The organism is Micromonospora sp. NPDC047465 (assembly GCF_040643125.1).
Taxonomy (GTDB): Bacteria; Actinomycetota; Actinomycetes; order Mycobacteriales; family Micromonosporaceae; genus Micromonospora.
The window spans coordinates 56,591-113,417 of record NZ_JBEYTP010000004.1; the positions used below are offsets into that span (position 1 = coordinate 56,591).

The window sequence follows — 56,827 nt, forward strand, 5'->3', positions numbered from 1 at the left end:
CGAGCCGGTGCGGCGGCCCGCCCCGACCGCCCCCGCTGGCCCGGCATCCGCCGGCTCGACCGTCACGGCGCCGACCGGCCCGACCGTCACGGCACCGGCCGGCCCGACCGTCACGGCGCCGACCGGCCCGACCGCCACGGCGGCCGGTGCGGTCGGCCCCGCCGACCCCGTTGCCACCGGACCCGGCGGGGTCGACGCACCCGGTTCGGTGGAGACCGCAGCCGCACCGGTGGAGACCGCCCCCGGCCTGTCCGACACCCCGTCCCGGCCGGCCGCCGCCGCGCCCGGGCCGCCCGACACCGCGCCCGGGCCGTCCGACACGCCGCCCGACACCGCGCCCGGGCCGGCGGCGGCCCGCGTCGAGCCCGTGCCGGTCGACTTCCAGCCGGCCAACGAGGTCGAGGAGAACCTGCTCGACGCCGCCGGGAGCGGCAGCACCGACACGTTCCTGTCCACGCTGCTGCTGGCCCGGGTGCTGCTGCCGGTGGCCGCCGACTCCGCGCCGGGCAGCCGGCCCGGCGAGCCCGGCTTCGTCTGGCGTACGGAGGAGCTCGACGGCGACACGTTCGTGGTGGTGCACACCTCGCCGGAGCGGCTCGCGGAGCACGCCGACGCGGCCGCCGAGACCATCGAGGTCAAGTTCGTCCAGCTGATCCGGCGGTGGCCGGACGCCTCCTGGTCGTTCGCGGTCAACCCGGGCAGCCCGGTCGGGGCGAAGCTGCCCGGCGAGCAGATCCTCGCGCTGGCCAACTGGGCGGCGGAGGTGGGGCTCGGCGACGACGCCGGGACCGAGGGCGAGGCGGCGGCCCCCGTCGAGGAGCCGGTCAGCCGCCCCCGCTACGCGGCACCCGACCCGGCCCGGCCGATCGTGATGCAGAAGGCGGTCGCCCCCAGCCAGCTCGCCTACTACCTGGAGCGGGGCTACGACCGGGTCTCCGGTTTCGTGCACCGGGCCAACGAGCTGGCCCACCTGAACACCCCGGCGCAGCTGCACGACGCGCTCGGCCTCGGTCACCCCGACTCGCCGTTCGCGCGGGACGCCGAGGAGATCTACGTGCTGCGCTGGCCGGCGCACCGACCCAGCCTCTACCGGATCCCGTACGGCGGGCAGAGCGAGGCCGCCATGCGGGCCATGGAGGGCTGGGTCATCGAGCGCCCGCCGTTCCGGGGCAACGGCTTCGCCCCGGGCGAGGGCAGCGACGTGGTGGCGGAGTTCAAGGTGGACAGCGCCCGGCTGCCGCACGGCGCGCAGCTCTGGCGGATCGGCGCGGACGGCACGGAGCGGGTGGTCGCCATCCTCGACACCGACGCGCTGCTGTGGCGACAGGTCGGTGCGCAGTGATCCGGGACGGCTACGTGGCCCGCTGGCGCGGCCGGGAGTACCAGGCGAGCCCGGACGGCGACGACGTCCGGCTCTACCAGCCCGAGTCGGGCGAGGGCTTCGAGGAGGTACGCCCCGGCCGGTACGTGCGGGTGGTCCCGGCCACCGAGGTCGACGACCTGGCGTACGTGCGGACGACCTGCACCTGGCAGGGGCAGCCGTTCATCGTTCTCGGCGAGCACGACGGCTGGCTGCGGGTGGAGTACACCGGCGGGCGCTGGCCCGTCGCCCGGGCGATGGGGCTGGAGGTCTTCGACTTCGGCGTCTACCAGGGCTGGGCGCCCGCCGCCGAGGTCGCCGACCTGCGCGAGCAGCGGGTCTGAGGCCCGCGCGGGCAGCGGGTCGGAGTCAGGACTTCGCCCAGCGCAGGATCTCGCCGAGCACCACCTCGCGGGCCTCCACGTGCGGGAAGTGCCCCACGCCGTCCAGGAGCCGCCACTCGTAGGGCGCCACCACGTATCGGCCTGAGCCCTGGGCGGTGCGCGGCAGGGACGCCTGGTCGAGCGCGCCGTGGAGCTGGAGCGTCGGGGTGGTCAGCGGCTTCTGCATCAGCCGGACGAAGCGGTAGCCGTGCAGGCGGAGCACCGAGCGGAAAGCCCAGCGGTAGCCCTCCAGCGCGCAGAACGCCGCCTGCGGGATCCGCATCGCCTCCCGGCACCGCCGGGCGTACGCCTCGAAGTCCGGCCCGTGGACCCAGCGCGGCCCGCCCCAGCGGCGCAGCATCTCCTCCACCGCCGCCGCGTTGTGCCGGGTGAGCACGTGTTCGTAGCGGGGCAGCTGGAACTTCAGGGTGGGCGTGGAGGCGGCGAACTGCCCGCGCGGGTCGGCGAAGATGGCGGCCCGGAGCCGGAGCGGGTGCGGGGCGCCGAGCACCACCAGCCGGCGGACGAGCGACGGGTGGAACGACGCCACGGTCCACCCGATCATGCCGCCGATGCCGGTGCCCACCACGGTCGCGGAGCGCTCGCCGAGGGCCCGGATCAGCCCGGCGATGTCGGCGGCCAGCGTGTAGCCGTCGTACCCCCGGGGCGGCTTGTCGCTGGCGCCGTAGCCGCGCAGGTCGACCGCGACGGCGCGGAACCCGGCGTCGGCGATCGCCGGCAGCATCTCGTGCCAGGCCCACCAGTGCTCGGGGAAGCCGTGCAGGAAGAGCACCATCGGGCCGGTGCCCGCCTCGACGACGTGGAACCGGCTGCCGTTCGCGCCGACGAACCGGTGCGTCCACGGCCCCTCGCTGAGGACGCAGGACTCGTCGACGGGCCCGCCACGCTGCTCGGTCATGGCAGACAGCCTAGGACCCCGGTGCCGGCCGGCTCCGCCGCCGACCCTGGCCGGGTGGCCGGGATCGCTGACGATCGCGTGGGTGGTGGACAGCACGTCCGGTCGGACGCGCCACGCGCCACGCGGGTTCCCCGCCGGTCGCCCCTCGCTGCCGGGTGCGGAACGGGCGATGCCCGGGCAGGTGGCCTGCCCGGGCATCGCGTGGTGCGGGTGGTGCGTGATCAGGCGATCAGGAGATACGGATCTTGGTGTAGAGGCCGTCCTTCTCCAGGACCTTGATCTTGGTGCCGGTGGCCGGGAGCTTGACGCCGTGGTTCGGCAGCTCCGGGTACCAGTACTGCTTGGTGTCGTCGAACAGCGGCTGCGCGGCCTGGCCACGGATGTACTGCGGCTGGCTGTTGAGGTGCAGCGTGAACGAGTCGGCCTTCTTCAGGCTGAACGGCGCGTCGTAGACCTGGACGCGGGCCCGCCAGGGCTGCCCGGTCAGGTTGTAGATCGGCCGCGGGTGCGCGTCGATGATCAGGTTGCGACCCTCACCCGGGTGCGCGAACGTGTCGTTGTCCGCCCAGCGGGTGTTCCAGTAGGAGATCAGCAGACCCTCCTGGTACGCGTAGTGGTCCACGTAGTCCGGGCGGGTGTTCGCGTAGCCGAAGAAGTACGGGCCGGTCTTCAGGTACTTGTCGTACGAGATGTACTGCCGGGTGCCCGCGATGTAGTAGTTGTCGAACTCCCGGGTGTAGGTCTCCTCGGCGACCTCGAAGCCACCGGCGAGCGTCCAGCCGGCGGCGCCGGACTCGGCACCGTCGGAGAGGACGGTCTGACCGTCGGCGGTCACGGTGACGGCGTCACCGTAGAAGCCACCCTCGGAGACACCGCCGTCGGTCTGGTAGCGCAGCCGGAACTGCGCGACCTTGCCCGCCGCCGCGTCCATGGGGATGTTGATGTCGACCCACTCGCCGTTGCTGCTGCCGTCCAGGGCCGGACGTCCGGGCGAGATCTCCGGGAGGGGCTGGCCGTTGACCGTGCCCGGCAGCGCCGTCCAGGTCTGGCCGCCGTCGAGCGACGCCTCGAAGAACAGGTAGTCGTACCCGGCCTCGATGTCGTAGCGGCCCTTCATCGACAGCGACGCCGACGACTTCCCGGTGAAGTCCAGGGTCCGGGTCATCGTGCTGTTGAGGTCGTCCTCGTTGCCCGAGAAGAACTGCTTGGTGCCCTCGAAAGGCTTGCCGTTGTCGAAGGTGTACTCCCGCTTGGGGAGCACCACCACGACGCCCTGGGCCTCGTCGGTGTTGTATTCCTGCGGGCCGAGCTTCAGGGTGCGCTGCTGCCCCGCGACGACCACCTCGTAGTCGAGCCAGCCGAGCTGGAGCTTGTTCCACGCGCCCAGGTCGCCGCCGCGGTCGCCGATGCCGGGGTCGGTCTTGGCGCCCAGCCGGCTCTGGGCCATCAGGGTCCAGTGCTCGTTGTTGTTGTCCCCACCACTGACGACGTTGTAGTCGTCCGGCAGACCGAGGTCGTGGCCGTACTCGTGGTAGAAGACGCTCCGGCCGCCGTTCTCGGGCTGGATCGTGTAGTCACCGATCCAGATGCCGGTGTTGCCGATCTGGGTGCCGCCGGCCGGGAAGTTGACCGGGCCGGTCGAACCCTGGTCGGACGCGAAGGCGTACCAGCGGTGGCTCCAGATGGCGTCCTCGCCCTGGTACGGGTCGCCGTCGGCCTCGTCGCCGCCGGAGTGGACGATCTGGAAGTGGTCGATGTAGCCGTCCGACTCGTTGAAGTTGCCGTCCGAGTCGTGGTCGTACCGGTCCCACTGGTCCATCGCCTTGACGTCCGCGGCGATCTGGGCGTCGGTGCGGCCGGCGGCCTTCTGGTCGGCGACCCACTGGTTGGCGGCGTCCCGGACCAGCGCCCACGTGTTGGTGCAGACGTTGTCCTCGCACGGGTAGCCGCCGGAGCGGCCGTAGCGGGCCTCGTTGTACCTGACCTTCACCCAGTCGGTGACCGTGCCGTCGACGCTGTAGCGGCCCGAGGACTGCGCCTCGTAGTACTGCTTCAGCGACTCGTCACCCGGGTTGGTGCCGAAGTAGAGCTTGCGGTAGTGGTCGGCGTTGTAGTCCGCCTGCCACACGGTGGAGTTGTCCACCGCCCGGTTGGGGGCGGGGATCTCGTTGTGCAGCGGCCCGTCGAACCGGGTCGGACCCGCCGTGGTCGGGTCGGTGTCCTGGTCCGGGTAGCTCGGGTGCCGCTCGTTGCCGAACTCGGCGAGGATGACGAAGATCCGGTCGGTCTGCTCGCGGGCGAGCTCGACGTACTGGTCCTCCATCTGGCTGGCGGCGCCGGCCCGGGTCGAGCGGGCGGTGGCCCCCTCGGCCTGGGTCTTGCCGACCTTGACGACCGTGCTGCCGTTGATCTTCTGCGCCTTGGCCCGGCCGGAGAGGACGTCGCTCAGGCCCTCCTGGCGCAGGGCGCGACGCTTGTCCTCGAGCGGGTTCGGCAGGTCGTGGTCGACATGGGCTGGCTCGGTGACCGACGGAGCGGCCGTCGGCAACTTCGGCTGCGGCGCGGCGCTGGCGGATGTGCCGACCGCCAGTCCCGTCGCCGTCAGCGAAAGCCCGAGCAGACCCACTGCGACTTTGCGCACGTGGTACCTCCGGTGTGAGGGAACCGGCCCAACGGGGGTACGGGCCGGTGGAGATCGATCCCACTAGTGGGACCAATGGTGAACATAGACACTCGTGTGACCCCTGGGAAGATGCGCGCGTCTATTTGTTGCAAAGTTTTGTTGGGAATGCTTTTCACCGTCACACCCCCACCGTTCATCAACCGTCATGAGCAGGGCATAGGGTCCCCGATGGGGCGGAAGAGATCGTTCTCGATCGGACCGGGTCACGTACGCGAAAAGTGGGGCCGGTGGCGTCACCGCCACCGGCCCCACGGGTAACCCGATTGTCAGTTGCTGACCTTCACGACCATGTCGTCGGTCGGGTTGGTGCCCTGCTGCAGGATCTCGATCCGGGTGCCGGAACCGGCCAGCTTCACCGAGTTCCACGGGTTGCCGGACGTCCAGTACTTGTTCGCCCCGCTGTCGAAGAACACCGGGTTCGGGTCGAGCGCCGGGAGCGTGACCGGGACACCGTTGAGGTGGAAGGTCTGCGCCGGCTTGGCGTACAGGCTGAACGTGGCGTCGAAGCCGTTGCGGCGGTTGGTGATGGTGCCCTGACCACCGACGTTGATCTTGTTCGGCCGGACGTCCACCGGGAGGTTCAGGCCGTAGCCCGGGTGCTCCGAGGTGTTGTTGTCGCCGTACGCGTAGTTCACGTACCAGACCAGCATGCCGGGCTGGACCGAGAACCGCTCCACCCAGTTCGGGCGGGTGTTGTTGAACCCGTAGTTGTACCCGCCGGTCCGCAGGGTGTCGTCGTAGCCGAAGTAGGACCGGTTCTCCGCGATGTAGAAGCGGGGGTACGTGTCGGTCACCGAGCCGCCCATCCGGGTGAAGCCCCTGGCGGTCCACTCGGCGGCCAGCGTCTCGGCGTCGTCGGTCCAGGCGACGGCGCCGCCCTTGACCAGCGACACGTTGTCCAGGAACGCGCCGGCGAGGTGCACGCCGCCGTCGGTCTGGTAGCGGTAGCGGAACTGCACGGTCTGCCCAGCGTACGCGGACAGGTCGTACGCCAGGTCCACCCAGGCGCCGCTGGTCGAGCCGTCGACCCCGGTCTCACCGGCGTCGATCGACGAGTTGCCCAGCGGGGTCCAGGTGGAGCCACCGTTGGTCGACACCTCGGCGTAGAGGTAGTCGTAGTCCTCTTCGATGTCGTACCAGGCCTTCGCGGTGATCGACGCGGACGTCGCACCGGTCAGGTCGAGCTGGCGGGTCAGCGTGGTGTTCAGGTCGTCCGCGCTGCCGCCCCACCACTCGTACGACCCGCCGAACGGCGTGTTGTAGCTGGTGGTCTGGGTCTGTGCCGGCAGGTTGACGACGACGGCCTGGGCCTTCGGCCCGTCGCTGTCGCCGGCCGGGCCGAGCGTGACCCGGGTGGTGCCGCTGTTCTCCTCGACCACCGAGTAGTTCAGCCAGCCCAGGAACAGCTTCGACCACGGGTCCATGTAGCCCGGGGTCGACCCGATGTCGTCCGTGCCGTGGCTCAGCCACGAGCCGGAGGACATCAGGCTCCAGAAGCCCACGCCGTTGTCGCCGCCGGCGGTGTCGTAGAGGTCCGGCAGACCGAGGTCGTGGCCGTACTCGTGGGCGAACACGCCCAGACCGCCGTTCTCCGGCTCCGTGGTGTAGTCCCGGATCCACATGCCGGTGTCGCCGATCTGGACACCACCGGCCTTGTTCTCGCCCGGACCGGCGCTGCCGGCCAGGTTCGGGAACGCCGCCCAGCGGTGCGACCAGATGGCGTCCTCGCCCTGGGCGCCGCCGCCGGCCTCCTCGCCCTCGCCCGCGTGCACCGCCTGGAAGTGGTCGATGTAGCCGTCGGGCTCGTTGAAGTCGCCGTCGCCGTCGAAGTCGTACCGGTCCCAGATGTCGAACTGGGCCAGGTACTGCTTGATCTGCTCCGGGGTCTTGCCGGCCGCGACCTGGGACTCGTACCAGGCCGTCGCGGTGTCCTTGACGAAGTTCCAGTACCCGTCGGCCTCGGAGATGGCGTTGCTGCCGTACCGGGCCTCGTTGTACGGAACCTTGACCCAGTCGCTGACGTCGCCGTTGACGGTGTAGCGCCCGCCGGACTGCTTCAGGTAGAAGTCCCGCATCGACTCACCCGGACCGAACATCATGTCCTGGTAGTGCGCACGGTTGAAGTCCGGCCGCCACAGCGTGCTGTTGTCGTCGGTCGAGCCGCCGTCCCAGTTGCGGTCCGGCTCGGCGATCTGGTTGCGCACCGGGCCGGCAGCTCCACCGGTCCGGGGGTCGGTCTGGTCGCCGAACTCGACCAGCATCGTGAAGATCGGGTCGGTCTTCGGGGCCTGCTGGTACTCCACGAACAGGTCGTCCTTGACCTGGATGACCTTCGAGCCGTTGCGCGTGGAAAGCTTGGCCTTGCCGGAGAGCAGGTCGGCGATGGCCTTCTTCCGGAGCTCCCGCTGCTGATCCGCCTTCGGATCGGGGAGGTTGTCCCTGCGGTGCTTCGCCTTGTCGGAACCGGGGGCCGGGTCCGCGGCCGGTGCGCCGGAGGCCGGCGCCGACACGACTCCCGCCGCCAGCAGCGCGGCCGTGGCAGAGGCCAGACCGGCTGTGACTCGTCTCCTCAAAGGTCCTCCTCCTTTGTGGATCTGTTACATGACGAGCGCGGCCGAGGCCGCGGCTGTCATGTGATGCGCCACTCACCCTGGCAGAGGGGACGCGCGCTTGTCACGGGTCAAATACCTGGCGGGCGCGCGTCCGCCGACCTGCATATGCGCATAAATGCCGACCAAAGGGCGCGCTGAACCGACATCGGTTCACGTTACGTTTTGGCCACGATCACCTTGAGTAACCGTAGTTATGAAGTCCCCGTCAGGGGAGCGCCCGGGGGCCGGAAATCGTCACAGCGGCTCTCAGCGATCTTGCCGGCCAGGTCCGGGTGGGGTGGCCGGTCGGCGCGGATCTCGGACCACACGACGAGCGGGGCCCGCCCGGAGCAGTGTGCTCCGGACGGGCCCCGCCGTGTGTCCCTCGGCCGACCCTCGGGTCAGTTCGTCGCCGGGGTGACGTACACCGTGGCGTACGAGTTGTCCTTCGCGGTGTGCTTGATGGTGATGGTGACGCCGTAGGACACGCCCTGGTCACCGGGGTTGCCGGTGCCCAGCACGATGGCGCCGCCGCCCAGCGTGACCCCGTAGTAGGCCGGCGCCGGCGTACCGTCCGGGTTGGTGACCCGGGTCGTGTACGGCGCGTTGCCCCTCGACGGGATGACGACCGAGGCGTCGCTGTCCCGGGCGTACGCCGAGCCGTCGCGGATCTCGATGCCCGGGTACCAGCCCTTGGCGTCCGTGAAGGCCGGCACCGCCGGCTGCGCGGGGAAGTTCGTGCAGTACTCGCTGTACGGCTCGTCCTCCGCCTCCAGGCACTCCCGGAAGGGGTACGTGGGGTTGAGCGAGAAGGCCGCGTTGGCGGACTGCGGCCGGCTGGGCAGGTTGTCCAGCACCGACGGGTCCTTGACGGCCGCCTCGCCCGTGCGGCGGAACGGGTCGAAGTGCGAGTCGACGATCAGCAGACCACCCTTGGCGCCGTAGCTCGGCAGCGAGGTCAGCTGTCCGGTGACGTGGTTGACGTCGCCGAGCGCGGTGTCCCGGTACCAGACCAGCATGCCCGGGGCGTTGTAGGAGACCTTGTCGACCTTCCACGCCTCGTGCGAGTACACCGTGTCGTAGGTGTACTTCAGGCCGTTGTCGAAGCCGTCGAAGTTGCGCCACTCCGCCAGGTAGTAGTGCGCCTGGGTCGAGGTGCCGCTGTCGATGCGCCAGCCCGCGCCGGTGGTGTCGACGAAGGTGCCGCCGGTCGCGGTCCAGCCGTTGGTGCCGCTCTCGACGTCGTCGCTCCAGGTGGTGGCGCCGCCGCCGGTCACCGAGAAGTCGTCGGCGAACCAGCCGCGCTCCACGAACGCCTCGTCGGTGGCGTAGCGGAGTCGGACCTGCACGGTCTGCCCGGCGAACGCCGACAGGTCGACGTAGTCGTGCCGCCAGCCGTTGGTGCTGCCGGTGAGGCCGTACTTCTTGTTGCCGAAGTCCACCATCCGGCCGTTCGGGTCGGCGTAGCCGTCGTTGGTGGTGACGAGCTTGCCGGTCGAGTCGTAGACCTTCTGCTCGGCCCAGGTGGCGCCGCCGTCGGTCGAGACCTCGAGAAAGCCGTAGTCCCAGTCGGCCTCGATGACGAAGTTGTTCCACATCCAGAACTTCGCGTCGGCCGCCGCCGGCACGGCCACCTGGCGGGCGATCTTGACGTCCGCCCAGTCCTGGTCGGCGCCGGTGTACCACATCTTCTCGCCGCTGTGCGGCGTGGCCAGGGTGATCACCTTGTTCGGCAGGTCGATCTTGATGCCGTCCTTGGTGCCGACCGGGGTCCGCGAGGTCTGACCCAGCTGCACCGAGCGCGGGTCGGTGCCGGGCGCGAGGGTCAGCGGGTCGGCCCAGCCGAGCACCCACTTGTCCCACAGGCCCATGTGCGTCGGCAGCGCCTGGAAGATCTCACCCGAGTGCGAGCCCGAGGCCATCAGGTCCCAGAAGTCGACGTCCGAGTCGGCGTTGCCCGAGGTGTCGTAGAGGTCCGGCAGGCCCAGGTCGTGGCCGAACTCGTGGGCGAAGACGCCGACGCCGGCGTCCTCCGGCTGCACGATGTAGTTCGACACCTGGAGGTTGGTGCCGGGGATGGTGTAGCCGCCGGCGATCGACGACGAGTGCGCCCAGACGGCGTAGATGCCCTCGGCACCGCCGCCGCGGGACTTGCCCTGGCCGGCGTGCACCAGCACCAGGTGGTCGATCACGCCGTCCGGCTCGAAGACGTTGCCGTCACCGTCGCGGTCGCCCTGGTCCTCGATGTCGTAGTCGGCCCACGGGAAGTTCGGGTCCATCTGCGCGAGGGTGGCGATCGCGTCGGTGGCCAGCCGGCCCGCGCCCTGCGGGTTGTCCGGGTGCCCGTTCATCGCCTGCTCGCGGCCGGCGACCCAGTTGCCGTTCTCGTCCTGGAAGCAGCGGGAGGCCGCGTACCAGCCCTCGGAGTGCGGCACCTTGATCCACGGGCTGGCCTGCCCGTCGACCGTGTACGCGCCCTTGGACATCTCCAGGTACATGTTGTGCATGGTCCGGCCGGCCAGGCTGATGCCCGGCTTGCCGTCCGGCCCGGTCAGGTCCGGGCGGACCCGCTCGGTGATGCCCTCCTTGGTGTAGAGCATCTTGTCGTAGTGCGCGGGCGAGAAGTCCGGCACCCACATCGAGTTGTTGTCCTCGCGCGGCAGGGACGCCGGGTTGGGGATGTTGTTGTGCAGGGGTCCGTTCTGGACGGTGCCGGGGACACAGCTCCGGTCCTCGAAGACCGTCTTGGGGACCATGACGTCGGTGAAGTCGTCGTTGGCCTGGTCGTTGAACTCCACCAGCAGGGTGAGCAGCTTCGCCGTCTGGGTGCCCTCGGCCTGCTTGATCTGCCGCGGGCTCTTGCCCGTCTTGATCGCCTCGGCCTCGGTCCTGGCGAGTTCCCGCGCCGTGACCGGGTTGCCGCGGGCGAACTTGCGGTCGTAGGCCCGCGCCTTTTCGACCGCCGGGGCGTAGACACCACCCTTGCCCTTGACCTCGCGGCCGGTGCTGTCCGGCTGGACGGCCGGCTCGGAGTAGTTGATGTAGTACTCGTCCGCCCCGATGACGGCTCGGGCGGGGCCGGACTCTGCCGCCGCCGAGCTGCCAGTCACGGTCAGTGACGTGGCCGCCAGGGCGATGGCGGGCAGCGCGACGAGTAGGCGTCGACGCGACCCAGGTTGCGGATTTCTGTTCATGCCGCTCCATTTCTCGGGCATGGGGAGGGAGGGAGCCGGACGGCCTCTGATCGATGTGACGTCCATCGAACCGACTCGGCCTGCGTGAACCTAAATCAGAAACCAGGCGAAGGACAGGGGTCCGCGCCTGCCTGTGTCCGTTCAGCTTCTCCCGGTTCCCCCGACCGACTGATGTGACAGGGCGCATCCGGTCCGTCGGGTACCCGTAAGAAATGACGATGGGTGACGGTCCGCGCGGGACCGCCACCCATCGGGTCGTACGCCTGCCGTCAGTCCTCGTCGGACTTTCCGCCGCCCATGCCGGACGAGATCAGGTCCATCACGGACGAATCCTGGAGCGTGGTGACGTCGCCGAGCGACCGGTTCTCGGCCACGTCCCGCAGCAGGCGGCGCATGATCTTGCCGGAGCGGGTCTTCGGCAACTCCGGCACCAGCATGATCTGCCGCGGCTTGGCGATCGGGCCGAGGGTCTTCGCCACGTGGTTGCGCAGGTCGGCGATGAGCTTCTCGCCCGCCTCGCCGGAGGTGTCCGCGGCGCCGCGCGGGATGGCGAACGCGACGATGGCCTGCCCGGTGGTCGGGTCGGTCGCGCCGACCACCGCCGCCTCGGCCACCGACGGGTGCGAGACCAGCGCCGACTCGACCTCGGTGGTGGAGATGTTGTGCCCGGACACCAGCATCACGTCGTCGACCCGGCCGAGCAGCCAGATGTGCCCGTCGTCGTCCCGCTTCGCGCCGTCCCCGGCGAAGTACATGCCCTCGAACCGCGACCAGTACGTCTCGATGAACCGGTTGTCGTCGCCCCAGATGGTGCGCAGCATCGACGGCCACGGCTCGCGCAGCACCAGGTAGCCACCGCCGCCGTTCGGCACCGACTGGCCCTGGTCGTCCACCACGTCGGCGCTGATCCCCGGCAGCGGCGTCATCGCGGAGCCGGGCTTGGCCTCCGTCACGCCCGGCAGCGGCGAGATCATGACGGACCCGGTCTCGGTCTGCCACCAGGTGTCCACGATGGGCAGCTCACCGTGGCCGACGTGCTGCCTGTACCACATCCACGCCTCGGGGTTGATCGGCTCGCCCACGCTGCCGAGCAGCCGCAGCGAGGAGAGGTCGTAGCCGGCGGGGATGTCCTCGCCCCACTTCATCATCGTGCGGATCAGCGTCGGGGCGGTGTAGAGGATGCTGACCTTGTACTTGTCGACGATCTCCCAGAACCGGCCCTTGTGCGGGGTGTCCGGGGTGCCCTCGTACATCACCTGCGTGGCGCCGTTGGAGAGCGGGCCGTAGACGATGTAGGAGTGCCCGGTGACCCAGCCGATGTCGGCGGTGCACCAGTAGACGTCCGTCTCCGGCTTGAGGTCGAAGACCGCGTGCGTCGTGTACGCCGTCTGGGTGAGGTAGCCGCCGGTGGTGTGCAGGATGCCCTTCGGGCGGGCCGTGGTGCCGCTGGTGTAGAGGATGAACAGCGGGTGCTCGGCGTCGAACGGCTGCGCGGCGTGCTCGGCCGGGGCGGTCTCCACCGTCTCGTGCCACCAGTGGTCCTTGGCCGACCAGGCGACCTCCTCGCCGGTGCGCCGCACGACCAGCACGTGCTCGATCGACGGGCAGTTGGCCACCGCCTCGTCCACCGTCGGCTTCAGCGCGGACGGCTTGCCCCGGCGGAAGCCGCCGTCGGCGGTGATCACCACCTTGGCGCTGGCGTCCTGGATCCGGTTGGTCAGCGCGTCGGCGGAGAAGCCGCCGAAGACCACGCTGTGCGTCGCGCCGATGCGGGCACAGGCCAGCATCGCGACCGCCGCCTCCGGGATCATCGGCAGGTAGATCGCCACCCGGTCGCCCGCGGTGACGCCCAGGTCGGTCAGCGCGTTCGCCGCCTGGCAGGTCAGCTTGTGCAGGTCCGCGTACGTGATGGTGCGGGTGTCGCCCGGCTCGCCCTCCCAGTGGATGGCGACCCTGTCGCCCAGGCCGGCCTCGACGTGCCGGTCCAGGCAGTTGTACGCCACGTTGAGCTGCCCGCCGACGAACCACTTCGCGAACGGCGGCTTCGACCAGTCGAGCACCTGGTCCCACTGCCGCGCCCACGTCAGCCGCCCGGCCTGCCGCTCCCAGAACGCCAGCCGGTCGGCGTCGGCCTCCGCGTACGCGTCTGCGGTGACGTTGGCGTTCGCGGCGAGTTCGGCCGGCGGCGGGAACTGGCGTGTCTCGTTCAACAGATTGGCCAATGCCTCGCTCATGCCGTGCTCCCTCGTCGTTCGGGGTGACCTGCGTCTCCCGCACGAGGTTAGTCGGGACACCCCGTCGTCCGACTGCCGGTCCGGCCAACTCGCGCCGAGCGGCCCCCGCCGCGCGCCGGACGGCCACCCAGATGCCAAAAGGGGCACCGCGTCGGCACCTTCCGTCGCAGAAGGGCCCCTTGCCACCACAATCGAGGGGTGGCGGCGGTCGCTCCCCGGCGGCTCGTCGGCGGGTCGCGTCGCGCAGTCGATAGCGTGACGGGGTGACCGCTGACCCGCTCGCCCCGCTGCTCGCGCTCGCCGACATCACTCCCGCCGTCGAGCGGGCCCGCGAGCGCTTCGACCAGGCGCTCGGGCACCGCGCGCTGCGCCGGCACGGCGGCCAGGTCGCGGCCGAGGTCAGCCTCCGGTCCGCGGTCGCCAGCGCCGCCCTCGAGGGGTACGCCCACGAGCGCGAGGCCGTCCGCGCCGGAACCGTGACCGAGCCGGTGGTCCAGGGCGCGCTGCGGGTCGCCGGGGCGCTGCCCGGGCTGAGCGAGCTCTGGCCGAAGGCGCCCCGGCAGGTGCTGGCCAAGCTGCACGTGCTCGCCGCCCGGGACGTGGTGACCGAGGCCGAGCTGGGCCGGCCCGTGGCCGACCCGGTGGTCGCCGCGCGGCTGGACGGGCTGGCCGGGCTCGTCGCCGGCGGCACGAAGGTCTCCCCGCTGGTGCTGGCCGCCGTCGTGCACGGCGAGCTGCTGAACCTGCGCCCCTTCGCCGGGCCGTCCGGGGTGGTGGCCCGCGGCGCCGCCCGGCTGGTGCTGCTGTCCAGCGGGCTCGACCCGCGCGGCCTGCTCGCCGTCGACGTCGGCCACCGCGAGCGCGAGCCCGAGTACGTCGGCTCGGCCGGTGCGTTCGCCACCGGCACCCCGGACGGTCTGCGTTCCTGGCTGCGGCACTACATGTCGGCCGTGGAGGTCGGCGCCGACCAGCTCACCACGATCGGCGACGAGATCCTCGCCGCCACCTGACCCGCCCGCCGAGCCTGGATCCCTCGGCACCCCGGGTCGCTTCGGTCCGGGTCGCTTCGGCCCGGCTCGCTTCGGTCCGGCTCGCTTCGGCCCGGATCCGGTCAGGCGGGAGCGGGGGTGGCGCGGGTACGGCGGTGACGGCCGTACCAGGCGATGCCGATGGCCACGCCGACGCCCACGCCCAGCGCCGCCGCGGCGACCGGGACGGCCGGGCGCTCCCGCAGCCGCCGGCCCAGCGGGATCGGGTGCCGGAACTCCAGCACCGGCCAGGAGTTCTCGACCGCGAGCCTGCGCAGCTGCCGGTCCGGGTTGACCACCGAGGGGTGGCCGACGCACTCCAGCAGCGGCCGGTCGCTGTACGAGTCGGAGTAGGCGTACGAGTCGGCCAGGTCGTACCCGCGGCGGGCGGCCAGCTCGCTGACCGCCTCGACCTTGCTCGGGCCGGCCGCGTAGAACTCGACCTCGCCGCTGTAGCGGCCGTCCACCACGCCCATCCGGGTGGCGATCACGTCGGTGACCCCCAGCAGCGCGCCGATCGGCCGGACCATCTCCTCGCCGGAGGCGGAGACCAGCACGACGTCCCGGCCGGCAGCCTGGTGCTCCTCGATCAGGGCGGCGGCCTCGGCGTACACGTAGGGATTGATCAGCTCGTGCAGCGTCTCCGCGACGATCTGGCGGACCTGCTCCACCTGCCAGCCCTTGCAGAGCGTGGCGAGATAGTCCCGGGTCTTGGCCATGGTCTGCTCGTCGGTGCCGCCCAGCCGGAACATCAGCTGCGCGTACGCCGACTTGACCACGTCACGCCGGGTGATCAGGCCGTCCCGGTAGAACGGCCGACCGAACGCCAGGGCGCTCGACTTGGCGATGACGGTCTTGTCCAGATCGAAGAAAGCGGCACTTCGGCCCACGGCGCGCAAGTCTAGCCGGATGGTCTATGGTCGGCGGGTGCCCGGGGTCCGATGACCCCTCGGACTTGCGGGCAGACCCTTTCGCCCTCGCTCATCGTGACGTCCGTCACACTCTGCGAAGTTTAATTTGCAGGGAGTGGAGGTGACACCACTCGACGTATACAGGTCCGCTCAGGCAGACTGGTCGGCACGACGAGCGTTCACATCTCGCACAACAGACAGGCCCTCGGCGGTTGCACCCCCCGTGACCGCTGAGCGGGTTCGGCTCGACCCCCCCGGAGCCGAACCTCCCGACGACCCCCGTCTCCCCCCGACGGGGGTCGTCCCTTTCCGGGAAGCGCTCCCGGCCTGGTGGAGGCACTTCTCCGAGGCCGGCCGGGCGGGGTGCCGGGCGGAAAGTCAGCGAATCGTCAGCGAACGTCAGCCGCACCCGGTCGGCGTAGTCGTCGGGCGTGTGCGTGTAACGATTCAGCGTCGTTGACGCCTTCTCGTGCCCCACGACCCGCCGCACGATGTTGACCGGCACCCCATCCGTCACGAGCCAGGTGATGTACGAGTGCCGCAGGTCGTGGAACCGTAGCCCGCCGAACGCCGAGGCCGCCGCGTGCGCTACCGCCGCCGCCTCGTCGGCGAACTCCGCCCGCTGCTCCCGGCCGTCCCGGTCCGGCCACGACGCCACCCACCGGCCCGGCGCCACCTCGGCCACCCGGCCGAGCAGCCCGGCCCGCACCAGCGACGGCAGCCACACCCGCCGCCGGAAGTTCGACCGCCGCTGCGGCCCGCCGTCTCGGCGGCGAAGATCAACGCCCGACCGTCCGGCACCGCTGCCCCACGCCGGCGACGCAGCTCGTCGACGAGGAACGGCGGCATCGGAACCGTCCGCACGCCGGCCCGAGTCTTCGGGTACGCCCGCAGCACGATCCCGCCGTGGGTCTCCACCGCCACCTGGGCGACGTGCAGCAATCCCCGATCAAGGTCGACCGCTTCCCACGGCAGGCCCGCGCACTCACCCCAGCGCAGTCCCGCCCCGGCGGCGGCGCAGACGATGCCTCGGTGTTCGGCCGGCACGGCGGGCAGCAGCCGGCCGAAGAACGCCTCCCGGCTGATCGTGCCAGCGCGAGCTTCCCGCGCCCGGTTATGCGGCACCCGCACCCCCTCGCACGGGTTCACCGCGATCAGGCGCGCCCGGATCGCCGTTTGCATGATCATCGACAGCATCCCGAGGTGCTTCGCCGTCGTCGACGGCGCCAGAGTCCGGCCGAGGTTGGTCACCCACTCCTGTACCGCCAGATAGTCGATCCGAGCCAACGGCCAGTCCGCCCACTGCGGCAGCAGGTGAGCCCGCAGCATGGAGTCCGTCCGCTCGGCTGTCCGAGCCTCCACCGACCGCCCGGCGAGCCACCGCGTCACGAACTCCCCGAACCGCATCCGCCCCGCGTGCGGGTCGACGTAAGCGCCCCGGTTGAGCGCGCCTTCCACCTCGGCGAGGAACGCGTTCGCCTCCTTCTTGGTGCGGAACGTCTTCGCCTTCTGCCGGTCGGCCGAGTCCCGCCAGTTCGCCCGGTACGTCCCGGCCGGCGTCTTGCTCACGAAGCCCACGGTCACCAGCCCCCGCGCGGCGCGTCGGTACCCGTTGCCGAAAGCTCGCCGCAGGCACCGTCCAGCCAGGCGTGGAAACGGCTACGCGGCACCACCCAGCGCCGCCCCAGCCGCTCGGCGGGGATCTGCCCAGCCCGGACCAGGGCGTAGGCCGAGCTGACCGACAGAGACAGCAGCGCGGCCACTTCCTTGACCGTGTAAACGGCTCGGACCGGCCGGGGCGGGTAGTCGCCGGGGGCGACTTCGCCAGCACGAGGCCCGGCCTGCCGAGGCGCGAACGGCACGACGATGGACAAAATTTCCTCCCCAGAGGTTCAGGCCGCGAGCGCGGCAGGTTGATCGGTTGCCGAAACGGCGGCGGCTGTTCGTAGCCGGGCGGTGTCGAGGTCCGCGCGCCAGCGGATGCGGGCGGAGATCGATCGCAGGAGTCGGTGTTCCAGGGGTGGCACGTCCGGGTCCTCGGGCCGGGCGAGTTCGCACCGGTACCGCTTCGAGCCGTCCGTCTCGTCGGCCGCCGGGTCGTGCTCCTCCGTGTCGGCCATGCCGCCCGCGAGGATCGCCCGCACCCAGGACCGGTTGTCCGCCCGGTGATCGGCGAGGGTCTTGCCGGACCACTGCCGGGAGACGAGTACGCGGCGGCCGGTGAAACCGAGGGTGGAGCGCTGGTGGACCTTCCCGGTGCACCGGCCGGGGGTCAAGCCCGCCTTGACGCCGTCCGGCTGGACGCCGTAGAGCAGCCAGTTCGCGCAGGTCGGCGAGCAGGGCAGCGCGGACAGTTCCGCGTGGAGGCGGTCGAAGTGGGCCTTCTGCGCGTCGGAGCGTGGCTTGGCCTGGTCGGTCAGGTCCTTGGTGACGTACTTGGTCACGTACCGGATGGACCGATCGGCGTCCTTGGTGCCCTGCTCGATGCCGCGGGCGTCGATGCGGCCGAGCCGAGCGACGTAGGCGGGTCGGCTGTCGGGCTCTTCCAGGGCGTCGAGGGCTTCGCCCCAGGTGGGCAGCGGCTCGCGCGTCTTCGGGTCGACGTACGCCTGTCGGTCGACGTCCCAGACCGGCGGCTTGTCGACCGGGTAGACCTGCTCGTCGAAGGGTGGCCACCACACCTGGTGGTAGGTGGCGGCGGCGATCTGCTTGAGCAGCCGGCGGGGCAGGGTGCCGCGGATGGCGAAGTGCGCGTGTGGAGCAAGGCGCCGCGCAAGCGCGGCGCACGGGCGGGCTGCGGCACGCTGCTGGCGGCCTCCGGCCGGCATCGCGCGCCGCAGCCCGCCGCACCAGACGACGGCTGTCCAAGTACCCGAGGCGGGTAGCTGCGCGGTGCCGCTACCGTGATGCCGTGACGACCTACGAGGCGGGCGCAACGGCCGTGGACATCCTGCTCGCCAGCGCCGCTGTCGCCCTGGTCTCTTGCGCTGCCTGGGTGGTCATCCACAGCCAGCGCGCGTCAACGGTTCGGCTGTTCGGGCGGACCCTGCATCACCCCCGGCTGTGGGCCGCAGGGGCAGCATGTATGAGCTTCTACGTTCTCCTGGGGCTAGGAAACCTCACGGAGGTCACGCCCAGCACTTGGCGCACTCCAGGCCGATGGATCAGTGCTGTGCTGTTACTGGCCGCGTTGGCCCTAATGGCCACCCACGGGGTCCTTGACTATCGCGCCAGGCGTCGGAAGGGTCGTGAGCAGCGAGTTAGGCCGTGACGAGCGCCAGCGGGGCCGGCCGCCGTCGACGTTAGGGCGCTCGGCTGCCGCGCCGCTCCGCGGCTTGCCACCGGGTACACGAACGTCCAGGCGCGCGGAGAGCCAGCGGCACGGCAAGCCGCCCCCGACCGAAGGCCGGGGGCGGTAAGCCGCACGCCGCCGGGCAACCGCGTGCCGGTAGCCGGTGTCCCAGACGGTCAGCAGCGGTCATGGTCGGGCACCACGGCACTGCCGCTGGGTAGGCGTTCCGGACAGATCACGACAGCGGCAAACGATCTTCCAAACTGATGGTGCGGAGATCGCGGGCGAGAGAGCATCCTCTGATGCTGACTTGCGTGGTGAATGACTGTGATCGCCCGGCGACCCGTGGACAGGCGTGGACGGGCGACCCGCTGGAGGGGATAGAGCAGTACCGGAAGGGAATCAGGCTCGAACTGTCTGTGATGGACCTCGCCCTCCGGTTGGTGCTGTGTGATGAGCATGCCCGGGAGTTGACAGTCGCTGCGTGGGAGGCGGCGCTATCCAAGCTCGACGGGTGGGGCTGGCAGCCGCTTCGTGGGCCGACCGGCTGACCGCCCGCAGCACGCCATCCGAAAGTCAGCGGATCGTCAGCGAACGCCGTACCGCGTGATCCGACTCGATCATGCTCGACGGCACGACCGATGCGTCTGACCACGCGGTACGGCACTTGATCACACTCGCTGCTACGTCAGGTCACTTTCCCCCCGACGGGGGTCGTCCCTTTCCGGCGGGAGCGCTCCGTTGCAGGTCACAGGTCGTCTCCGTCCTTGTCGAGGCCGCTCTCGGAGGGCGGATTCTCAGCCGGAGGCAGCAGGGAGGCAGCGGAGCTGTCGAAGGCCGCCAGGACGCGGGCAGCGCTCGTACGTGCGTCAAGGCCCGCTTGACGTGGCGGGCCGGGCGGCGGCCCGCTTCCCGGAGGGCGGGTCGGCGGCAGACGGGGATGGCGCAGGCCAGAATGTTGCGAGGTTGAATTTGATTGGCTGGTTCGAAGTAATGAATTGGAATCGCGGACTTTATCCTTGCCCTGGCCGCGGCTCTCTGGACCCTACGGAAGATGCAAGGAGATGTGAACAATGAAAATGTCTATGGAGGATCGGCATGTAATTCTTCGAGAGCTTAAGGAATCTGCAATTCCCATAAAGGATCAACTGGTGATGCTGCAGGTTCTTGAAGAGTGTAAAGAAGAATTAAAAAGAGAGTTTAATGCGATGTTTTCCTTCAGCTACCCTAGGGAGACGCAACTGATTGTATTGGAGGCGGAGAGTTACTACTTCGGTCTAGGATTTGCCGCTTATCCATACGAACGAGCTGCCGAGCCGGTAGTTCCTAAGAGACTGATTGCTTCAGGGAGTGTCAGTTTTAATAATCACCTAGACGATGAGGATCTCGATGAGGATGGGGATTATTGCTTATTCAGCGAGAAACTATTCGTGAAGTGGCTGGGCCGGATATTAAATGAATTTAGAGGATACGAAGACTTCCCTTATCGAATAGCTATTTCTTATCGTGGTGGCACATATTGTCGTGATGTAGCGACCGGAAGACTAATTAAAGAGTGACCTGAGTGAGCAAAGCGCTCGTAGTCAGAGATCAAGTCGGTACTGCCTGTGGGTGAACGAGCCGAAGCCGAAGCCGGCGGCTGAGTGACTAACTGGGTGACGACCGGGGTGTGCGGGGCTGGACGTCCATGGACGACGACGGACGCGAGCGGCAGCGTACGGCCAAAGGTTGGCCCAGGTGGAGAGACCCTGATCGTTGCCTGGGGGTCAAGGAGTCGTGGCGCTGGCTTGCCTTCGGGCGCGCGGTCGTTCGGATGGCAGCCGCTGACAGTCCTTAGGATCCGACCATGCCCGTGCCGATAGATGAGCTGATCGCTTACAGCGAGGGACACCTGGACGACAGGGACGTTAGCCGCTTCCTGCGGGCGTACGAGCGCGATTGCGGCAAGCTGAGCTGGGTTGGCGAGAGGGCGGAAGCGTTCGATGAGGTCGACCGGGAGGGCGCGCGCCAGATCGGGCTTACACACGCGTTTCTAGCGCCGGGACCATGGGCGACGCCTGCGGTGGAACGGCGGTTCTTTGCCGAGGTCCGGTGGCTGGTGGCGTGGCTGGAGGAGATCTCAGGCGAGCTTGGACTGGTGTTTGCGCTTCGCTACAACGACCGTGATCTCGGTTGGATACGTAGGGGCGTCACCGACGACGCGATCAGCGAAGGGCTGATCGCCGTTTGGGAGCGCGACTTGGAGCGCCTGGATCGCGACTCGCCGAGGCGCTGAGTAAGGCCATCGGCTCGTGCGGTCAGGGCTGGTCCCGACGATCGCGGGCAGTCGCCCCACCCCGCGAGGTGGTGTCGACAGCAACGGTGACAGCAACGAAGGGGGACGAGTACAGCCGCCGACCGCCCTGCGCGGACAGTGGCCCGAGGTCGCGGATGCGGACGGACCCTGCCAGACGGAGCGCCCAGAACTTGTAAGCGAGACGTCGAGCAGCAGCGAGGCAGCAAGAAGGCAGCGCGAGCCTCGATGCGCGTCGGCTTCGGACGTCAACCGACGACGCCCGGCACCTGCTCGCCGACGTAGGCCGCCACCAGTTGGCAGCAGCCGACAACTTGAGACCGCATCCCCCCGACGGGGGTCGTCCCTTTCCGCCGCGAGCAGCGTGAAGGCATCCAGGATCAGAGCCGCGCAGTCGTCCGGGGTGTGCGTGTAACGATTGAGCGTCGTGGACTCCTGCTCGTGGCCCATGACCCGCTGCGCCAGGGCGCCGTCGGTGACCAGCCAGGTGGCGTAGGCGTGCTCAGGCGTGGGCGAGGACGGCCGGGGGGCGGGTGCGGCGCTGGTAGGAGCGGGTGCAGAGGGCAAGTGAGAGGCCAAGGCCGGCGAAGGCGAGTCCGCCCACGTAGCCGACCCAAGGGGACCAGCCTTCGGCGTCGCCGACTGTGAAGCCGGCAGCCGCGGCGATCATGGTGGCGAGGCCGTAGGGGGTGAGGGCCACGGCGCCCGGCCAGCCCAGGACGAGCAGCGTCCAGCGTGGCAGCCGCTCGCCCCAGGGCCGGGTCAGCGCGGTCAGCAGCAGCACCCCGCCGAGGGCGCCCAGCACGGTGAAGTCGATTCCATGCTGCTCCAGCCACACCAGCGCCTCGGGTGCACCGTTGGCGCGCATCGAGGCGGCGAGGTCGCCTGCCGGTCGGCCAGCGATCCCGCCGAACGCCCAGTAGGTCTTCATCAGGATGTAGGGGGTCAGCGCAGCAGTTCCGAACCAAACGGCCTTCGGGGACTTCATCGAACTCATGCGTTGATTCCAGCGCAGCTCCGGGTCCGAGACCTCCCGCGAGGGAACCAACCGGCTCCCCTGCAAGGGGGATCAACGACGGCCGTGCGAACTTCCGTAGGCCGGTGCAGTGGCGTTTGTTGACCGCGCGAACCCCGAACCGCCAACCGCAGCCGGCTGTCGCTCGAACTTCGGTGGCGCCGCGGCGGGGGCGCCTCCGCCCCCTCGCCGCTGTCGGCGCCCGCTCAGCCCCAGATCTGCGGCGCGGGCTGTCGGGTAGTGACGTTCAACCGGTTGAAGAAGTTGGTGGTGGCGATCCAGAGCACCAGCGCGGACAGTTCCTTCTCGTCGAAGTGCCGGGTGGCCTCGTCCCAGACCTCGTCGGGCACCGCGTCGGCCCGGTCGGCGAGCCGGGTCGCGGCCTCGGCGAGCGCGAGCGCGGCCCGCTCCGCTGTGGTGAAGTACGGCGTCTCCCGCCATGCGGCCAGCGCGAAGAGCCTCTCCTCGGTCTCTCCGGCCTTCCGTGCGCTGCGCGCGCCGGAGTCGACGCACGCGCTGCATCCGTTGATCTGGCTGGCCCGCAGGTGGACCAACTCCAGCGTGCTGGTGGGGACACCGGCGGAGTGCGCCGCCTTGTAGAGCAGGTTGATTGCCTTCGCCGCGTCGGGGAGCAGCATCGCGGGGTTCTGGATGCGGGCCTGCATGGTCATCTGGTCCTGTCCTTCCTGTTACGCTCGCTGGCGTTTCTCGCCGCAGCGTTCTCGTCCGTCACCCTGATGTCGGCAGCGGGACGGCCGGCGTGACAGATGTGACTGCGGTCACGTGGAGGCTGGACGTCGGCCAGGATTGCGATGCCATGAGCGACACCGATCTGCTGGCTCTGCGCTTCGAGGAGCAGCGTCCCCGCCTGCGGTCCGTGGCCCAGCGGATGCTCGGCTCCGGGGCCGAGGCCGACGACGCGGTCCAGGACACGTGGCTGCGGCTCAGCCGCGCCGACGTCGACGGCATCGACAACCTGCCAGGGTGGCTCACCACCACCCTCGGGCGGGTCTGCCTCGATCGGCTGGGGTCGAGCACGGCCCGCCACGAGCAGCCCGCCGACGTCGCCGAGGACGATCCGGCCACGGCCGGGTCCGTCGAGGTCGATCCCGAGCGGGAGGCGCTGCTCACCGAGTCGGTCGGACGGGCGCTGGACGTGGTGCTGCGGACCCTCGGTCCCACCGAACGGCTGGTCTTCGTGCTGCATGACATGTTCGCGGTGTCCTTCGACGAACTCGCCCCCGTCGTCGACCGCAGCCCGGCCGCCGTACGGCAGATCGCCAGCCGGGCCCGCCGTCGTGTGCAGAGCGGGCCCCCGACGCCGGAGACGGACCGGATTCGGCAGCGTGGGGTCGTCGAGGCGTTCCTGGCCGCGTCCCGGGAGGGGCGCTTCGACGACCTGCTCAGCCTCCTCGACCCGCACGTCGTCCTGCGCTCCGACGCCACGGCCGTCAAGATGGGCGGAACGGGCGAGGCACGCGGCTCGTCCGCCGTGGCCGCCTTCTTCTCCGGGCGGGCGCAGGCCGCCGTGCCGGCGTTCGTCGACGGCGCGCCGGGCGCGGTGGTGGTCGTCAGCGGCCGTACCCGCATCGTGATCAGCTTCGTGGTCACCGATCGGATCGCCAGCGTCGAGGTGATCGCCGACCCGGACCAGATCGCCGCCCTCGACCTGGTCATCGACTGACCGGCGCGGACGGTCTCCGGCGAAGGACCAGGGGTTCGTCGGCGGCGCGGCTTCCGATGTCGCGCCGCCGTGCACGGGCTCTCCGCTGCCGCCAACACGCGGCACTCCCGCCACCGTGCGACCCGGGTGGCGCCGAGGGCGAGCAGCCGGGCGGTCTCCGCCACCACGTCGTCGGTCTCGGGGTCGAGGTGGAAGCGGGGCGCGTCGTCGACCGCCTGCACGGCGGTGACCAGCCCTGGCAGGGCGTCGTGCAGCGGCGCGGTCGGTTCGGGCGGTCGGCGTCGGCCCGCCACCGCGCCCGGCCGAGAAGCTCCACGAGTCCGTCGGTCAGGTGGCGGATCGTGCCGGCGACGTACGACAGGGGCCGTGCCGGGGGGCGACGGACATAGCAGATCGATTCGCGCGGTGGGCGCTGTCCACAGGCGCCGAAGTTGTCCACAGGCTGGCGCCGTGGGGCGGCGTCCGGTGGCGGATCGGGGGCAGGGTCTCGGGTCAGCAACCCCGGAGCCCGACCGCTGGAGGCCGCGATGCCACCCCGTACCTCCGTCCCGCCGCACCGGCGACTGCCGCTGCTCGTCACCTCGGACGGCGACCTGCTCGACGACCTGCTCCGGCTCGCCGCAGCGGGCGGCGTCGAGGTGGAGCTCGCCGCCGACCCGGCGGCGGCCCGGACCCGCTGGCTGCCCGCCCCGCTCGTGCTGGTCGGCGCCGACCAGGCCCAGCCGTGTCTGCGGGCGCGGCTGCCGCAGCGGCCACGGATGGTGCTGGTCGGCCGGTCCGGGGAGCCCGATCCCGGCTTCCAGGTCGCCGAGCTGATCGGCGCCGAGCACGTGGCCGTCCTGCCGGCCGCCGAGCCGTGGCTGGTGGACCGGTTCGCCGAGTGCGGGCCGGAGGGCGCCGATCGGGGCGTAGCCCGGATCACCGCCGTGCTGGGCGGGCGTGGCGGCGCCGGGGCGAGCATCCTGGCCGGCGGGCTCGCGGTCACGGCCGCCCGTGCCCGGCTGCGCACTCTGCTCGTCGACGCCGATCCGCTCGGCGGTGGGCTCGACCTGGTGCTGGGTTGGGAGCAGTTGGAGGGGCTGCGCTGGCCGGCGCTGACCGACGCCGACGGCCGGGTGGACGCGCCGGCGCTGGTGCGGGCCCTGCCGAGCCGGGGCGACCTGGTGGTGCTCTCCTGGGACCGGGGCGACCTGCTCGCCCTGCCCGCCCAGGCGATGGCGGCCACGGTCGACGCCGCCCGGCGGGGCCGGGACTTCGTGGTGGTGGACCTGCCCCGGCAACTGGACGACGCGGCCGTCACCGCACTCCAGGCGGCCGACCACGTGTTCGTCGTCGTACCGGCCGAACTGCGGGCCACCGCCGCGGCCGCCCGGGTGGTGGCGGCCGCCGCACCGCACTGCGCCGCGATGTCGGTGATCGTGCGCGGTCCGGCACCGGGCCGGCTCGGGGCCGCCGAGGTGGCCCGCGCGCTCGGGCTGCCGCTCGCCGGCACGCTGCGGCCGGAGCCGGCGTTGGCCCGTGGCCTGGAGCGGGGCGAGGCACCGGCCGCCCACGGCCGGGGGCCGCTGGCGGCCCTCTGCCAGCGCATCGTCGCCGACCTGACCGGCACGCCCACGGCGGATGCGGCATGACCGGACCGTCCGAGGGCGACACCCTCGCCTCCCGGGTGCGGCAGCGGATCGCGGCCGCGGCGACCCCGGTCACCCCCGCCGCGATCGTGTCCGCCGTACGCGCGGAACCCACCGCCGCCGTGCTGGGCGACACCGCCCTGCTGCGGATAGCCGACCGGGTGCACGACGACTTGGTGGGTGCCGGTCCGCTCGCGCCGCTGCTGGCCGACCCGGAGGTCACCGACGTGCTGGTCAACGGCGTCCGGGTCTGGGTGGACCGGGGGCAGGGCCTGCACCAGGTCGCGGTGCCGATCGGCACGGTCGACGACGTTCGCCGGCTCGCCCAGCGGCTCACCGCCAGCGCCGGCCGGCGGCTCGACGACGGCTCGCCGTACGCGGACGCCCGGCTCCCCGACGGCACCCGGCTGCACGCCGTGCTGCCGCCGGTGGCGACCGACGGTCCCTACCTGTCCCTGCGGACGTTCCGGCAGCGGCCGTTCACCCTCGACGAGTTGGTACGCCAGGGGACGGTGCCCCGGCCGATGGCGCCGGTGCTCTCCGCCGTGGTGGCGGCCCGGCTGGCGTACCTGGTGACCGGCGGCACCGGCTCGGGCAAGACGACTCTGCTGAACACGCTGCTCGGGCTGGTGCCGTCGACCGAGCGGATCGTGCTGGTGGAGGACGCGGCCGAGCTGCACCCCCGGCACCCGCACGTCGTCGGGTTGCAGGCCAGAACTGCCAACGTGGAGGGCTCCGGCGCGGTCGGGCTGACCGACCTGGTCCGGCAGGCACTGCGGATGCGGCCCGATCGGCTGGTCGTCGGCGAGTGCCGGGGCGGGGAGGTGGTCGACCTGCTCGCCGCCCTGAACACCGGTCACGACGGCGGTGCCGGCACCCTGCATGCCAACGCCCCCTCCGACGTGCCGGCCCGGCTGGAGGCGCTCGGGATGCTCGGTGGGCTGCCCCGCCCCGCGCTCCACGCCCAGGTGGCCGCCGCGCTCCAGGTGCTGCTCCAGGTGCGCCGGGGCGAACAGGGGCGGGTGCTGGAGTCGGTGTGCCTGCTCCTGCCCGAGGGCCCGGACCGCCTGGTCGCCGCGGTTCCCGCCTGGGTACGCGGGCGCGGCCTCGGTCTCGCCGCCCGCGCGCTCGGAGCGCTGCTGCGGGAGCGCGGCGTGCCGGTGCCGCCGATCCTCAGCGAGCCGTGGCCCGGATCGGCGGGCCCGAAGTGAGCGCCCCGTACGCGCTGGTGGCGCTGCTGGCGATCGCGTCGGCGGTCGTCGTGGCCAATCTGCTGGGCGGCCTTCGGAGCAGGCGGCGCACCCTCGTGAGCGAGGCACAAGGGAACGCGTCGGCCGGGGCGGACGATCCGCTCGTCGACTGGATCACCGAGCTGCGCCGGGCGTCGGAGCCGGATCTCCGCCCCGCCCCGCCGGACCGTCCCGCCGAGACGTTTCCCGGCCCGGCCGCTGTGGCGGTGCCGACCGGCCGGCAGCCGGGTGAGATGTCCGAGGTGACCGCGCCGGCGCGCCTGCCGGCCGTGGCCCAGGCCGCCTCGGTCCGCCGGGTGCCTCCGAGCGGGCGCGGACCGGGCGGCGCGGCGCAGTGGCCGCCGCGGGACGTCGCGGACCGGCCGTCCTGGCCGTGGCCCGCCGGTGGTCACCCCGGCCCGTCCCGACCGCCGGGACCCGCCCGACCACCCACCCGGCGGGACGCGCGACGTCCCGTCGGCGCGCCGGCCCCGACCGCTGCACCCACCCGTCGACCCGACGTTCGGGCGGCCCGTCCTGCCGGTGCGGGGCGGCGAGACTGGTCGGGCGTGTTGACCACGTCACCGAGGCGCACGCTGCTGCTGGTGGGGCTGGCCGGCGTCGCGGCCGGACTGCTGCTGGCCGGGCCGGTGGCGGCGGTGGCCGTCGGCGCCTACGGCACGCTGGCCGCCCGCGCGCTGCTCCGACGGCAGTCCGGCCAGCTGGCGGACCGGGCCCGGCGACGTCGGCTGGACGAACTCTGCGGGCTGGCCGCCGATCTGCGGGCCGGCCTGCCGGTGCCGGTCGCCGCCGAACAGCTCACCCTCGGACGGCCCGGAATCGCCGCCTGGATCGGTCGGGAGGGCGCGGCGCCCGGCGACGGGCGGGCCTTCGACGTCGGAGCGGACACGCTGATCAAGCCGCCCCGGCGACCCGCCGGCAACGGCCCGGACCGGCTGGAGCGGCTGGCGCGGGCGGCCGTACGCCTCGCCGACCGGACGGGCGCGCCGTTGGCCGAGCTGCTGGAGCGCATCGAGGCCGACGCCCGTTCCAGCGACCGGGGACTGGCCGCGGCGGAGGCCCAGGCGGCCGGGGCGCGCGCCACCGCGGTGCTGCTCGCCGCTCTGCCGCTCGGCGGCATCGGGCTCGGCTACGGCATCGGCGTCGACCCCGTGGCGGTGCTGCTGCACACCCCCGTCGGCGGTGCGTGCGCGGTCGCCGCCGTCGCCCTCCAGGTCGCGGGCCTGTTCTGGGCCGAGCGGCTCGGCGCGACACCGGGGCGGGCGGGCTGATGCCCCGGGCGGTGCTGGTCGCGGGCTGCCTGGCGGCGGTGGCCCTGCTCGCCGTCGCGTTCCTCGCCGGCCGGCGGCCGCTGCGCCGCCTGCGTGCCCTGCGCGGGGCGCCGCCGGGAGTACGTCCGGCCGGCTCGGTTCACCGACCGGTGGCGCCCGGGACCGGCGACGAGGCGCCGGAGGGTGCGCGGTCCCGGCGCCGGCCAGATGCGATCCGGCTCGCCGCCGGGCTGGGTGGTCTGGCCGTGGCCGTCGTGGTCGGCGGCTGGCCCGGGTTGCTGACAGCCGCGCCGGCGGCGCTGCTGCTCGACCGTCTGCTGCGCCGGATCGAGCCGCCGGCCGTACGCAGGCGGCGGCTGCGGGAGGCCGCCGACCTCCCGCTCGCCGCCGACCTGCTCGCGGCGGCGATGCGGGCGGGGGCGCCGGTGGACAGGTCCGTCCTGGCGGTGGCGGACGCGCTCGACGGGCCCCTCGCCGACCGGCTCGCCCGGGTGGGCCGGTTGCTGCGGCTCGGCGGCGGCCCCGAGGAGGCATGGGAGCCGCTCGCGTCGGTGCCGGGCGCCGAGCGGCTGACGGCGGCCGTCCGCCGCTCCTCGAACAGCGGCGGGGCGCTGGCCGGCGCGCTGACCCGGCTCGCCGACGACCTGCGCGCCGACCGGTCCACGGCTGCCGAGGCGGCCGCCCGCCGCGCCGGCGTCCTCATCGTGCTGCCGCTGGGGCTCTGCTTCCTGCCGGCCTTCATTCTCGCCGGCCTGGTGCCGGTGATCGTCGCCGTTCTCGGCGACGTGCTCTGACCAACCCTCCAGAAAGGACACGCACACATGCGCAAACTTCTCGCCCGTCTGCACGGGGACGCCGGGATGAACACAGCCGAGTACGCCGTCGGCACGCTCGCCGCCGTCGCCTTCGCCGGGATCCTGCTGAAGGTGCTGACCTCCGGCAACGTGCAGTCCGCGTTGACCGCCGTCATCGACCGGGCGCTCAAGTGAGCTGGCGCCGGTCGGCCGGCCGCGACCGGGGTTCCTTCACCGCCGAACTGGCGGCCGGCCTGCCGGCGCTCCTGCTGCTCCTGCTCACCGGGCTGACCGCGGTGAACGCCGTCGGTACGAGGGCGGGCTGCCTGCACGCGGCCCGGGAGGCGGCGCTCGCCGCCTCCCGGGGCGAGGACGGGGTGGCCGCCGCCGGCCGGGCGGCCCCGGCGGGCGCCGAGGTCACGGTCACGGTCGACGGCCAGCGGGTCACCGCCACCGTCCGAGGGCCCGTACGCGCACTCGGCACGCGGCTGCCCAGGATCACCGTGACCGCGACCGCGGTCGCGGCGGTGGAACCCGGCGTCCCGGCGTCCCGACCGTGACCGGCTCGTCAGTGCCTCGTCCCGGAGGAACCGGCGGGGAGCGTGGCGGAGCGAGCGTCTGCCTGCTCGCGGTCGGGCTGGTGTTCGTCCTGGTCGGCCTGTTCGGGGCGGCCGTCGGTGCCGCCCAGACCGCCCGGCAGCGGGCCCGGGTCGCGGCGGACTTCGGCGCGCTCGCCGGTGCCGGGCAGGCCCTCCGTGGCGAAACGGCGGCGTGCGGTCGGGCAGCCGAGATCGCCGCCGCCAACGGCGGCTCACTGCTGAACTGCCGGCTCGACGGCCTCGACCTCCTGGTGACCGCGGAGGTGGCCGTCACCCCGATGCCCGGCCTGGCGCGGGCCGCCACGGCGACCGCCCGCGCCGGACCGGTCCGGGCTGACGAGGAGGGGAGCTGACCAGGAGAGGGATTGGTCAGAGGCCAGGTCGCCCCGGCCAGGTCGGCAAGGAGCCGGGCCGGGTGGCGGAAACGCCGCCTCACGCCGCCGTGATCCGGCACCTCACGTCGCCGTGATCCGGCACCTCACGTCGCCGTGATCCGGCACCTCACGTCGCCGTCGAGCGCCGCCAGGCGTACCCGGGCCCGGCGGGTCAGCGTGCCTGGAGGGCGTCGAGGGCGACGGCCATCGCGATCACGATTCGACGGTCGATCTGCGGGTGCTGCACCTGGACGACGTACCGGTCGCGCAGGCCCCACTGCTTGATCACCGAGAAGACGGGCTGGCCGTCGGCGACGAAGTCGAAGTGGTACGGCAGCCAGGACAGCGAGTCGACGAAGCGCCGCAGCAGCGCCACCGGCATGCTGCGTTCCTGGCCGGTGATCTGCGGCAGCCCGGCCTGCTCCACGTGCCACGTGGAGCGGAGCAGCGACTGGGCGAAGTCCTTGCGGAACAGGCCGATCGGGTTGCCGGCGTGGTCGGTCACGTCGTACGTGGCGCCGATGTCGAGGCGCTGGCGGGCCTTGAAGCCGAGCAGCGGCTGCTGCTTCGAGTCGTCGGTGTAGATCGTCACCTGCTCCTTGAAGGCGAGCCGCTTCTGCTGGGCGAACGCCAGCATCCCGCCTTCGGAGCCGTCCGGTGCGACGGCGTGGACCTCGTACTGGTTGACCATCATCCGGATCCGCTGCCGGATGTGGAACTGCTGCTGGGACTGCAAGGTGTCGGGCTGCATGGGATCTCCTTCGAGGGGTGGGCCGGAGTGTCGCACAGGCTCAACCGTCCCGCCGGCCCTCAGGTAGCGAGCGGCCCCCGTCGTCACCCGCGCCTTCGCCACCCCGAACCCACCGCCGGAGCCCGCCACCCGGGCCCACCCGAAGCCACCGCCAGATCGCATCGCCGGGCCCGCCGCCGGAGCCCGCCACCCGGGCCCACCCGAAGCCACCGCCAGATCGCGTCGCCAGGCCCGCCGCCGGAGCCCGCCGCCGGAGCCCACCGCCCGAAGCCGCCGCCGGAACGCGCTCGCCGGAATCCGCCCCCGCGTGGGACGGCAGCGCGCGATGGGCTGGTCAGTCCCGGACGGCAGCGTCACCCGGAGCAGCGGCGCGATGATCCGGGGTGCCACCGGCATCCCCGGACCGGCGGGGCGCCGGTACGCCGTCGGGCAGGTTGGCGAGCACCACGTCCAGCACCTTCACCGCGTCCGGCTTCGAGAGCGGGTTGTTGCCGTTGCCGCACTTCGGGGACTGCACGCAGGACGGGCAGCCCGCCTCGCAGCCGCACTCCGCGATCGCGTCCCGGGTGGCCCGCAGCCAGGCCGCGGCCGTGCCGTACGCGCGCTCCGCGAACCCCGCCCCGCCGGGGTGCCCGTCGTAGACGAAGACGGTCGGCGCCTCGGTGTCCGGGTGCACGGCGGTGGAGAGCCCGCCGATGTCCCAGCGGTCGCAGGTGGCGGTGAGCGGCAGCAGCCCGATCGCGGCGTGCTCGGCGGCGTGCAGCGCGCCCGGCACGTCTGCCGGCTCCACGCCGGCGGCCGCCAGAGACTGCGGCGACAGGGTGAACCAGACCGCCACGGTGCGCAGCTCCCGGGCCGGTAGGTCCAGCGGGCGGGTGTCGATGACCTCGCCGGAGGCGATCCGTCGTCGCTGGTACGACACCACCTGGCTGGTCACGTCGACCTCGCCGAGGAAGAGGCCGACGGGCCCGGCGTCCACGTACGAGCGGACCGACACCACCGACAGCGACGTGACGTCCCGGGCGTGGGTGGACCAGTCCGGCTCCTCGGGGTGCACCAGCGCGCACCCGTCGGCCAGGTCGAGCGAGTCGACCACGTACGAGACGCCCTGGTGCAGGTAGACCGCGCCGGGGTGGAGCAGGAAGTGCGACGAGCCGCCGTCGACGGTGCCGAGCAGCCGCCCGGTCGCCGCCTCCACCACGCAGACCGGCGCGCCGCCCTCGCCGCGCAGGTCCACCTCCGGCCGTTCCCGGTGCCGCCAGTACCAGCCGGTCGGCCGCTGTCGCAGCGCCCCCGCCGCCACGAGCTGGTCCACCGCCTCCTTGGCCCCGTCGCCGAAGAGTTCAAGGTCGGCCGGGGTCAGCGGCGCCTCGACCGCCGCGCAGGCGAGCTGCGGGGCCAGCACGTACGGGTTGGCGGGGTCGAGCACGGTCACCTCCACCGGCCGGCCGAACAGCGCCTCCGGGTGGTGCACCAGATAGGTGTCGAGCGGGTCGTCCCGGGCGACCAGCACGGCGAGCGCCTCCTGCCCGGAGCGCCCGGCCCGGCCGGCCTGCTGCCACAGCGATGCCCGCGTGCCCGGGTAACCGCAGATCAGCACCGCGTCGAGCCCGATCAGGTCGACGCCCAGCTCCAGCGCGTTGGTCGAGGCCAGCCCGAGCAGGTCGCCGTGCAGCAGCGCGCGTTCCAGCTCGCGTCGCTCCTCGCGCAGGTAGCCGGCCCGGTAGGCGGCCACCCGGCCGCCGAGGCCGGGCACCGCCTCGTCGAGGGCGCGGCGGGCGTTCGCGGCGACCACCTCGGCGCCGCGCCGGGAGCGCACGAAGGCCAGTGTGCGTACCCCCTCGGCGACCGTGTCGGCGAGCAGGTCGGCCGTCTCCCGCAGCGCCGACCGGCGGACCTGGGTGAGGTCCGCCTGCTGGTCCGCGTGGGAGTCCGGCGGCAGCAGCGGCGGCTCCCAGAGCGCGAAGGTCACCCCGCCGCGCGGCGAGGTGTCCTCCGTGACGGCGGCGACGGGCAGCCCGGTGAGCCGACCGGCCGCCGCCGCCGGGTCACCGGAGGTCGCCGAGGCCAGCACGAAGACGGGGGTACGCCCAAACCGGGCGCACTGCCTACGCAGCCGGCGCAGTACGTGCGCGACGTGCGAGCCGAAGACTCCCCGGTAGGTGTGGCACTCGTCGATCACCACGTACGCGAGCCGGCGCAGGAACCCGGACCACTGGGCGTGGCCGGGCAGGATGCCGTGGTGCAGCATGTCCGGGTTGGTCAGCACGAACCGCGAGTGCCGCCGGATCCACTCCCGCTCGGCGCGCGGGGTGTCGCCGTCGTAGCAGGCGGGGCGTACACCCTCCAGCTCCAGCGCGGCGACGGCGCGCAACTGGTCGGCGGCGAGCGCCTTCGTCGGCGCCAGGTAGAGCACGGTGGCCCGGGGGTCGGCGAGCAGGGTGGCCAGCGCGGGGAGCTGGTAGGCCAGGGACTTGCCGGACGCGGTGCCGGTGGCGACCACCACGTGCTGGCCGTCGTACGCCAGGGTGGCGGCCTCGGCCTGATGCCGCCAGGGCGCGACCACGCCGCGCCGGGCGAACGCCGCGCGCAGCTCCTCCGGCGCCCAGCCGGGCCACGGGGCGGGCTCGCCGGCCCGGGCCGGGACCCGTTCGACGTGGGTGACCGGATCGACGCCGTTGCGGGCCCGCAGCCGGCCCAGCAGGTCGGCCGGCGATCGCCCGGGGCTGGCGCCCGCGGATACGGTGGCTGCGGACGACGGCTTCAGGTCGTCGCGCGGCGTCAGACGCGCCGAGCTGAAGCTGTCGGAGGTCACGTCCTGCACTCTCGCACTGGTGTTCGGGATGAAAAGCGGGGTATGGGGATCCCTTCGCCGGTGAGCAGAGCCGTATCCGGCGGGGATGGTTAGATGCCCAGGAGAGTTTACGGCTCTTGCGAGGGAGGACCGATGGAGCTGTCGCTGGCGACCCGCACCGTGGGCGAGCACACAGTGCTTGAGGTCGGCGGTGAGGTGGACGTCTACACCGCCCCCCGGCTGCGGGAACGGCTCCTCGAACTGATCGACGGCGGGGCCCGCCACGTCGTGGTCGACCTCGGCCGGGTGGACTTCCTCGACTCCACCGGCCTGGGCGTGCTGGTCGGCGCGCTCAAGCGGCTGCGCTCGGCCGGCGGTTCGTTCGCGCTGGTCTGCGACAAGGAGCCGCTGCTCAAGATCTTCCGGATCACCGCGCTCGACCAGGTCTTCCCGTTGCATCCCACGGTCGACGCGGCGATCGGCGCGGACCCGGCCGGCGCTGGCGCGTGATGGCCACGGTCCGGCTCTCCTTCTCGCCGGCCCCGGTGCACGTGCGCACCGCGCGCCTGGTCGGCGTGGCGGTCGCCCGGCGCGCCGGGGTCCGCGAGGACCTGCTCGACGAGGTGCGCCTCGCCATCGGCGAGGCGTGCACGCGCGCGGTCGCCCTGCACCGGCAGTACGGCGTGTCCGATCCGGTGCTCGTCGAGATGTCCGACAGCGGGGCGTACGCGGTGCGGGTCGTCGACCGCGCGCCGATCGAGGCCGGCCTCGGCCTGGCCGCGCTGGACGCCGACCAGCTCGCCAACGAGTCGTTGAACGAGGACGACCTCACCACCGGCGTCGGCTTCGCGCTGCTCGCCGGCTTCGTCGAGGACCTCCAGGTCCGCCCGGTCGACGAGGGCATCGGCACCGAGGTGCGGATGGTCTGGCCCGTGGGTCGCCGAAGCTGATCCGCCCCGGCCCCGGCGAGGGGCCGCGTCGCTCCTCCACCGCCCTCCGGCAGAGGGCGTCGCACGCCGTCAGGCCGCGTCCCGCGAAGGGACGCGGCCTCCTTGTAATGGACGGACTCCTATATCAGATTTTTCCTCATAACACAGCGACGAAGATCATCGAGACAGGGTGCCCCCTCGGTGTGACCTCCGACACTGCGGAGGGCTACAGTACGCGGGTTGTCAGCAAGTGATCGCATCCCGCAACCAGCGGGAACCGTGTCATCGCTGGTCCGCCGGGGTGGGTTGGCGCGCTTGCGAATCCGCATCCAGGCGCCGGGTCGGTGCGTCTCCACCGGCCGGCGCGAGCGTTCGGTACAGGAGGACACAGATGTCCGACACCTTGGCCGCCGAGGGCGGCGGGATCTCCCTCACCGGAAACAATGTCACGTACGTCGTCATCGCCGCGGTGATCGCGCTGGTGGCGCTCGCTTTCGCCGCCGCACTGACGAAAGCCGTACTGGCCGCCGGCAAGGGCACCACCAACATGCAGGAGATCTCCGGCGCGGTTCAGGAGGGCGCCTCGGCCTACCTGCTCCGGCAGTTCCGCACCCTGGCGATCTTCGTGGTCATCGCCGTGGTGCTGCTCTTCCTGCTGCCGGTGCACGACACCGACGGCAACGAGACGGCGGTGAAGATCGGGCGCTCCGCCTTCTTCGTCGTCGGCGCGTTGTTCAGCGCGTTCATCGGCGGCGCCGGCATGTGGCTGGCCACCCGGGCCAACCTGCGGGTCGCCGCCGCCGCCCGGGAACGGCAGGGTGGCCGCGAGGGCGCCATGAAGATCGCCTTCCGCACCGGCGGCGTCGTCGGCTTCCTCACCGTCGGGCTCGGCCTCTTCGGCGCCGCGCTGGTCGTGCTCTTCTTCCGGGGCGACGCGCCGACCGTGCTGGAGGGCTTCGGCTTCGGCGCCGCGCTGCTCGCCATGTTCATGCGGGTCGGCGGCGGCATCTTCACCAAGGCCGCCGACGTGGGCGCCGACCTGGTCGGCAAGGTCGAGCAGGGCATCCCCGAGGACGACCCGCGCAACGCCGCCACCATCGCCGACAACGTGGGCGACAACGTCGGCGACTGCGCCGGCATGGCCGCCGACCTCTTCGAGTCGTACGCCGTGACCCTGGTCGCCGCGCTGATCCTCGGTCGCGCCGCCTTCGGCGAGCAGGGCCTGGTCTTCCCGCTGATCATCTCCACCATCGGCGTGCTCATCGCGATCGTCGGCGTCTTCATCACCCGGCTGCGCGCCTCGGACCGCAGCGGCCTGACCGCGATCAACCGGGCCTTCTACATCTCCGCGCTGCTGTCCGCGGTGCTGGTCGCGGTCGCCACGTACGCGTACCTGCCGGCCACCTTCGCCGAGCTGGAGGGCGGGCTCACCGACGTCGACGAGAACCCGCGGGTCGTCGCCATCGGCGCGGTCGTCATCGGCATCGTGCTGGCCGCCGCGATCCAGGCGCTGACCGGCTACTTCACCGAGACCGACCGGCGCCCGGTGCAGGACATCGGCAAGAGCTCCCAGACCGGCCCCGCCACCGTCATCCTCGCCGGCATCAGCGTCGGCCTGGAGTCGGCGGTCTACTCGGCGCTGCTGATCGGCGCCGGCGTGTTCGGCGCGTTCCTGCTCGGCGGCAGCTCCATCACGCTCTCGCTGTTCGCCGTGGCGCTGGCCGGCACCGGCCTGCTCACCACGGTCGGTGTGATCGTCGCGATGGACACGTTCGGCCCGATCTCCGACAACGCCCAGGGCGTGGCGGAGATGTCCGGCGACATCGACGAGCACGGCGCCCGGACGCTGACCGAGCTGGACGCGGTCGGCAACACCACCAAGGCGATCACCAAGGGCATCGCGATCGCCACGGCCGTGCTCGCCGCGACGGCGCTCTTCGGCTCCTACACCGACACGCTGCGCACCGCGTACTCCGATGCGGGGGTGGGCGACGTCGGCGCCGAGATCCTCAACTCGCTGAACGTGGCGAACCCGCGCAACCTGGTCGGCCTGATCATCGGCGCGGCGGTGGTCTTCCTCTTCTCCGGGCTGGCCATCAACGCGGTCTCCCGCTCGGCCGGCGCGGTCGTGATGGAGGTCCGCCGGCAGTTCCGCGAGCTGCCCGGGATCATGGACCGCACCCAGCGCCCCGAGTACGGCAAGGTCGTCGACATCTGCACCCGGGACGCGCAGCGCGAGCTGATGACCCCCGGCCTGCTCGCCATCCTCGCCCCGATCGCGGTCGGCTTCGGCCTCGGGCCGGGCGCGCTCGCGGCGTACCTGGCCGGGGCGATCGGGGCCGGCACGCTGATGGCGGTCTTCCTGGCCAACTCGGGCGGCGCCTGGGACAACGCGAAGAAGCTCGTCGAGGACGGCGCGTACGGCGGCAAGGGCTCCGAGTCGCACGCCGCGACCGTCATCGGCGACACCGTCGGCGACCCGTTCAAGGACACCGCCGGCCCGGCGATCAACCCGCTGATCAAGGTGATGAACCTGGTCTCGCTGCTGATCGCGCCGGCCGTGGTGGCCTGGAGCGTGGGCGACGAGAAGAACACCGCCCTGCGGGTCGGCATCGCCGTGGTGGCGACGCTGATCGTCGTCGCGGCGGTGGTGTTCAGCAAGCGCAAGGGCGTGGCGATGTCCGACTCCGGTGCCGGCACCGGCACGGGCAGCCCGGACCAGCGACCGGAGACGGTCAACGCCTGATCCGTCCGGCATCCGGTCCCCGGTCGGCCCGCGTGGCCGGCCGGGGACCGTGCCGCCGCGGCAAACCTGACCGGTGCCCCGGCTCGACACAGGTCGTACGCTGCTTCGCATGCGCACGTGCCGGGCGACAACCGCCGGAAAGCTCACGGTGGTCCTGGCCACGCTCGTCCTCGTGGCCGCCGGCTGCGGTGGCGGCCCCAGCCCACAGGCGTGGGCCGCCTCGGTCTGCTCCGCGCTCACCCCGTGGCGGGCCGAGATCAGCAAGCTGACCAGCAGCACCGACCAGCAGATGACCGCCCAGACCACCCCGGCGCAGGCGAAGGAGAACCTGGTGCGGCTCTTCGGCGGCGCGGAGCAGGCCAGCGAGACCGCCCGGCGCAAGGTCGAGCAGGCCGGCATCCCGGAGGCCGAGCACGGTGCGGAGGTCTCCGCCGGCTTCCGCGCGTCCCTGGAGAAGATGCGCGACGCGTACGGCCGGGCCCGCGACAGCATCGACGGGCTGAGCACCGGCCAGCCCGCCGCCTTCTACGACGGCGTCCGCGCCGCCGTGGACACCCTGAACAAGGAGTACGACGCCAGCGCGCTCGACACCAGCCGGCTCAACTCGGAGGAGTTGAAACGGGCCTTCGACGAGGTGCCGGAGTGTCGCTGAGCGGGACCGGTGAGTCGGACGGCCGGACGCCGCCCGCGCTGTTCCCGGCGCCCGAGCCGGACCGGGTGGCGCCGGCGCCCCGCCGGGCCGCCCCGCCCCCGCCGGGCGACGTCGACGACTCCGCCCGGCAACTGCCGTTCTTCGCCGCCGAGGCGGCGGACCCGTCCCTCGCGGACCTCGCCGGGCTGCTCGCCGGTCCGGGCGAGGTGGTCCGGATGGGCGGGACGGCCCGCCTCTCCGTGGTGGTGGACGCCGCCTGGCGCGTGCACGTGCTCGTCGCCGAGCTGGCGCTGCGCGGGGTGGCGGCCACCTGGGAGGCGACCGCCGACGGGCGGCACGCGGTGCGCACCTCGTACGCCCGCACATTGAAGCCGCTCGCGGTGGCCTGGCTGCGCGGCTCCGGCAAGCGTCCGCCCGCCGGGTTCCACCTCAACGGCCGGCGGCTGCGGCTCTGGCTCGCCGCGGCGGGGGTGGCCGAGCCGCCCGGCTACCTGCTCCGGCTCGGCGTGGCCGACGAGGAGTGCTGGGAGCCGGTCGGCGGGGCGCTCGCCGCGGTCGGCCTGTCCGGGGCCCTCCTGGGGCCGGCCGACGGCGGCCCGGCGTACCGGATCACCGGCCGCCGCCGGCTCGCCCGCCTGGCCGAGCTGGTCGGGGACCCGCCGCCCGCCGCCCCGCCGGCGGCCTGGCCCGGCTACTCCTGACCCGCCCCGGCTGCCCCTGACCCGGCCCACCCCGCCCCGCCGGTGTCCGATCCGGGACAGCCGGACGCGGAAATCCGCAGGAAAACGGCCGGGTGGCGCCTCGGCCGACGGCCCGCCATCGTCACAGTGTCCCGCCTCCCGGCACACGCACGGTGTACGGTGGCGCCGTCCGGCACCGCCAGCGCCGCCGGAGAGAAGGTGCCGCCCCGCCGGGGGCGGTTTGCCGCCCGCGAAACCCGAAACGCGGGCGGCGCGTTACGTTGGACGTCCGGGCCGCCGGGGGTCGGCGGGTCGGAAGCGGGCCCGAACCGGGCACCGCGCGGCTGCGAGCAGGAGTGAGGTCGGGGAGAAACGTGCCGAGCAACGCTGGAACCACCCGTCTGGTCATCGTCGAGTCACCGGCGAAGGCCAAGACGATCTCGGGCTACCTCGGCCCGGGATACGTCGTGGAGGCCAGCTTCGGCCACGTCCGGGACCTTCCACGCAACGCCGCCGACGTGCCGGCGAAGTACAAGGGCGAGCCGTGGGCGCGGCTCGGGGTGGACGTCGACAACGGCTTCCACGCCCTCTACGTGGTCTCCGCCGACCGCAAGCAGCAGATCAGCAAGCTGGTGAAGCTGGCCAAGGAGGTCGACGAGATCTTCCTGGCGACGGACGAGGACCGCGAGGGCGAGGCGATCGCCTGGCACCTGGTGGAGACCCTCAAGCCCAAGGTGCCGGTCAAGCGGATGGTCTTCCACGAGATCACCAAGCCGGCGATCCAGGCGGCGGTGGCCAACCCCCGCGAGATCGACCGGGACCTGGTCGACGCCCAGGAGGCCCGGCGCATCCTCGATCGGCTCTACGGCTACGAGGTCTCCCCGGTGCTGTGGAAGAAGGTCATGCCGAAGCTCTCGGCGGGCCGGGTGCAGTCCGTGGCGACCCGGATCGTGGTGGAGCGGGAACGGCAGCGGATGGCCTTCCGCACGGCGGAATACTGGGACATCCTGGCCACCCTCGCCGTGGCGAACGCCGGCGAGGGGCCGCGCAACTTCAACGCCACCCTGGTCGCGCTGAACGGCGACCGCATCGCCACCGGCAAGGACTTCGAGCCGACCACGGGGCGCGTGAAGCCCGGCGCCGGGGTGGTGCACCTGGACGAGGGCGGGGCCCGGGGGCTCGCGGCCCGCCTGGAGGGCCGGCCGTTCACCGTCACCCGCGTCGAGGAGAAGCCCTACCGGCGTCGCCCGTACGCGCCGTTCATCACCTCCACCCTCCAGCAGGAGGCGGCCCGCAAGCTGCGGTTCTCGTCGCAGCAGACGATGCGCACCGCGCAGCGCCTCTACGAGAACGGCTACATCACCTACATGCGTACCGACTCGGTGAACCTGTCGGAGACCGCCATCGCGGCGGCCCGCCGGCAGATCGTCGAGCTGTACGGCGAGCGCAGCGTGCCGCCGGAGCCGCGCCGCTACACCGGCAAGGTGAAGAACGCGCAGGAGGCGCACGAGGCGATCCGCCCGGCGGGGGACAACTTCCGCACCCCGGGCGACGTGGCCAAGGAGCTGTCGGCCGAGGAGTTCAAGCTCTACGAGCTGATCTGGCGGCGCACCATCGCCTCGCAGATGACCGATGCCGTCGGCTCCAGCGTCTCGGTGCGCATCCGCGCCGTCTCCTCGGCGCAGGAGGAGGCCGACTTCGGCGCCACCGGCAAGACCATCACCGACCCGGGCTTCCTGCGCGCGTACGTCGAGTCGAGCGACGACGAGAACGCGGAGGCCGAGGACGCCGAGCGCCGGCTGCCCACCCTCGTCAAGGACCAGCCGCTCACCGCCGACGAGCTGGCCGCGCAGGGCCACCACACCCAGCCACCGTCGCGCTACACCGAGGCGTCGCTGGTCAAGGCCCTCGAAGAGCTGGGCATCGGCCGTCCCTCGACGTACGCGTCGATCATGCAGACCATCCAGGACCGCGGGTACGTCTTCAAGCGCGGCCAGGCGATGATCCCGTCATTCCTGGCGTTCGCCGTGATCGGCCTGCTGGAGCGGCACTACCCGCGCCTGGTCGACTACGACTTCACGGCCAGCATGGAGAACGAGCTGGACGAGATCGCCGGCGGCGATCACGCGGCGGTCGACTTCCTCACCGCGTTCTACTTCGGCAGCGCCAACGGCGTCGGCGACCGGGACATCGCCCGCTCTGGCGGCCTGAAGAAGCTGGTCACCGAGAACCTCAGCGAGATCGACGCGCGCAGCGTCAACTCGATCCCGCTGTTCACCGACGACGACGGCCGCGAGGTCGTCGTCCGGGTCGGCCGCTACGGCCCGTACCTTCAGCGGGCGGTGCCGGGCGAGCAGCCGGCGCCCGCCGCGGAGGGCGAGGAGGGCGCCGGCCAGGGCGACCGGGCGCCGATCCCCGAGGGGCTGGCGCCGGACGAGCTGACCCCGGAGAAGGTGCACGAGCTGTTCCTCGGGGGCGGGGGCGAGCGGAAGCTCGGCGACGACCCGGCCACCGGCGAGCCGATCCTGCTCAAGTCGGGCCGCTTCGGCCCGTACGTGGCCAGCGGCGAGCGCAAGTCGTCGCTGCTGCGCTCGCAGTCGCCGGACTCGCTCACCCTCGATGAGGCGCTGAAGCTGCTCAGCCTGCCCCGGCTGGTCGGCGTGGCCCCGGACGGTGTCGAGGTCTTCGCGAATAACGGCCGCTACGGCCCGTACGTCAAGCGCGGCGACGAGTTCCGCTCGCTGGACTCCGAGGACAAGATGTTCACCGTCACGCTGGACGAGGCGCTGGCCCTGCTGGCCGCCCCGAAGACCCGCCAGCGTCGGGCCGCCGCGCCGCCCCTGCGGGAGATGGGCGTCGACCCGCTGACCGAGAAGCCGCTGGTCATCAAGGACGGTCGGTTCGGCCCGTACGTCACGGACGGGGAGACCAACGCGTCGCTGCGCCGGGGCCAGACCCCGGAGGCGCTGAGCATCGAGGAAGCCTCCGAGATGCTCGCCGAGAAGCGCGCGAAGGGCCCGGCGCCGAAGAAGAAGGCCGCCGCGAAGAAGGCACCCGCCAAGAAGGCCGCGGCGACGAAGAAGACGGCTGCGGCGACCAAGTCCACGGCCGCCAAGAAGACGACGACGGCCAAGGCCACCACGGCGAAGAAGGCCCCGGCCAAGAAGGCGGCCCCCCGAAAGGCCACCACCACCGCCGACTGACCCGCCACCTCAGCCGAGGATTCGGGTGAGGTGGGGGTTGGTGAAGAGACGGTCGGGGTCCAGGCGGTCGCGTTCGGCCAGGAAGTCCGGGAAGCGGGGGTACGCGGGGGCCAGCGACCCCGCGTCCCGCCAGTGCAGCTTGCCCCAGTGCGGGCGACCGCCCAACCCCTCCGCGACCTGCTCGAACGCGCGGAAGTACGGCTCGTACGGCATGCCGACGTACTGGTGGACCGCCACGTACGCCGACTCGCGCCCGTACCCGTGGGAGAGCCAGATGTCGTCGGCGGCGGTGAACCGCACCTCCACGGGGAAGAGCACCTTGAAGGGCAGGCCGTCCACGATCCGCCGGAGCGCGCCGAGCGCCTCGCCGAGCGCCTCGCGCGGCAGCCCGTACTCCATCTCCACGAAGCGGACCCGGCGCGGGGTGCAGAACACCTTGTCGGAGCGGCCCGTGTAGCGGCGTTCGGTGAGCGCCCGCGCGGAGACCGCGCTGATCCTCGGGGCGAGCGCCGGCACGGCGCGGCCGAGCCGGCAGGCGCCCTCGAAGACGGTGTTGGAGAGGAAGTCGTCGTCCAGCCACCCGCGCCACCGGGGCAGCGGCCGGTCGTCGACGGGCACCCGGTCGTTGGTCTTGACCTGCACCCGGTCGGTGTACGGGAACCAGTAGAACTCCGCGTGGTCGTGCCCCTCGACCAGCGCCGGCAGGTCGGCCAGCACGGCGTCCAGCGGCGCCGGCCGCTCGTGCGCGTGCAGCACGAAGGCGTCCACACAGCGCAGGGTGACCTCGACCAGCACACCGAGGGCGCCCAGGGAGACCCGGGCGGCGGCGAAGACGTCGGGGTTCTCGTCGGCGGAGCAGCGCAGCACCTCGCCGGTGCCGGTGACGATGGTGAGCGCCTCGACGAACGTCGACAGGCAGCCGTACGCGGCACCGGTGCCGTGGGTGCCGGTGGAGATCGCCCCGGCGATCGTCTGCGCGTCGATGTCGCCGAGGTTGGGCAGCGCGAGAGCGTGCGCGGCGAGCAGGTCGTTGAGCGCGCACAGGGTGATCCCGGCCGGTACGGTGACCAGTCGGCGGTCGACGTCGACGCGTACGCCGGTGTCCAGTGCGGTCAGTTCCATCCGCCGTCCGTCGGCGACCGCGACGCCGGTGAAGGAGTGGCCGCTGCCGACCACCCGGATCCGGTCTCCGGCCGCCGCGGCGGCGCGTATGGCATCGGTGACGTCGGAGAGAGAGGTGGGGCGCAGGATGGCGGTGGCGGTGGCGCGCTGGTTGCCGGCCCAGTTGGACCAGGCGGTGGTGGAGCCTGCGGTGCCGGCCATGCACACTCCTCGACATGAATGTGAACTGACTTCATATCAGGAACGTTGTCGCAGGTAAATACCGCAATCGAGTCTTGCTCGTTGTACCGGTAGTCACGAACTCGTGACGTGCAGATATGTTCATCCGTCGAAGGGGGGTGGCGCCGAGTGTCCACACCAGCCGCCACAGCCGGGCCGCTGCGCCGCGTACCGGTGCAGGGTCGAAGTGTCGCTCGGGTCCAGCGGATGCTGGACGCCTGTGCCGAACTCGTCGACGAGGTGGGGTACGAGGGGCTCACCACGACCCTGCTCGCCGAGCGTGCCGAGGTGGCGATCGGGTCGGTGTACCAGTTCTTTCCGGACAAGCGGGCGATCGTGCAGGCGCTCACCCTGCGCACGATGGAGTCCTACCTCCAGCGGCTCGACGAGCGTTTCGCCTCCGACGACCTGACCCACTGGTGGGACGGGGTCGACGCGGGGATCGACGAGTACATCACGATGCACCGCACCGTCCCGGGATTCCGTACCCTGCACTTCGGCGACGTGGTCGACCTGCACCTGCTCGATGAGCAGCGGGACAACAACGGGGTGATCGCGGACCAGCTGGCCCGCGTGCTCGGCGAGCGTTTCGGTCTGACCGACGTCCCCGACCTCCAGTTCCATCTGGAGATCGCCGTGGAGACGGCCGACGCGCTGATCAAGCTGGCGTTCCGTCGGCTGCCGGAAGGCGACCAGCGGGTGCTGGCCGAGGCGAAGGCGCTGATCCGGGAGTACCTGCACCGACAGGTCGACGCCCCGGCCGACGCCGGCCAGCCCGGCTGACCCCGGTCCGCCGGCCCGGGTGCGTGGGTGGCGGGACCGGACGCGAAGGCCCGGGGTGCGCCGGGCGGCGGAAAGCGGCAGACGGCCCGGGGTGCGCCGGGTCGGTGAGTCTCAGAGGAAGGCGTGGCCCTCGCCCCGGTAGGTGGGCACGGTGGCCACGACCGCATCCCCCTCGACCAGGTGCAGCTCGTTGACGTGCTCGCACAGCTCGCCGGCCTTCGCGTGCCGGAACCAGACCCGGTCGCCGACCCGCAGGGTGGCGGCCGCCGTGCCGGCCAGCGGGGTCTGCACCTCGCCGGCCCCCTCGGTGCCGACCAGCTTCAGCCCGCCGGGCAGCCACGGGCGGGGCAGCCGGCTGTCCTCCGCCGGGCCGGAGGCGACCCAGCCGCCGCCGAGCACGGTGGCCAGGCCGGGCGCCGGGCGGCGGACCACCGCGCAGGCGAAGAACGCCGCCGGGGTGGGGCGCCAGGCGCGGTAGGCGTCGAACAGCGTCGGCCCGTACAGGCCCGATCCCGCGGTGACCTCGGTGACCGCGGGATCGGCGCTGGTCGCGGCCAGGCTGCCGGTGCCGCCGCCGTTGACGAACTCCAGGTCGGCGTGTTCGCGTACGGCGGCCACCGCCGCGGCCCGGCGGGTCAGCAACTCGCGGTACGACCCGCGCTGGGCCAGCCGGATCGCGGAGCCGAGCACCGCCCGCCCGGGCGGGGCGTCCCCGAGGCCGGCGATCTGCGCCTCGTACGACATCAGCCCGACGAGCCGGAAGCCGGCGCGGCCCGCGACGGTGGCGGCGAGCGCGCCGGCCGCCCGGGCGCTGTGCACCGGCGAGCGGCGCACCCCGATGTGCACCCGCCCGCCCAGCGGTCGCCAGGAGGCGTCCAGGTCGAGGCAGACCCGCAGCTCGGGACGCCCGCCGGGCGCCCGCACGGCGTCGACGAGGTCGAGCTGGTCGGTGCCGTCGACCATCAGCGTGACGGCGGCGGCGAGCGCCGGGTCGGCGGCGAGCTCGGCGAGCGCTCCCCGGTCGACGGTGGGGTACGCCACCAGCGCGTCGTCGGTCACACCGGCGCGGACCAGCCAGATCGCCTCGGGCAGGGTGAAGGCCATCACGCCGTGCCAGCCCGGTCGCCCCAGCGCCCGGCCGATCAGCTCCCGGGCGCGGACCGACTTGCTGGCGACGCGGATCGGCTTGCCGCCGGCGCGGCCGGCCAGCGCGGCGGCGTTGCCGTCGAAGGTGGCGAGGTCGACCACGGCGTACGGCGGGTCGAGGTGCGCGGTCGCCCGGTCGAGCCGCTCACGGAGTCTGTCGCTTTCGGTGGCCACGTCTGCACGCTAACTGTCTGGGAGTGAATGCGAAATACCCTCGCGTCTGTCCGGGCTGACGGCGGTGGCCGCGGCGGCCTAGGCTCGGCGAGCAGGAGAATGTCGCGGCGGGGAAGGTTCCCCACCGGGTCTAGAGTGTTCCACCGGGACTGCCCAGCGATGGGCCGGCACGTGGAGGTACGGCCATCGAAAGCCAGTTCAACGGCGAGTCGCCCGGCGTGTCGTCGTCATCGAACAAGCCCGACGGCACCGCCGACCAGCCCAAGGCCGACCTGTCCGGCTACGCCGGCATCCGGTCGGTACTGCGGATCACGCCGTTCCGCCGGCTCTGGATCGTCCTCGGCGCGGCCTCGTTCGGCGACTGGTTCGGCCTGCTCGCCACCTCCGTCTTCGCCGCCTCCCAGGTCGAGGGGAGCACTGCCAAGGGCGCCGCCTTCGGTGGCGTCATCGCCATCCGGCTGCTGCCGGCGCTGGTGCTCGGCCCGATCGCCGGCGTGCTGGCCGACCGGTTCGACCGGCGCTGGACGATGGTCATCTGCGACGTGCTGCGGTTCCTGCTCTTCGCCTCGATCCCGCTGGTCGCGTTGCTCGGCGCCCCCGGCGGCGTGGTGGTCGGCTGGGCGGCGACCGCCACCTTCCTGATCGAGTCGATCACGCTGCTGTGGATCCCGGCCAAGGAGGCCGCGGTCCCCAACCTGATCCCGCGCGCCCGGCTGGAGGCCGCCAACCAGCTCACGCTCATCACCACGTACGGCCTCACGCCGGTCCTCGCCGCACTGATCCTCGCCGCGCTCGACGGCATCGTGCGGGCGGCCACCGGGGGCTCGACGCCGGACTGGGCCGAGCCGGCCGATCTGGCGCTCTGGTTCAACGCGCTCTCCCGGCTGGCCACCGCGCTGGTGGTGGCGTACGGCATCAAGGAGATCAGCCAGGGGCAGGCCGCGGAGCGGGGTGGCGGCGAGCAGAGCATGCTGCGCCAGTTCAAGGAGGGCTGGCGGTTCATCGGGCAGACCCCCCTGGTACGCGGCCTGGTGCTCGGCATCTTCGGCGCCTTCGCCGGCGGCGGCATCGTGATCGGCACGGCGAAGTTCTTCGCCACCTCGCTCGGCGCCGGCGACGCCGCCTTCTACCTGCTCTTCGGCGCCATCTTCGTCGGTCTCGCGCTCGGCATCGGGCTCGGCCCGATGATCGTCAAGGACATGTCCCGGCGGCGCTGGTTCGGCATGAGCATCGTGCTGGCCAGCGCCTCGGTGATGACCCTGGCCTTCGCCATCCACCTGTCCATGGCGATGGTGGGCGCGATCCTGGTCGGCGCGGGCGCCGGCATGGCGTTCCTCTCCGGCACCACCCTGCTCGGCGGGGAGATCGCCGACGAGGTGCGGGGCCGGGTCTTCGCGGTGGTGCAGATCGGCACCCGGCTGGTGCTGATCCTGGCGATCGGCCTGAGCAGCCTGCTCGCCGGCGTCGGCGGCTCGCGCCGGCTGGAGCTGGCCGACCTGGGCGTCTCGATCTCGTCGACCCGACTGCTGCTGCTCGCCGCCGGCACCGCCGGCATCTTCGCCGGGATCAGCGCGTTCGGGCAGATGGACGACAAGAAGGGCGTCCCCGTCCTGGCCGACCTCTGGGGCTCCATCCGGGGCCGCCCGCTGATGCCCGCCGAGCCGTTCGTCTCCGCCGGCCTCTTCGTGGTCTTCGAGGGCGGCGAGGGCGCCGGCAAGTCCACCCAGCTCGCCGCGCTCGCCGAGCGGCTGGGCGGGCAGGGGCGCGACGTGGTGGTCACCCGCGAGCCGGGCGCCACCGCCGTCGGCGAGCGGATCCGGTCGCTGCTGCTCGGCGCGCCCGGGTCCGACGTGCCGTCGCCGCGCGCCGAGGCGCTGCTCTACGCCGCCGACCGGGCGCACCACGTGGCCACCGTCGTCCGGCCGGCGCTCGTCCGCGGCGCGGTGGTGATCAGCGACCGGTACGTCGACTCGTCCCTGGCGTACCAGGGGGCGGGGCGGACACTCCCCGTCGACGAGGTCTCCTGGCTGTCCTCCTGGGCCACCGGCGGGCTCAAGCCCGACCTCGTGGTGCTGCTCGACGTCGACCCGCACACCGGCCTGTCCCGGGTGGCGTCCCGCGCCGAGGCGGCCGACCACGTGGAGGCCGAGTCGGTCGCCTTCCACGAGCGGGTCCGGTACGCCTTCCTCGACCTCGCCGCCGCCGACCCGAAGCGCTACCTGGTGCTCGACGCGTCCCGCCCGGTCGAGGAGATCGCCGAGCAGGTGGCCCGGCGGGTCGAGGAGATGCTGGGCACCCCGGGCGGCATCGTGCACCCGCGCCCCGCCCAGGGGCCGGACACCTCGGTGCAGCCGGAGTTATCCGAATCGGAGCTGGTGACGATGGAGCATAGGACCTGATGCCGGACGTCTTCGCCGACCTGGTCGGGCAGGACGAGGCGGTCGACACGCTGCGCCGCGCCGCCGCCTCGGCGGCGGCCGTGCTGCGCGCCGCCGCCGTCGCGCCCACGACCGACGCCGCCGGGGACGAGTTCGACGCGCTCGCCGAGGAGGCCGAGGGCGCGGGGGCGGGTGCCGCCGTCGATCCCGGGGCGGGGATGACGCACGCCTGGATCTTCACCGGGCCGCCCGGGTCGGGCCGGTCGGTGGCGGCCCGGGCCTTCGCCGCCGCCCTGCAGTGCGCGTACGGCACCGGCTGCGGCCAGTGCCCCGGCTGCCACACCACGATGGCCGGCACGCACGCCGACGTCCGGCTGGTGGTGCCGGAGGGGCTCTCCATCGGCGTCAACGAGATGCGGGCGCTGGTGCTGCGCGCCGCCAGCACCCCGTCGGGCGGGCGGTGGCAGGTGGTGGTCATCGAGGACGCGGACCGGCTCACGGAGGCCGCCGGCAACGCGCTGCTCAAGGCCATCGAGGAGCCGCCGCCGCGTACGGTCTTCCTGCTCTGTGCCCCGTCCACCCACCCGGACGACATCTCGGTGACCATCCGGTCGCGCTGCCGGGTCGTACCGCTGCGGCAGCCGGCGGCCGAGGCGGTGGCCGAGGTGCTGGCCCGCCGGGACGGCGTGGCGCCCGACGTGGCGCAGTGGGCGGCGGCGGCCGCGCAGGGGCACGTGGGCCGGGCCCGCCGCCTGGCCCGCGACCCGGAGGCGCGCACCCGCCGGGAGGCGGTGCTCGCGGTGCCGCGCCGGCTGACCGGCGTGGGAGCCGCGTTCGACGCGGCGTCGGCGCTCATCGAGGCGGCGGAGGCGGAGGCGGCGGCGTCGGTGGCGGAGACCGACGCGACCGAGCGGGCGGCGCTGGAGACGGCACTCGGCGCCGGCGGCACCGGGCGGGGCGCGGCCGGCGCGATCCGGGGCGCCGCCGGCCAGCTCAAGGACCTGGAGAAGCGGCAGAAGTCACGGGCCACCCGGGCGCAGCGGGACGCGCTCGACCGCGCCCTGGTCGACCTGGCCGGCTTCTACCGGGACGCGCTCACCATGGCGCTGCGCGCCCCAGTGGCGTCGGTGCACACCGACACCGCCGCGCTGGCCGGGGCGGGCGCGCAGAAGTGGGACGCCGAGGGGGCGCTGCGCCGCCTGGAGGCGGTGCTGGAGTGCCGGGCGGCGATCGAGGCGAACGTCAAGCCCCGGATCGCCGTCGAGGCGATGATGCTCGCGCTCTGGAAGGGCTGACCCGCCCGTTCGGCACCGGGCCGGATTCCGCCGGCCGCGTCGGTTGTCCACAGGCATCGACAGCCGCAATTGCTGTGCGGTACGGTCCGGTGTGCCGTGACGGTGGCGGCACGCTCAGTGATGACCTGTCCGGGAGGAGTCCGCCGATGTCGCGGGGGGAGATCGACGAGGCCTGGATCGAGGAGGCGGTGCGGCGTTACCGCCGGATCGAGTCCCTCCAGGCCGAGTTCGACCGGGCGGTGGCGACCGTCGAGGTCACCGTCCGGTCGCCCGACGGGCTGGTCGAGGTGGTGGTCACCGCCGGCGGGCGGATCACCGACGTCCGGTTCCTCGGCCCGTTGCACACCCGCAGCCCCCGGGACGTCGCCGGCTCGGTGCAGGCCGCGGTCACCGCGGCGGCGGATGCCGCCCAGTGGGCCCGGGAGAAGCTGCACAACGAGACCTTCGCCGCCTACCGTCCGCTGGCGGGAGCCTGACATGGACACCCTGCACGCCCTCGCCGCCCGGCTCGACCAGGCGAGCGAGACCATGACGGCCGTGTCCCGCACGGTCACCGCCGGCGACCCGCCGCAGGCCGCGTTCGGCGCCGACGCCCCCGGCCGGCCCGGCGAGATCGGGCGGGCCCTGCACCGGCAGTGGATCGCGGCCACCGGCGACCGGGCCCGGGAGGCGCACGCCGTGGCGCAGCGGCTGGCGGTCGCGGCGGCGGCGGTGCGGGCCGCCGCCGACCACTACGCCGACGCCGACCGCGCCGCCCGCCACCGGCTGACCGGGGAGGCGTGATGGACACGCTGGACCGGCTCGCCGAGCCCGGGCTCGACCTGTTGGGTCGGGTCGACACGCTGCTCGCCGCCGGGGCGCCCGAGGGCCACCGCGTCTGGCCGCTGCTGCGTCGGATGCAGGTGCTCCCCGGCGAGGCGGTCCGGAACTTCCTCGACCTGCACCCGGCGCCGCTGGCGGGCGCCGGCCACGCGGCGCGCCGGCTCGTCCGGGGCTACGACGACGCCTCCGCCGCGCTGGCTGATCCGGTGCTCTGGTCCGGTCCGGCAGCGTCGGCCTACGGGCAGGCCCGGACGGCCCTGCTGCGCCATCTCGACGAGGGGCCGGAGAGCCTGGTCGGGCGGCTGGAGTCGACCGCCGGTTACGCCGACGCCCTCGCCGACTGGGTGGAGGGCAGCCGGCGGGCGCTGGCCCGGGCGCTGGCCGACGTGCTGCGCTCCGCCGAAGCGGTGGCCGTGGTCGCGGCGACCTCGGTGCCGGGCGGCGGACCGGGGCACCGGGGGCCGGCCGGGCCGGGCGGGACCGAGGCCGCCGAGATCGCCGCGCGGGTGTTGGCGGTGCTCTGTGTCGCGTACGACGGGGCGGAGACGCTGCTGCGCCAGTGGGGGCCGAGCCTGGCCGAGTCCCGCTGGTGGGAGCCCGTGGCCGACCGCCCCCGCTACGACGCCCCCACCCGGATCGGCTGGTAGTTCCCGACCGCCCCGTCCGGGCGGCGCGCCCGGCGTTTCCGCGACGGACCCCGGCACGGCGCACGGCGTCGCGCCCAGGGCCCGGTCCGGCCGGGCTCCGGCGGCGACGCCGTGGCCTTTCCCTGCACCCCCCGCAGGTCTGCCTCCACTCAACGCCTCCGGTGCACGTTTGTCCCGTACGGGGCAGCGGAATCAACCGTCCGGGCGAGGGGGGGACGGCACGGCGAGGTGGCCTGCGGATCGGTTGATTCGACCACTGTGGATGGCTGCACGGCGTAGCCGGGCGGCGACGGCCGGCCCGCCCGCAGCCGCCCGGCCGTCGTAGGGTGAAGGGCATGGGCATGCTCTGCGCGGTCAGCTTCCAGCGGTACGGGCGCCTCTACTACCTCGACCCGGGCGAGCTGCGCCCGCAGGTCGGCGACAAGGTGCTGGTGCCGACCGACGACGGGCCCGAGGTGGCCGAGTGCGTCTGGGCCGCGCAGTGGGTCTCCGAGGACACGGCGGGCTTCCCCCGGCTGGCCGGGCTGGCGCAGGACGAGGACCTGCGCCGCGACGAGGCGGTGCGCCGGCGCAAGGCCGAGGCGAAGGTCGCGGCGAAGCGGCTGATCCGGGAGCACGGCCTGCCGATGAAGGTGGTGGCGGTCGACCACGTGTTCGGCTCCGGCGAGGGGAGCGGCGAGCGGAGCACCATCTACTTCACCGCCCCGCACCGGGTGGACTTCCGCTCGCTGGTCCGTGACCTGGGGGCCACCCTGCACTGCCGGGTCGAGCTGCGCCAGCTCTCCGCCCGGGACTCCGCGCGGGTGCAGGGCGGCATCGGCTCCTGCGGCCGCGACCTCTGCTGCGCCACCTTCCTCACCGACTTCGAGCCGGTGACCATCCGGATGGCCAAGGACCAGGACCTGCCGCTCAACCCGCTGCGCATCTCCGGCGCGTGCGGCCGGCTGATGTGCTGCCTCAAGTACGAACATCCTCTTTACCAGCGGTTCCAGGAATCCGCCCCGGCGATCGGCGCGCGGGTGTCGACGCCGGAGGGCGACGGCCGGGTGGTCGGCCACAGCGTCCCGCGCGACTCCGTCACGGTCCGCCTGGACGCCGACGGCTCCCGCTGCTCCTGCTCCCGCGCCTCGGTCTGCGGCCCCCGCCAGGCCCACGACCAGCACTACAACCCCTGACCCCGCCCCCCAGCCCCCTCCCCCGCTCGGTTGATCATGAAGTTGTTGCCACCCACATCGGCGTGTCGCAGCAACTTCATGATCAACGAGGCCGGCGGCCGGCGGGGTGGGGGTGGGGTGGGGTGGGTGGGGTGGTCAGGTGAGGGTGGTGGGGGGTTCGGCCAGGCGGGGGCGGAGGGGGTGCTTCGGCGACAGCCAGGAGGACTCGGGGGACTGGTCGGGGTTGACCTGCCAGTGGCGGGCGACGCGGTCGACCGCGATCGGATAGATCGTCAGCGTGCCGTCGGGATCGATGCGCAGCCGCAGGAACGCCTTCGCGTCCTCGATGCCCTGGCCGGCGAAGAGCTCGTTGACGTTCACCCCGAACGCGCCCGCCACCAGCAGGTACGCGGCCACGAGCTGGCTCGCCACCAGCCCGCTCACCGGGCCGTAGACCACCGCCGCGGCGACGGCCGGCAGCGGCCACGGCCAGTCGTAGAGAGGCAGGGCCAGCCAGGCCCAGGTGCCGGCGGCGGCCAGCCCGACGTGGGCCAGGCCGTGACCCACGCCGAGGATCCAGTGCCGCGCGTGCCGCTTCCCGCCCGAGCTGGGCGGCTTGGCGAAGAAGGCCGCGGCGAGCACCGTGACGACCAGCATCGCCACCAGCGGCACGCTGAACAGTCGCTGCTCGGTGCCGGTCCGGTTGCTCACGACGCCGGCCATCGCCAGCATCAGCAGCGTGTGCAGGGTGCCGAGCAGGGTGGTGAAGCCCGGGTTGCGCAGCGGCAGCCGGGGAAAGATCCCCCAGCCGTACCGCCGGGAGCGGGCGGCGTCCGGATAGCGGCCGGCCAGGTCGTACGGGCGGGAGGTGCTGGCCCGCCGGGCGAGGGTGTCACGCGGGGGCACCTCGATCCGCTCCGGGAGCTTGTGCGTCGGGTAGAGGTACGCGCCCCCGCTGCCGCAGGTGATCAACTGCCGGTCCGGGCCGGCGTACCGGGCGTAGTGGTGCAGGTCGCCGGAGATCAGCAGCCGCACCTGCGCCCCGGTGGGCGCGATGATCGTGCGGATGAAGTAGTCGATCGAGTCGTACGCCGTGGGGTGGTCGACGGCCTTGACCCAGGTCGGCGCCGGCACGGTCAGGATCACCCGGCTCTGCGGGCCCAGTCGCTCGGCGACCTTGTCGAAGTAGGTGAGCTGCGGGTCGTCCAGGTACGAGCCGGACTGGTCGTCGAGGCCGAGCAGCCACCAGTCGGCGGGCAGTTCGACGGCGAAGTACGAGCGGGACTGGCCGGTGTCCCAGCCGCCGAAGTGCCGGTCCCGGGACCGGACGAACAGCCGCAGGAAGGCGGTCAGGCCGTCGTACCAGTCGTGGTTGCCGGGGACCGCGAAGAGCGTCGGCCGCTCGGGCGGGCTGACGGGCAGGGCGGCCTGGTAGGGCCCCTTGCACCGGTCCTCGTACGCCTCGTACGCCGCCGACGGGTAGACCTGGTCGCCGCCCATCACCAGGGTCTGCGCCCGGGGCAGCCGGTGCCCGTCCACCTCCAGTTCGCGCTGGGCGATCAGGTAGGCCACCGAGTAGGTGGCGTTGAAGCCGTCGCCCAGGTCGGCCACGTAGTCCAGCCAGAGCCCGCCGTCCGGCCCGACCTGGCGGAAGATCCCGTCGCCGAACGCGTTCTGCAGCTCCCGCTTGTCCAGGTACGCCCCGAAGAGCATCGCCAGCAGCGTACGGATGCCGGTGCTGATCAGCAGGAAAGGCGCGAGCCACGGCACGGGCTTGCGCGGGGTGAAGCCCAGCTCGCGCGGATCGGTGCTGCGCGGTCGGCGCGCCGCCCGCCCGCCGGCCGCCTCGCTCGCGTGCGGGCTCGCCGCCGCGCCGTCCTGCGGGTCGTCGTCGGGGGCACGATCGTCCGTCACCCGCCGCAGCGTAGTCCGGACCCGCCGCCATCGCTGTCCGGCGAACGACGGATCGGCCCCGGATGTCCGGGTCGGCGGGGCGGGTGGGGGGATCCCGCTCGGCCGGGCGGCCGGACGTGCCGTACACTTGACGATCGTTGCCGCCTTAGCTCAGTCGGCTAGAGCGACGCACTCGTAATGCGTAGGTCGACGGTTCGATTCCGTCAGGCGGCTCCACAACGGGGAAGGCCCCGTTACCAGGCGAAACACCTGGTAACGGGGCCTTCTTCATGCCCGTCGAAGATCAGCTATCAGGGCGTTGGGTTGCGCTGTTGGGTTGCAGTAGCGCCGCGAGGTTGCCGTCCATCAGCGCGGACACCGCCCGGTCCATCGCCTCGCGCTGCGTCTTCTTCGCCACGTCGACGTAGATCCGGGTGGTCTTGATGTCGGTGTGGCCGAGCACCTCCTGGACCACGCTGATGTCGGCGCCGCTGGCCACCAGCATGGTGCCGGCCGTGTGCCGGGCCGCGTGCAACTTCGCGTCGTCGACACCCGCGCGGCGCAGCAGCTCCTCCCACGCCTTGTGGTCCTGGCCGGCGTCGATCGGCTTCCCCCATGGCGTGGTGAACACGAGCTCTTTCGGCGTCCACTTCAAGCCGAGGAGCTCGAACTCCTGTTGCTGCTTCTCCCGCCGCCGGCGAAGCAGCTCGACGAGCACGGCCGGCAGGGCAACCGGGCGGACAGATTCCTCGGTCTTCAGGTCGACCTCCTGGAGGCCGCCGTCCACCTTCTGAGGACAGCGGCGGGCGTGGCCGGTGCAGCCCGGCTTGCACAGCGGCGGGCACGCCCGCGTGTGGCGGTTACAGCCGTCCCCTGGGCGCCGGCGGGGGCAGAGGTGCGGCCGAGGCCGGCAGACGGTCGGATCCTTGCAGCCGTGCACCCACGGCGGCCGGCACGGCTCCGTGCGGTGCTTCCCCTCGGTGCACTTCACAGGGTCGTCGCAGCCGTGCTGCCACGCATGTCGTTGCAGCTGCGTCTCGAGCTCCACGTACGGCTCCTCGCCAGCGGGCGGGTCGAGGTGCACCCGCGGCCACCGCAGCCCGAGCGTCTCTCCTTGTCGAGGTCCAGCGAGCAGGCCGAGGAGCCACCGGGCGGCCATCTCGTCGTCCAGCGCCGTCTTGATGACGGCCTCCGTCTCAGCGATGGTCAACGCAGCAACCTTCCGCCGGCGGTAGCTGGGCGGCTCGATCAGCTCGCAGACGTTGCGCGCGGCCTTGCCTCGCCGCACGGCCGCCTTGAACGCCGCCGACAACACGCGGTGCGTCTTGTGGATCGTCCCCTGAGAAAGGGTAGGCGCCCGGTCCTTGCCGCGGCTGCCGCGCACGATCTTCGTGGCCGCCATCGCGGTGTACATCGCCTCCAGGTGCTCCGGCTCCAGCCGTCGGCGGGTTCCGTCGAGCTTCCACGCCCCGATGTGCGGGATGGCGTAGTTGTGGATCAGCGACCGGTACGCGGTGTAGGTGCCGTAGGCGCGGCGTGGCTTGACGACGTGCTCCAGCCAGTGCGTCAACCACTGCTCGACGGTCTCGATCTTCTGCGGTACGCCGTGGCCGCGCTTGACCCGGTCGAGTAGCTCGTCGACGCGCGCGGCCACCTCGGTGGCGGTCTTGCCCTTGCGGTGCTTCCGGTCGGGCTTGCCGTTCGGCTTCGTCCCGATAGTCACCCAGCAGTGGTACAGCCCATCGCTGCCCAGGTAGATCGACGGACGGCGGTTGGGCTGTCGGGGCATGGGTGCATCACTCCCTGGCGAGGTGCCTCAACGTAGCTCTGATGATCGTCTTCTGCTCGGCCGGCACGTTCGGGTCGTTCAGCTTCCGGAGGATGGCCCGGATGTCCGGGTCAACGATCGGCTCGGGAGCCGTCGGCTGCCGCGAGCCGTCCCACCCGAGGATCTTCGACGCCGTGGTGACGGGGATACCGAGACCCTCGCAGAAGGCCAGGACCTTCTCCCGCTGCGGATTGGGGCTCTCTGCCCGGGTCCATCGGTAGATGGTGGCGCGGCCGATGCCGGTGCGCTCTTCGACCATCTCGATGGACAGGCCGCGCTCCCGGGCCTCGGTCAGGGCGCGCTTGACGAACGCGCCGAACAAGCGGACGCGCTGGTCATCGCTGGGTCTGGGCGGCACGTCGTCACGATAGGTGCCGTTTTCGGCTACCGCTTGCCGTCGGCGGCTCGTTTGCCACGCATGGCTAACCGGCGGGGGGCGTTGGGGTAGGGCGACGGGCCGGATATCGATGAGAGCCATAGCCACAGCGTAGGGCCGACCGGCCTGCCAGACAGTAGCCGAACGTATGAGCGTTGCCATAGTTGGCAACGACGCAACATAGTTGCTATGTTCGTTGCCATGAACGGCAACGCGAGAGCCGAGCGCGGCAACGGGCCCGAGCTCGTCATCCAAACCGCACCCCTCGTGCTGCGCCTCCCCGCCGCCGGCCAGCTGCTCGGCGGCATCAACCGGCAGACCGTCGCCCGGCTGATCGCCGAGGGCGAGCTGGAGCCGGTCTACATCGGCGGCACCCGCATGGTCTGCCGCCTGTCCTGCGAGGCGTACGTCAAGCGGCAGAAGGAGAAGTCCCGCGCCGCTCGGCAGGGCGACAGCCACCAGGAGCTGGTCGCCGCCTGAACGAAACGAGCCCCCGCTGCAACGGGGGCTCCCACCCGGACAACCCAACCCTGATCGAGGAGTCCAGATGCAACAGATCCTACCGGAGACCCGGGCGATCAAGGCCCGCTACCTGACCACCGAGCACCGCATCATGCTCGACGTCGAGGAGACCATCGCCGACATCCGGCGGACCGGCGACACCGTCACCGCCGTCCTCGCCGACGGGACCTCCGTCGACTACGACGTCGAGGAGGGCGTCACCGTCCTGGCCGGCGACACCGATTTGCGGCAGCTCCTGGCCGCCGAGCTGCACCGCATCGCCGACGACATCGTCCGCCTGGAGCTGCCCCTCAAGGACACGCTGTGCAGCTCTCTCAACCTCGGGGTGCTGGACAGCCGAGACGACCTGGAGCGGTGGGCCGAGTACCTCGGCAGCAGCATCGAGGTCGACCCGGCCAACGGCATCCCGTTCACCCTCCACCGGATCCTGCTCGACGGCCGGGAGTACGGGGCGTGGCTGGACGTTCAGGCGCAGACGAGGCCCGAGCCGCAGGAGTCGGAGTTGGCCCGGCTGCGCGCCGAGGTCGCCGAGCTGCGCGCCGCGCAGGGCGGTGAGGCCCGATGACGGACCCGCAGCCGATCCCGTCCGGCCCCTGGCAGCCCACCGTGCAGCCCACCGTCTTCCCCGCCCAGACCCTGACCGTCGCCGACCCGCTGTGCGGGCACCTGCCCGGCGAGTGCGAGGACGCGGTCGAGTGCGCGTACTGGCGGGGCGTCGTCCTCGGCGAGTACCCGGCCCCCGAGACGTACATGGTGGCCGGCGAGGTCACGCTGCCGCCGCACCTGCCCGGCCTGGCCCCGCTGACCGACCCGGCCCTGCGAGGTGCCGCGTGATCACCCTGCCGCTCCTGGCCCTGGCCGTCACCGTCGTCGTGCTGCTGCTCGCCCTGGCCACCGCCTCGCTGCTGGCCTGGGCGTACGCCACCGCCCACCGGGACACCACCGCCGACCTGGCGGGGGCCCGCCGGGACCTGCGCACCGCCCACCGCACCGAGCGGGAGCTGCGCGCCGAGCTGTCCGTGCTGCGGCGCCTCGCCGAGCAGCGGGCGGTCGCCTCGGCCGCCCTTACCCCGGACGCCCCGGCCCGGCCGCTCATGCCCCGCTGGGGCCACCAAACCCTGCGGGACATCTACCTCGGCAAGCCGTCCGACTTCGGCACCCCGGGAGGCACCCGGTGACCGCCCGCGAGGTCCTCGCCGCCCACATCCGC

At 72.5% G+C, this 56,827-nt stretch carries 50 protein-coding genes, 1 tRNA gene and 1 pseudogene (2 of these 52 cut by a window edge); 32 read left to right on the forward strand and 20 right to left on the reverse strand.

Features of this window, described 5'->3' with window-relative positions; translation table 11 throughout:
• Nucleotides 1-1,342, forward strand: partial view of an SseB family protein gene (locus ABZ793_RS05775; RefSeq protein WP_357452482.1) — the 3' end only. The gene continues 1,406 nt to the left of window position 1, outside the view; 1,342 of the gene's 2,748 nt are visible here — the last part of the coding sequence; its start codon lies off the left edge, out of view; it ends in the stop codon at nt 1,340-1,342.
• Nucleotides 1,339-1,704, forward strand: a complete 366-nt coding sequence (locus ABZ793_RS05780) for a hypothetical protein (protein WP_357452485.1) — start codon at nt 1,339-1,341, stop codon at nt 1,702-1,704. The genes ABZ793_RS05775 and ABZ793_RS05780 overlap by 4 nt, the downstream gene beginning before the upstream one ends.
• Nucleotides 1,705-1,729: 25 nt before the next feature.
• Here the strand turns inward: ABZ793_RS05780 and ABZ793_RS05785 are convergent, their stop codons facing one another.
• From ABZ793_RS05785 to acs, 5 genes are all read right to left on the reverse strand, one after another.
• On the reverse strand, nt 1,730-2,662 hold the full coding sequence (locus ABZ793_RS05785) for an alpha/beta hydrolase (protein WP_357452488.1): 933 nt from the start codon (nt 2,660-2,662) through the stop codon (nt 1,730-1,732).
• 229 nt (nt 2,663-2,891) lie between these two features.
• Entirely contained in the window at nt 2,892-5,288 is a 2,397-nt protein-coding gene (locus ABZ793_RS05790; protein WP_357453151.1) for an immune inhibitor A domain-containing protein, read from the reverse strand.
• Between the two features lie 323 nt (nt 5,289-5,611).
• A complete protein-coding gene (locus ABZ793_RS05795; protein ID WP_357452491.1) occupies nt 5,612-7,918 on the reverse strand; it encodes an immune inhibitor A domain-containing protein in 2,307 nt (768 codons plus the stop codon).
• 419 nt (nt 7,919-8,337) lie between these two features.
• The gene (locus tag ABZ793_RS05800) at nt 8,338-11,130 is read right to left on the reverse strand and encodes an immune inhibitor A domain-containing protein (RefSeq protein ID WP_357452494.1); all 2,793 of its coding nucleotides are present in this window, start codon (nt 11,128-11,130) and stop codon (nt 8,338-8,340) included.
• Nucleotides 11,131-11,399: 269 nt separating this feature from the next.
• Nucleotides 11,400-13,364 carry an acetate--CoA ligase gene (acs, locus tag ABZ793_RS05805; RefSeq protein WP_357452497.1) on the reverse strand — a complete coding sequence of 655 codons (1,965 nt, stop codon included), beginning with the start codon at nt 13,362-13,364 and terminating at the stop codon, nt 11,400-11,402.
• A gap of 263 nt (nt 13,365-13,627) precedes the next feature.
• On the opposite strand from acs, the gene ABZ793_RS05810 reads away from it, so the two are divergent.
• The gene (locus tag ABZ793_RS05810) at nt 13,628-14,374 is read left to right on the forward strand and encodes an oxidoreductase (RefSeq protein ID WP_357452500.1); all 747 of its coding nucleotides are present in this window, start codon (nt 13,628-13,630) and stop codon (nt 14,372-14,374) included.
• 101 nt (nt 14,375-14,475) lie between these two features.
• On the opposite strand, the gene ABZ793_RS05815 is transcribed toward ABZ793_RS05810, so the two are convergent.
• The 5 genes from ABZ793_RS05815 to ABZ793_RS05835 all read right to left on the reverse strand — a co-directional run bounded on the left by ABZ793_RS05815 (nt 14,476) and on the right by ABZ793_RS05835 (nt 18,131).
• On the reverse strand, nt 14,476-15,291 hold the full coding sequence (locus ABZ793_RS05815; protein ID WP_357452503.1) for an HAD-IB family hydrolase: 816 nt from the start codon (nt 15,289-15,291) through the stop codon (nt 14,476-14,478).
• Nucleotides 15,292-15,388: 97 nt separating this feature from the next.
• Complete coding sequence (locus tag ABZ793_RS05820; protein WP_357452506.1) at nt 15,389-15,988, reverse strand: tyrosine-type recombinase/integrase; 600 nt, start codon at nt 15,986-15,988, stop codon at nt 15,389-15,391.
• Nucleotides 15,892-16,872, reverse strand: a complete 981-nt coding sequence (locus tag ABZ793_RS05825) for a hypothetical protein (RefSeq protein ID WP_357452509.1) — start codon at nt 16,870-16,872, stop codon at nt 15,892-15,894. Before ABZ793_RS05825 ends, ABZ793_RS05820 begins: the two co-directional genes overlap by 97 nt.
• A gap of 11 nt (nt 16,873-16,883) precedes the next feature.
• Nucleotides 16,884-17,177, reverse strand: coding sequence for a helix-turn-helix domain-containing protein (locus ABZ793_RS05830; protein WP_357452512.1), 294 nt, complete (start codon nt 17,175-17,177; stop codon nt 16,884-16,886).
• A gap of 18 nt (nt 17,178-17,195) precedes the next feature.
• Entirely contained in the window at nt 17,196-18,131 is a 936-nt protein-coding gene (locus ABZ793_RS05835) for a replication initiator (protein WP_357452515.1), read from the reverse strand.
• A 1,549-nt stretch (nt 18,132-19,680) separates the two neighbouring features.
• Here ABZ793_RS05835 and ABZ793_RS05840 point away from each other — a divergent pair.
• Entirely contained in the window at nt 19,681-20,154 is a 474-nt protein-coding gene (locus ABZ793_RS05840) for a hypothetical protein (RefSeq protein ID WP_357452518.1), read from the forward strand.
• A gap of 287 nt (nt 20,155-20,441) precedes the next feature.
• A complete protein-coding gene (locus ABZ793_RS05845) occupies nt 20,442-20,870 on the forward strand; it encodes a hypothetical protein (protein WP_357452521.1) in 429 nt (142 codons plus the stop codon).
• A 520-nt stretch (nt 20,871-21,390) separates the two neighbouring features.
• Here the strand turns inward: ABZ793_RS05845 and ABZ793_RS05850 are convergent.
• Nucleotides 21,391-21,885 (reverse strand): hypothetical protein, encoded by a 495-nt coding sequence (locus ABZ793_RS05850; protein WP_357452524.1) that lies wholly within the window; start codon nt 21,883-21,885, stop codon nt 21,391-21,393.
• Nucleotides 21,886-22,109: 224 nt separating this feature from the next.
• The gene (locus ABZ793_RS05855; RefSeq protein ID WP_357453154.1) at nt 22,110-22,568 is read right to left on the reverse strand and encodes a carboxymuconolactone decarboxylase family protein; all 459 of its coding nucleotides are present in this window, start codon (nt 22,566-22,568) and stop codon (nt 22,110-22,112) included.
• Nucleotides 22,569-22,720: 152 nt separating this feature from the next.
• On the opposite strand from ABZ793_RS05855, the gene ABZ793_RS05860 reads away from it, so the two are divergent.
• The gene (locus ABZ793_RS05860; protein WP_357452527.1) at nt 22,721-23,587 is read left to right on the forward strand and encodes a sigma-70 family RNA polymerase sigma factor; all 867 of its coding nucleotides are present in this window, start codon (nt 22,721-22,723) and stop codon (nt 23,585-23,587) included.
• 101 nt (nt 23,588-23,688) lie between these two features.
• Here ABZ793_RS05860 and ABZ793_RS05865 read toward each other — a convergent pair.
• Nucleotides 23,689-24,144: pseudogene (locus ABZ793_RS05865) on the reverse strand (VOC family protein); the annotation flags it as partial.
• Between ABZ793_RS05865 and ssd the strand changes: the two are divergent.
• From ssd to ABZ793_RS05900, 7 genes are all read left to right on the forward strand, one after another.
• The gene (gene ssd / locus ABZ793_RS05870; RefSeq protein ID WP_357452530.1) at nt 24,115-25,218 is read left to right on the forward strand and encodes a septum site-determining protein Ssd; all 1,104 of its coding nucleotides are present in this window, start codon (nt 24,115-24,117) and stop codon (nt 25,216-25,218) included. The pseudogene ABZ793_RS05865 and the gene ssd sit on opposite strands and share 30 nt — an antisense overlap.
• Nucleotides 25,215-26,426: a TadA family conjugal transfer-associated ATPase gene (locus tag ABZ793_RS05875; RefSeq protein WP_357452533.1), complete on the forward strand. Its 1,212-nt coding sequence runs from the start codon at nt 25,215-25,217 to the stop codon at nt 26,424-26,426. Before ssd ends, ABZ793_RS05875 begins: the two co-directional genes overlap by 4 nt.
• A gap of 272 nt (nt 26,427-26,698) precedes the next feature.
• A complete protein-coding gene (locus ABZ793_RS05880; RefSeq protein ID WP_357453157.1) occupies nt 26,699-27,736 on the forward strand; it encodes a hypothetical protein in 1,038 nt (345 codons plus the stop codon).
• Complete coding sequence (locus ABZ793_RS05885; protein WP_357452536.1) at nt 27,736-28,530, forward strand: type II secretion system F family protein; 795 nt, start codon at nt 27,736-27,738, stop codon at nt 28,528-28,530. The genes ABZ793_RS05880 and ABZ793_RS05885 overlap by 1 nt, the downstream gene beginning before the upstream one ends.
• A gap of 27 nt (nt 28,531-28,557) precedes the next feature.
• Entirely contained in the window at nt 28,558-28,725 is a 168-nt protein-coding gene (locus ABZ793_RS05890; protein WP_357452539.1) for a DUF4244 domain-containing protein, read from the forward strand.
• The gene (locus tag ABZ793_RS05895; protein ID WP_357452542.1) at nt 28,722-29,090 is read left to right on the forward strand and encodes a TadE family type IV pilus minor pilin; all 369 of its coding nucleotides are present in this window, start codon (nt 28,722-28,724) and stop codon (nt 29,088-29,090) included. The genes ABZ793_RS05890 and ABZ793_RS05895 overlap by 4 nt, the downstream gene beginning before the upstream one ends.
• Nucleotides 29,087-29,482, forward strand: coding sequence for an Rv3654c family TadE-like protein (locus ABZ793_RS05900; protein WP_357452545.1), 396 nt, complete (start codon nt 29,087-29,089; stop codon nt 29,480-29,482). The genes ABZ793_RS05895 and ABZ793_RS05900 overlap by 4 nt, the downstream gene beginning before the upstream one ends.
• Nucleotides 29,483-29,675: 193 nt before the next feature.
• Here the strand turns inward: ABZ793_RS05900 and ABZ793_RS05905 are convergent, their stop codons facing one another.
• Together ABZ793_RS05905 and ABZ793_RS05910 are read right to left on the reverse strand one after the other, a co-directional pair.
• On the reverse strand, nt 29,676-30,254 hold the full coding sequence (locus ABZ793_RS05905) for a hypothetical protein (protein WP_357452548.1): 579 nt from the start codon (nt 30,252-30,254) through the stop codon (nt 29,676-29,678).
• 334 nt (nt 30,255-30,588) lie between these two features.
• On the reverse strand, nt 30,589-33,039 hold the full coding sequence (locus ABZ793_RS05910) for a DEAD/DEAH box helicase (protein ID WP_357453160.1): 2,451 nt from the start codon (nt 33,037-33,039) through the stop codon (nt 30,589-30,591).
• Nucleotides 33,040-33,201: 162 nt separating this feature from the next.
• On the opposite strand from ABZ793_RS05910, the gene ABZ793_RS05915 reads away from it, so the two are divergent.
• The 6 genes from ABZ793_RS05915 (at nt 33,202) to topA (ending at nt 41,258) form a co-directional block, all read left to right on the forward strand.
• Nucleotides 33,202-33,558 (forward strand): STAS domain-containing protein, encoded by a 357-nt coding sequence (locus ABZ793_RS05915; protein ID WP_282263055.1) that lies wholly within the window; start codon nt 33,202-33,204, stop codon nt 33,556-33,558.
• Nucleotides 33,558-33,998 carry an ATP-binding protein gene (locus tag ABZ793_RS05920; RefSeq protein ID WP_357452553.1) on the forward strand — a complete coding sequence of 147 codons (441 nt, stop codon included), beginning with the start codon at nt 33,558-33,560 and terminating at the stop codon, nt 33,996-33,998. Before ABZ793_RS05915 ends, ABZ793_RS05920 begins: the two co-directional genes overlap by 1 nt.
• Before the next feature lie 370 nt (nt 33,999-34,368).
• Nucleotides 34,369-36,723 (forward strand): sodium-translocating pyrophosphatase, encoded by a 2,355-nt coding sequence (locus tag ABZ793_RS05925; RefSeq protein ID WP_350701813.1) that lies wholly within the window; start codon nt 34,369-34,371, stop codon nt 36,721-36,723.
• A 109-nt stretch (nt 36,724-36,832) separates the two neighbouring features.
• Complete coding sequence (locus ABZ793_RS05930; RefSeq protein WP_357452556.1) at nt 36,833-37,375, forward strand: hypothetical protein; 543 nt, start codon at nt 36,833-36,835, stop codon at nt 37,373-37,375.
• A complete protein-coding gene (locus ABZ793_RS05935; protein WP_357453163.1) occupies nt 37,372-38,076 on the forward strand; it encodes a hypothetical protein in 705 nt (234 codons plus the stop codon). The genes ABZ793_RS05930 and ABZ793_RS05935 overlap by 4 nt, the downstream gene beginning before the upstream one ends.
• A 353-nt stretch (nt 38,077-38,429) precedes the next feature.
• A complete protein-coding gene (topA, locus tag ABZ793_RS05940; RefSeq protein ID WP_357452559.1) occupies nt 38,430-41,258 on the forward strand; it encodes a type I DNA topoisomerase in 2,829 nt (942 codons plus the stop codon).
• Between the two features lie 9 nt (nt 41,259-41,267).
• On the opposite strand, the gene ABZ793_RS05945 is transcribed toward topA, so the two are convergent.
• Nucleotides 41,268-42,581: a D-arabinono-1,4-lactone oxidase gene (locus tag ABZ793_RS05945; RefSeq protein WP_357452562.1), complete on the reverse strand. Its 1,314-nt coding sequence runs from the start codon at nt 42,579-42,581 to the stop codon at nt 41,268-41,270.
• Between the two features lie 225 nt (nt 42,582-42,806).
• Between ABZ793_RS05945 and ABZ793_RS05950 the strand changes: the two genes are divergently transcribed.
• On the forward strand, nt 42,807-43,382 hold the full coding sequence (locus tag ABZ793_RS05950; RefSeq protein ID WP_357452565.1) for a TetR family transcriptional regulator: 576 nt from the start codon (nt 42,807-42,809) through the stop codon (nt 43,380-43,382).
• Nucleotides 43,383-43,493: 111 nt separating this feature from the next.
• Here ABZ793_RS05950 and ABZ793_RS05955 read toward each other — a convergent pair whose 3' ends face one another.
• Nucleotides 43,494-44,702, reverse strand: coding sequence for an alanine racemase (locus ABZ793_RS05955; protein WP_357452569.1), 1,209 nt, complete (start codon nt 44,700-44,702; stop codon nt 43,494-43,496).
• Nucleotides 44,703-45,010: 308 nt separating this feature from the next.
• On the opposite strand from ABZ793_RS05955, the gene tmk reads away from it, so the two are divergent.
• The 6 genes from tmk (at nt 45,011) to ricT (ending at nt 51,019) form a co-directional block, all read left to right on the forward strand.
• A complete protein-coding gene (gene tmk / locus ABZ793_RS05960; RefSeq protein WP_357453166.1) occupies nt 45,011-47,101 on the forward strand; it encodes a dTMP kinase in 2,091 nt (696 codons plus the stop codon).
• Complete coding sequence (locus ABZ793_RS05965) at nt 47,101-48,375, forward strand: DNA polymerase III subunit delta' (RefSeq protein ID WP_357452572.1); 1,275 nt, start codon at nt 47,101-47,103, stop codon at nt 48,373-48,375. Before tmk ends, ABZ793_RS05965 begins: the two co-directional genes overlap by 1 nt.
• A gap of 146 nt (nt 48,376-48,521) precedes the next feature.
• Nucleotides 48,522-48,851 carry a YbaB/EbfC family nucleoid-associated protein gene (locus ABZ793_RS05970; protein WP_350701802.1) on the forward strand — a complete coding sequence of 110 codons (330 nt, stop codon included), beginning with the start codon at nt 48,522-48,524 and terminating at the stop codon, nt 48,849-48,851.
• A gap of 1 nt (nt 48,852) precedes the next feature.
• On the forward strand, nt 48,853-49,158 hold the full coding sequence (locus ABZ793_RS05975) for a hypothetical protein (RefSeq protein ID WP_350701801.1): 306 nt from the start codon (nt 48,853-48,855) through the stop codon (nt 49,156-49,158).
• Complete coding sequence (locus ABZ793_RS05980) at nt 49,158-49,844, forward strand: hypothetical protein (protein WP_357452577.1); 687 nt, start codon at nt 49,158-49,160, stop codon at nt 49,842-49,844. The genes ABZ793_RS05975 and ABZ793_RS05980 overlap by 1 nt, the downstream gene beginning before the upstream one ends.
• Nucleotides 49,845-50,179: 335 nt before the next feature.
• Nucleotides 50,180-51,019, forward strand: coding sequence for a regulatory iron-sulfur-containing complex subunit RicT (gene ricT / locus ABZ793_RS05985; RefSeq protein WP_357452580.1), 840 nt, complete (start codon nt 50,180-50,182; stop codon nt 51,017-51,019).
• A 135-nt stretch (nt 51,020-51,154) separates the two neighbouring features.
• Here the strand turns inward: ricT and ABZ793_RS05990 are convergent, their stop codons facing one another.
• Nucleotides 51,155-52,912: a metallophosphoesterase gene (locus ABZ793_RS05990; protein WP_357452583.1), complete on the reverse strand. Its 1,758-nt coding sequence runs from the start codon at nt 52,910-52,912 to the stop codon at nt 51,155-51,157.
• A 139-nt stretch (nt 52,913-53,051) separates the two neighbouring features.
• Between ABZ793_RS05990 and ABZ793_RS05995 the strand changes: the two genes are divergently transcribed.
• A tRNA-Thr gene (locus ABZ793_RS05995) sits at nt 53,052-53,128 on the forward strand.
• 67 nt (nt 53,129-53,195) lie between these two features.
• Here ABZ793_RS05995 and ABZ793_RS06000 read toward each other — a convergent pair.
• Nucleotides 53,196-54,614 (reverse strand): tyrosine-type recombinase/integrase, encoded by a 1,419-nt coding sequence (locus tag ABZ793_RS06000; protein ID WP_357452586.1) that lies wholly within the window; start codon nt 54,612-54,614, stop codon nt 53,196-53,198.
• Nucleotides 54,615-54,687: 73 nt separating this feature from the next.
• On the reverse strand, nt 54,688-55,197 hold the full coding sequence (locus tag ABZ793_RS06005) for a helix-turn-helix transcriptional regulator (RefSeq protein WP_357452589.1): 510 nt from the start codon (nt 55,195-55,197) through the stop codon (nt 54,688-54,690).
• A 99-nt stretch (nt 55,198-55,296) separates the two neighbouring features.
• Between ABZ793_RS06005 and ABZ793_RS06010 the strand changes: the two genes are divergently transcribed.
• The 5 genes from ABZ793_RS06010 to ABZ793_RS06030 form a co-directional block, all read left to right on the forward strand.
• Nucleotides 55,297-55,575, forward strand: coding sequence for a hypothetical protein (locus tag ABZ793_RS06010; RefSeq protein ID WP_357452592.1), 279 nt, complete (start codon nt 55,297-55,299; stop codon nt 55,573-55,575).
• Nucleotides 55,576-55,642: 67 nt separating this feature from the next.
• Nucleotides 55,643-56,182 (forward strand): hypothetical protein, encoded by a 540-nt coding sequence (locus tag ABZ793_RS06015; RefSeq protein WP_357452595.1) that lies wholly within the window; start codon nt 55,643-55,645, stop codon nt 56,180-56,182.
• Nucleotides 56,179-56,451: a hypothetical protein gene (locus tag ABZ793_RS06020; RefSeq protein WP_357452598.1), complete on the forward strand. Its 273-nt coding sequence runs from the start codon at nt 56,179-56,181 to the stop codon at nt 56,449-56,451. The genes ABZ793_RS06015 and ABZ793_RS06020 overlap by 4 nt, the downstream gene beginning before the upstream one ends.
• Complete coding sequence (locus ABZ793_RS06025; RefSeq protein WP_357452601.1) at nt 56,448-56,795, forward strand: hypothetical protein; 348 nt, start codon at nt 56,448-56,450, stop codon at nt 56,793-56,795. The genes ABZ793_RS06020 and ABZ793_RS06025 overlap by 4 nt, the downstream gene beginning before the upstream one ends.
• Nucleotides 56,792-56,827, forward strand: partial view of a hypothetical protein gene (locus ABZ793_RS06030; RefSeq protein WP_357452605.1) — the 5' portion only. 126 nt of this gene lie beyond the right edge of the window; 36 of the gene's 162 nt are visible here — the first part of the coding sequence; it begins with the start codon at nt 56,792-56,794; the stop codon falls past the right edge of the window. The genes ABZ793_RS06025 and ABZ793_RS06030 overlap by 4 nt, the downstream gene beginning before the upstream one ends.

What these genes read in the sequence shown, in the direction of transcription:
- ABZ793_RS05860 (WP_357452527.1), top strand. Translation starts at nt 22,721, where the DNA reads ATGAGCGACACCGATCTGCTGGCTCTGCGCTTCGAGGAGCAGCGTCCC.
- ABZ793_RS05915 (WP_282263055.1), top strand. Translation starts at nt 33,202, where the DNA reads ATGGAGCTGTCGCTGGCGACCCGCACCGTGGGCGAGCACACAGTGCTT.
- ABZ793_RS06010 (WP_357452592.1), top strand. Translation starts at nt 55,297, where the DNA reads ATGAACGGCAACGCGAGAGCCGAGCGCGGCAACGGGCCCGAGCTCGTC.
- ABZ793_RS06020 (WP_357452598.1), top strand. Translation starts at nt 56,179, where the DNA reads ATGACGGACCCGCAGCCGATCCCGTCCGGCCCCTGGCAGCCCACCGTG.
- ABZ793_RS05920 (WP_357452553.1), top strand. Translation starts at nt 33,558, where the DNA reads ATGGCCACGGTCCGGCTCTCCTTCTCGCCGGCCCCGGTGCACGTGCGC.
- ABZ793_RS05980 (WP_357452577.1), top strand. Translation starts at nt 49,158, where the DNA reads ATGGACACGCTGGACCGGCTCGCCGAGCCCGGGCTCGACCTGTTGGGT.
- ABZ793_RS05840 (WP_357452518.1), top strand. Translation starts at nt 19,681, where the DNA reads ATGGAGGATCGGCATGTAATTCTTCGAGAGCTTAAGGAATCTGCAATT.
- ABZ793_RS05880 (WP_357453157.1), top strand. Translation starts at nt 26,699, where the DNA reads ATGTCCGAGGTGACCGCGCCGGCGCGCCTGCCGGCCGTGGCCCAGGCC.
- ABZ793_RS05835 (WP_357452515.1), bottom strand. Translation starts at nt 18,131, where the DNA reads ATGCCGGCCGGAGGCCGCCAGCAGCGTGCCGCAGCCCGCCCGTGCGCC.
- ABZ793_RS05970 (WP_350701802.1), top strand. Translation starts at nt 48,522, where the DNA reads ATGTCGCGGGGGGAGATCGACGAGGCCTGGATCGAGGAGGCGGTGCGG.
- ABZ793_RS05785 (WP_357452488.1), bottom strand. Translation starts at nt 2,662, where the DNA reads ATGACCGAGCAGCGTGGCGGGCCCGTCGACGAGTCCTGCGTCCTCAGC.
- ABZ793_RS05890 (WP_357452539.1), top strand. Translation starts at nt 28,558, where the DNA reads ATGCGCAAACTTCTCGCCCGTCTGCACGGGGACGCCGGGATGAACACA.
- ABZ793_RS05950 (WP_357452565.1), top strand. Translation starts at nt 42,807, where the DNA reads ATGCTGGACGCCTGTGCCGAACTCGTCGACGAGGTGGGGTACGAGGGG.
- ricT (WP_357452580.1), top strand. Translation starts at nt 50,180, where the DNA reads ATGGGCATGCTCTGCGCGGTCAGCTTCCAGCGGTACGGGCGCCTCTAC.
- ABZ793_RS05965 (WP_357452572.1), top strand. Translation starts at nt 47,101, where the DNA reads ATGCCGGACGTCTTCGCCGACCTGGTCGGGCAGGACGAGGCGGTCGAC.
- ABZ793_RS05885 (WP_357452536.1), top strand. Translation starts at nt 27,736, where the DNA reads ATGCCCCGGGCGGTGCTGGTCGCGGGCTGCCTGGCGGCGGTGGCCCTG.
- ABZ793_RS05975 (WP_350701801.1), top strand. Translation starts at nt 48,853, where the DNA reads ATGGACACCCTGCACGCCCTCGCCGCCCGGCTCGACCAGGCGAGCGAG.
- ABZ793_RS05945 (WP_357452562.1), bottom strand. Translation starts at nt 42,581, where the DNA reads ATGGCCGGCACCGCAGGCTCCACCACCGCCTGGTCCAACTGGGCCGGC.
- ABZ793_RS05855 (WP_357453154.1), bottom strand. Translation starts at nt 22,568, where the DNA reads ATGCAGGCCCGCATCCAGAACCCCGCGATGCTGCTCCCCGACGCGGCG.
- ABZ793_RS06015 (WP_357452595.1), top strand. Translation starts at nt 55,643, where the DNA reads ATGCAACAGATCCTACCGGAGACCCGGGCGATCAAGGCCCGCTACCTG.
- ABZ793_RS05905 (WP_357452548.1), bottom strand. Translation starts at nt 30,254, where the DNA reads ATGCAGCCCGACACCTTGCAGTCCCAGCAGCAGTTCCACATCCGGCAG.
- acs (WP_357452497.1), bottom strand. Translation starts at nt 13,364, where the DNA reads ATGAGCGAGGCATTGGCCAATCTGTTGAACGAGACACGCCAGTTCCCG.
- ABZ793_RS05925 (WP_350701813.1), top strand. Translation starts at nt 34,369, where the DNA reads ATGTCCGACACCTTGGCCGCCGAGGGCGGCGGGATCTCCCTCACCGGA.
- ABZ793_RS05845 (WP_357452521.1), top strand. Translation starts at nt 20,442, where the DNA reads ATGCCCGTGCCGATAGATGAGCTGATCGCTTACAGCGAGGGACACCTG.
- ABZ793_RS06005 (WP_357452589.1), bottom strand. Translation starts at nt 55,197, where the DNA reads ATGGCTCTCATCGATATCCGGCCCGTCGCCCTACCCCAACGCCCCCCG.
- ABZ793_RS05930 (WP_357452556.1), top strand. Translation starts at nt 36,833, where the DNA reads ATGCGCACGTGCCGGGCGACAACCGCCGGAAAGCTCACGGTGGTCCTG.
- ssd (WP_357452530.1), top strand. Translation starts at nt 24,115, where the DNA reads ATGCCACCCCGTACCTCCGTCCCGCCGCACCGGCGACTGCCGCTGCTC.
- ABZ793_RS05875 (WP_357452533.1), top strand. Translation starts at nt 25,215, where the DNA reads ATGACCGGACCGTCCGAGGGCGACACCCTCGCCTCCCGGGTGCGGCAG.
- ABZ793_RS05850 (WP_357452524.1), bottom strand. Translation starts at nt 21,885, where the DNA reads ATGAGTTCGATGAAGTCCCCGAAGGCCGTTTGGTTCGGAACTGCTGCG.
- ABZ793_RS05800 (WP_357452494.1), bottom strand. Translation starts at nt 11,130, where the DNA reads ATGAACAGAAATCCGCAACCTGGGTCGCGTCGACGCCTACTCGTCGCG.